Here is a 54,138-nt window from a genome sequence, read left to right on the forward strand (position 1 = left end):
TATCTTCGAGTTCGATCTCTGGGGCCGCAGCGCCTATCTCTTCGGCCTCGGCCTGCTCCTGATCGTCTTCGCCGTGCTGCGCTTCGTCACGCGCTCGCCGTTCGGCATGGTCTGCCGAGGCCTGAAGGAGGATCCGCTCAGGATCAGCGCGCTCGGCATCTACGCCTTCCCGGTCCTGCTCAAGATGTTCGTCATCTCCGGCACTGTGGCCGGCATGGGCGGCGCGCTCGCGGCCATCGCGACGCAGGTCGTGGGGCTCGACAGCGTGAGCTTCGAGGTTTCCGCCAATGCGCTGGTCATGCTGGTGCTCGGCGGCATCGGCCATCTCTATGGCGCGCTGATCGGCACGGTGATCTTCATGGCGCTCGAGCACATCGTCGCCGCGATCAACCCCTTCCACTGGATGACGCTGGTCGGCGCCGTGCTGATCGCCATCGTGCTCTTCGCCCCGCGCGGGCTCTCCGGCACGCTCGATGAATTCGCCCGCCTGCTGACGCGCGATCGCTGGAGGGCCGGGCGATGAGCGCGGTCTTCGAAGTCGCCCACCTTTCCAAGGCGTTCGGCGGTCTCAAGGTCAACAGCGACATCTCGCTGGCGATGAATGAGGGCGAGCGCCTCGCCCTGATCGGCCCGAACGGCGCCGGCAAGACCACCTTCGTCAATCTCGTCACCGGCCGCATCCCGCCAAGCGCAGGCAGCGTCCATCTCGCGGGCGAGGACATCACGAGCCTGGGCGCCGTCAAGCGCGTCAGGCGCGGCCTCGTCCGCACCTTCCAGGTCACGCGGCTCTTCCCCGACATGACGCCGGAAGAGCATGTCGTCATGACCATCCTGCAGCGCCTCGGCCGGGCGACGCGCATCCTCGCCCGCTTCCATGGCGATTCCGAAGCGGCAGACGAAGCCGCCGAAATCCTCGCCACGCTCGGCCTGACCGAGGTCGCCCGCCGCAAGGTCGCGACCATCGCCTATGGCCAGCAGCGCCTGCTGGAGATCGCGATCGCTCTGGCGCAGCGCCCCAAGGTGCTCCTGCTCGACGAACCCGCCGCCGGCGTACCATCCAGCGATACGCCGCGCATCGAGGAGGCGCTGGCGAGGCTCCCCGCCTCGCTCGCCGTGCTGATGATCGAGCACGACATGGACCTCGTTTTCCGCTTCGCCAAACGCGTGGTCGTGCTGGCGGCGGGCGAACTCATCTTCCAGGGCCTGCCGGCCGAGGTCGCCAGGGACCCCAAGGTCCGCGAAGCCTATCTCGGGAGCTATGCCCATGCCGGCAGCTGAGCTCGACATCCGCAATCTGAGCGCCGGCTACGGCCAGACCCATGTGCTGGAGGATGTCTCGTTTTCCGTGCCGGCCGGCGGGCGCCTCTCCATCCTCGGCCGCAACGGCATGGGGAAGACCACGCTGATGGCGAGCCTGATGGGCCTGACCCGCCGCTATGCCGGCAGCATCAGCCTTGGCGGACAGGATGTCACCGCGCTCGGCACGGCGGCCCGCGCCCATGGCGGCATCGGCCTCGTCCCGCAGACCCGCGAGATCTTCAAGGGCCTGACGGTGGAAGAGAATCTCTTCGCCGGATTGAAGGGCCGCCCACGTACGGCGATCGAAGAGGCCTACACACTCTTCCCGCGTCTCGGCGAACGTCGCCGCAATCTCGGCTCGCAGCTCTCCGGTGGCGAGCAGCAGATGCTGGCGACCGCGCGCACCATCCTCGGCCAGCCCTCCGTGCTGCTGCTCGACGAGCCGTTGGAAGGTCTGGCGCCGGTCATCTGCGACATGCTGATGGAAGCGTTCGGGCGGCTCGCTGCGAGCGGCGCGATGACCATCCTCTTCGTCGAGCAGCGGCTGGAGAGCGCGCTCGCCTTCGCCGATGACGTCATCATCCTCGAACGCGGCCGCATCGTCTGGTCGGGCAAACCTGATGCCCTGCGCGCCGATGCCGACGTGCTCGAACGCTATATCGGCGTCGGCGGGCTGCACTGAACGGGAATGCGCGGGTCATCCCGGCCGAAGCGAAGCGTAGAGCCGGGATCCATTCCTGAACTTCAACCGGAAGCGCTCCGGAATGGATCCCGAGTCAAGCCCGGGATGACGGCGTGTTTCCCAGCGTTATCATCACGCCCTGAGCCTCACACCACCAGGTCGAGCGGCGGCACCGGCTCGCCGCGCGAGACATGCTGCATGTTGGCGAACATGCGCTTCACCACCGGCGCGAAATTGTCGGAGGCCATGGCGGCGAGATGCGGCGTGGTCACGAGGTTATCGAGGGTCAGAAGCTGGCTGTCGGCCGGCAGCGGCTCGATCTCGTAGACATCCATCGCCGCGCCCGCGATCTCCTTCGCCCGCAGCGCCGTGACGAGATCGGTCTCGTTGACGACGCCGCCGCGCGCAACATTGATCAGCACCGCCGTCTTCTTCATCTTCTTGAGCGCCGCGAGGTCGATCAGGTCCTTGGTCTCGGGCGTCAGCGGGCAATGCAGCGAGACGACGTCCGCCTGCGCCAGGATTTCCTCCATCGAGGCATGCTTGACGCCGAGCGCCGCCTCCTCGGCGGCATCGAGTGGGGTGCGCTTGCTGTAGAGGATCGTGCAGCCAAAACCCTTCAAGAGCTTGGCGAAATTCTTGCCGATCGCGCCGAAACCGACGACACCGACTGTCTTGCCGGAAAGCGTATAGGTGTCGGACGGCAACTGGCCCGTGCGCCAGTTGCCCTTCTTCAATTCGGCATTGCCATAGGCGATCAGACGGAGCGTCGAGATCGTCAGGCCGATGGCGAATTCCGAGACGGCGACCGCGTTGGAGCCGGTCGTGCGCGCGACCTTAATGCCGAGCTCCCTGGCGGTCTCGATATCGATATTGTCGTAGCCGACGCCCCATTTATGCAGGAGCTTCAGCTTCTTGGCGGCGCGCAGCACGTCGCCGGAGACGCCGACCTGGCCGGAGATCGCATAGTCGGCCTGGGCGATGATCTCCTTCATATGCTCGTCGCCGCGGGCGGTGCCATGGGTCAGCACGAAGCCGTCAGGCAGGAATTCGCGCAGGCGGTCGGCCCGCTCGGGCGAGGTCATGTCGAGGAGGCAGATGGTCTCGGGCATGGGATGGTCCAGTCGCAGGATCGGTGAAGATATCGGGTCAGATGGTGAAGCGGGCACCGGCGCGGGCGAGCCCGCCGGAGATGGCGACGGGCGTGCCGTCGGCGCGCCAGCAGGCGGCGCCGGTCAAGGTGCCGTCGGGATTGAAGGCGATGGCGTTCATGCCGCCGGCAACGCGCGGCGAGCGCACCACCTTGTGGCCGCGTGCGATCAGCGCCTGCGCTACGGCCTCGGGGATCGCCTCCTCGAGTTCGAGCACGCCGCCCTCGGTCCAGACGCGCGGCGCCTCGACGGCTTCCTGCAGGCTCATGCGATGATCGATCAGGTTGACGATGGCCTGCAGGGCCGAAGGGAAGATGCGCAAGGCGCCGGGCAGGCCGAGCGCGAAGGCGAGCCGGCCGTCCTTCACCGCCATCATCGGCGCCATCGAGGTGAAGACCCGCTTGCCCGGCGCGATCGAGAGCGCCCGGCCTGGATGCGGATCGAAGTTGTACATGTAATTATTGGCGATCATGCCGGTGCCGGGGATCTGCACGCAGGCGCCGAACAGCCCGTTGATCGTCTGCGTCGCGCTGACGACATTGCCCATGGCATCCGCGACGGTGACATGGGTCGTATCGGCGGATTCGCCGCCGGAGAGCCCGGCCGTCCAGCTCTTCGCCTGCTCCATCGCGATCAGGGCGCGGCGCTCGTCGGCATAGGCCTTGTCGATCAGCCTCGCGACGGGAACCTTGACAAAGGCCGGATCGGCCGTCGCCACGGCGCGGTCGGCGAAGGCGATCTTCAGCGCCTCGGCGAGCAGATGCACCGCATCGGTCGAGCCGAAGCCGAGCGCGCCGATATCGTAGCCTTCGAGGATGTTGAGCATCTGCGTGATGTGCACGCCCGATGACGAGGGCGGCGGCGGGCCGATGATCTCGTAGCCGCGATAGGAGCCCCGGATCGGTTCGCGCAATTCGATGCGGTAATTCGCAAGGTCGGCCTGATCGATCAGGCCGCCATTCGCCGCCATGTAATCGGTCAGCGCCCATCCGAGTTTCCCGCCATAGAGCGCCTCAGGCCCTTCCGCCGCGATCAGCTTCAAGCTCGCGGCATAGTCGGACTGGACCAGCCGCATGCCCGGCTGGAGCGGCTGCCCCCCCGGCAGCAGCATCGCCGCGAGGCTAGGATCACGGGCGAGATCGGCGGCGTTGTCGGTGATGCAGTTCGAGAGATAGGGCGTGACGACGAAGCCGCGCTCCGCCAGCCCGATCGCCGGTTGCAGCACCTCGGCCAGCGGCAGCGTCCCGAAGCGGGCGAGCGCCTCACACCAGCCCTTGAGTGCGCCGGGAACGGCGACCGCCTTGGCGCCGACCACGTTCTCGCGGTCGCGCGTGTCACGCTGCTTGCCGATCTCGTCGGACAGGCACTCATACATCTCGGCCGTCGCTTGGCCCGGCGCGGTCGAGAGGTTGTCGATCACGACATGGCGCCCGTCGGCGAGCCGGATATGGCTTAAGCCCCCGCCGAGGATGCCAACCATCATCGGCTCGGCCACCGTCAGCGCGAAGAGCGAGGCGACAACCGCATCGATGGCGTTGCCGCCGGCGAGCAGGATCTGCGCGCCGGCCGCCGAGGCGAGCGGATGGTTGGTGACGACCATGCCGCGCGAGCCGCTCGCCGGCTTCTTCTCGCAGGTGAAGTCGGCGACGCGCGGGACCGGGACGGGAGCGTTCATGATCGGCCTCTTCAGCCCTTCGCCGCCGCGATGGCGTCGAGCACCATCTTGGTCGCGCCGGAGATGTCGCCAAGCTTTTCGCCCGCCTTCACCCGGCCTTGCGTCTTCTCGCCCCGCTCCTGCCGGGCGATGGCGGCATCCGCGATCGCCTCGGCCTCGGCGCGGGGCAGCACCAACACGCCGGATTCGTCGGCCAGGATGACGTCGCCCGCCTTGACCGGGACATTGCCGCAGGAGATCGGCAGGTTGAGCGTGCCGCCGAGATTGTAGAGCCGCGTGGTGATCGGCGACATGCCGCGGCACCACATCGGGAAATCGGAATCCTCGATCTCTGTGAGATCGGTGCAGGGCCCGTCGACGATGCCGCCGACCGCGCCGGCCGCCTTCGCCGCAACCGTGACGCCGCCGCCCCAGCAGGCATGCTTGTCGTCGCCGAGCCGGTCGACGACGAGGATATCGCCGGGGCGCAGCAGGCCGAGCGTGTGGTGCAGCAGGGTCGAATCCTGCCCGGGGATCGCCAGCGTCACCGCCGCGGCGGCAATGCGCTTGCCGCGCAGCAACGGCTGGATGCCGCGGTCCATGAAGCCCCAGTGCTGGGAATGGCCGATGGTCGCGGTCTCGACCTTCTGCAGCTTCTCGACCAGCGCCGCCGGCAGCTGCTCGGGCATGGCTTCGATACGATAATCGGGCATGGGCGTCTCCTATTTCCCTACGGCACGGGCGACGCCGACCAGGCGTTCGACCACGAGAACGACGGCGAGCGTCGCGACGATGAGCACCACGGACAGGGCCGCGATGAGCGGATCGGTGCGCCCCTCGACATAGCGCACCATCTCGACCGGCAGGGTCGAGGCGCGCGGGCCGGCGATGAACAGCGAGATCACCGTCTCGTCGAAGGACAACAGGAAGGACAGGCAGGCGCAGGCGATCAGGCCGGGCGTCGCCAAAGGCAGCGTCACCCGCCGCACCACCCGCCAGGGCGTGGCGCCGAGCGTGGCGGCGGCAGCCTCGATATCATCCGGCAGGTTGGCGAGCGCCGTCGCCATCATCCGGATCACGAAGGGCACGGTCACCGTCATATGGCCGAGCACGAGGCCGGGCAGCGTCGCGGTCAGCCTGAGCGGCGAGAAGAACAGCAGCAGCGCAAGGCCGGTGATCAATGTCGGCAGCAGGAGCGGCGCCAGGAAGAAGCTGGTCAGCGCATCCTTGCCGGGAAAACGCCCCTTCGCCAGCGCGAGCGCCGCGGGCACGCCGACCACGAGCGACAGCACGGTCACGACTGCCGCGATCTGGACGCTGAGCCAGAGCGCCGCCAGCAGCGGCCCATTGCCGGCAAGCTGCCTGAACCAGCGCAGCGAATAGCCGGATGGCGGGAACAGGATGAAGTTGTCGGCCGAGAAGGCCAGCATGACCACGACGACGATCGGCGCCAGGATCAGCACATAGACCAGCGCCGCGAAACTGGAGAGAACGCGCCCCGCCCCGGTCATCGCTGCAGCCTCCGCGCCACCACGTTCGAGACCACGAGCAGCGCAAGCAGCAGGACAAGCGTGTAGATCGCGAGCACCGCAGCGACCGGCCAGTTGGTATTGGTCGTCGCCTGCTCGAAGATTTCGGTCGCCAGCACGAAGACGCGCCCGCCGCCGAGCAACTTCGGCGTGATATAGGCCGACATCGACAGGACGAAGCCCAAACCCGCTGCCAATGCGATCGCCGGCAGACTGAGTGGCAGCGTGACGCGCCGGAAGGTTCGGAACGGCGAGGCACCGAGCGAGCGAGCCGCCTCCTCCAGCGTGCGGTCGAGCCGGCCGAAGCCGGCGAGCAGCGCCAGGATCATATAGGGCATGATGCTTTCGGCGAGGCCGATGGTGACGCCGGTCCAGTTGAAGACGAGCTTCAGCGGCGTCGAGATCAGGCCGAGCGATTGCAGAGTCGTGTTGACCAGCCCGCGATCACCGAGAATGGCAAGCCAGCCGAAGACGCGCACCACGCCGGAGACCAGCATCGGCATGATCGCGACGACGGCGAGCAGCCCACGGAAGCGGGAATCGGTGCGGAACAGGAAAAGCGAGACGGGATAGGCCATGCAGAGTGCGATCAGCGTCGACACCGCCGAGAGCCAGAGCGAGTTCAGCGTCAATTCGAAGGTGAAGCTGTCATGGAAGGTCGCCCGTGCGGTCTCCAGCGACCAGGCCTCGACCATCGCGCCGGTCGGCCCGACCTCGTTGAAGGCATTGCGAAAGAGCCCGAGCGACGGCCAGACATAGACGACGATGAGGAACAGCGTCGCCGGGATCAGCAATAGCGGCAGGCGGCGCGAGGCGGTCATGCTGCCTCACGCGCGAAAACGCGGCTCTCGGCCCGCGGCCAGACCACCGCGACCTCGGTTCCCTCGGCCGGCGCGGCCGAGCCCGAAGGCATCTCGACCGTAAGCTGGCCCCCAGTGCCTTCCACCAGTACCTCGACATGGTCGCCGACGAAGACGCTGCGCAGCACGCGACCCGTCAGCCGCGCCGTATCGCCGCCCGCCGGTTCGGAGACCGGCACGATCCGCATGCGCTGCGGGCGGACGAAGAGATCGGCATCATCAGCCGCCTCGACCGGCACGAGCTGTCCCCAGACGGTCGCGCGCCCCTGCCCGTCGCGCGTCAGCGGCAGGACATTGGCCCGTCCGACGAACTCGGCCACGAAGCGCGTCGCCGGCCGGTCGTAGATATCCTCGGCATTGCCGATCTGGGCGATGCGGCCGCGATGCATCACCGCGATCCGGTCGCACATCGTCAGCGCCTCGACCTGATCATGCGTGACGAAGAGCGTGGTGATGCCGAGCGTGCGCTGGATGGAACGGATCTCGTGGCGCATCGCGTCGCGCAGCTTGGCGTCGAGGTTGGACAGGGATTCGTCGAGCAGCAGCACGGAGGGCTGGATCACGAGCGCACGGGCCAGCGCGACGCGCTGCTGCTGGCCGCCCGACAGTTCCTTCGGGCGGCGTTGCTCCAGGCCGCTGAGCCGGACCAGCGCCAACCCCTCCTGAACGCGCTTGTCGATCTCGGCGCGGGAGACGCCGCGCTCCTCCAGGCCGAAGGCGATGTTCCGGCCGACCGAGAGATGCGGGAACAGCGCATAGGACTGGAAGACATAGCCCATGTTGCGCTTGTGGGCCGGCAGCCTGGTGATCTCGCTGCCGTCGAGCGTCATCGTGCCCTTGTTCGGCTCGATCAGCCCGGCGAGCATGCGCAGTGTCGTGGTCTTGCCGCAGCCGGAAGGGCCGAGCAGCGCGACGGATTCGCCCTGCTCCACCGAGAGCGAGACGTCGTCGACCGCGACGGAGTTGCCGTAGCGCTTCTGCAGCCCGGCGAGTTCGAGATAATTCATCGCCTGCCGCTCAACGTGCCGCCGAGATGACCTCGCGGCGCCAGCGGTTGTTCCACTGGTCGCGCACCTTCAGGACCTCGTTCCAGTCGACCGGGATCATCCGCTCTCGGTTTTCCGGCGAGGCGGCGGTGCGGGCCAACGCCTTGGCGTCGATCTGCGCCTTGGCATTGGTCGGCGCGTAGAACATCCGCTCGGTGAAGGCCTTCTGCGCGCCCTGCGACAGCGCATGCGCGACGAAGGCGGCGGCTGCGGCACGGTTCTTCGAGCCGGCCGTCAGGTTGATGGTGTTGACCTGGAAGACCGAGCCCTCCGGCGGCAACAGCGCCTTGATCTTGCCACCGGTCTGATCGGAATAGAGCTGGGCGCGGGCGTTCCAGCCGGTCGCGACCTTCGCGACGCCGTTCAGGATCAGCGAGTAGCCGTCCGGATTGGGATCGAAGGTGTTCACGCCGGGCGCGAGCTCCTTCAGCCGCTTCATCGCGGCATCGATCGACTTGCGATAGTCGCCGCCTTCCATCTTCTCGGTCATGGCGGTCAGCGCGAGACCCTGAATGTTCGGCGGCGCCGAGAGCGCGATCTGGCCCTTGAGGTCCGGCCGCCAGAGATCGGCGAGCTTGGCGAGCTGGGGGGTGAGCGCCGCGTCCTGCACGATGACGAGGTGATCGAAGGTCACGGCCGGGCCGAATTCGCCGCCGGCCGCGCGCGCTTCAGGCAGGAGCTCGTTCAGCACCGGGAACTCGGAGGGGCTGAGCTTCTCGAACAGCCCCTCGAGATTGCCGATGCTGGAGGTGGTGACGTCCATGATCGCGACATCGGTCTGCGGATCGGCCTTCTGGGCCCGGACGCTGCCGACCATCTGGGCCGAGGTGCCGCCGGGCACATAGTTCACCTTGACGCCGGGATGCGCCTGCTGGAACGGCTCGATCACCGCCTTGGTGTAGTTGTCCTGGAAGATGCCCGCATAGGACATCAGGGTGATCTGCCCCGAGAGCGTCTGGGCCCGGAGGACGGCCGGCATCGCGATGGTCGCGAGGCCGGACTGGATGGCGAGGCGGCGGGTGAGCATGACAATCTCCTGCTGTGGCGCCGCCTCGGGCGGCTGGTTGGCGCGCTGCCGGCTCAGGCCGGGACCTTGGCCGCGAAATGGGCGATGAAGCGGGCGCAGACATCGGTCAGCTTCTCCGCCAGCTGCACGCCGGTCTCGGCCGAGCAGAGCGTCGGGTCGCCCTTGCCGACGCCGTCATGATAGACCTCGTCATATTCGTTGGGCATGCCCACTTCGGCTCCGTCGAAGCTCGCGGTGCCCAAGCCCGTGAAGGGCAGGTCGAGGACGGGGTCGCGCTTCATCGGCTTGCCGGCCGGGATGAAGTCCTTGCGGATCAGCTCGGGGAAGAGGTGCAGGCCGAGGCTGGTCAGTGGATCGGCACCATGGCCGGAGACCTTGGCCGACTTCTCCGCGCCGACGATGCCCGGCAGCATGCCGTAGGCGATGCGCCAGAGATAAAGGCTCGGCAGCACGATGCGTTCGCGCTGGTAGAGTTCGCGCGCGACCTCGGAGATCGGCCCGACATTGCCGCCATGGCCGTTGATCACGATGATCCGGGTTAGGTCGTTGCGATGCAGTGAGTCGACCATCTCCGCGATGACCGCGGTCAGCGTGCCTTGCGAGATGGCGATGCCGCCGACCATCGGACCGAACCAGTCGGCACCGCCATAGGGCAGAACCGGTGCGACCAGCGTGCGCGTGCCGGCCTTGCTCGCCTGCAAGGCGGCAAGCTCTGCGATCTTCTCGGCCAGCAGATAGTCACCCATCGGCGCATGCGGGCCCTGGTCCTCATGGCTGCCCATCGGCAACAAGATGACGGGGTTGGACTTCAGCAGCTCGCGCGCCTCCCCGCCCGTGATGGTGCCCATATGGACGAGAGGATCGGTCTTGGTAGCCATGGCGTGGTCCTTCCTTGGAGTAGGCTTAGGTCTCGTCAGCGCTCGCTGGTGCGCGGATCGAGAATGTCGCGCAGAGCGTCGCAGAGCAGGTTCATGGCGAGGATGGTCAGGGTCAGCACGGCGCAGGGCCAGAGCAGCAGCAACGGGGCCTGCTCCATGGTCGAGCGCGCGCCGCGGATCATCAGCCCCCAGGACGGAGCCGGCGGCACGACGCCGAGACCCAGGAAGGACAGGCCGCTCTCGATCACCACGGCGGCGGCAACGGCGAGGGAGAACTGCACCAGCAGCGGCCCGGCGATATTCGGCAGCACGGTGCGGAACAGCAGATGCGACTGGCTGGCGCCGAGCGCCCGCGTCGCCTCGACATAGTCGCGCCCCTTCACCGCCAGCACCTCGGCATAGGTCACCCGCGCGAAGCCGGGCAGGTAGAGCACTGAGAGCACCAGGATCAGCGTTCCGGCGCCGGGACCGAGCAGCGTCACCACCAGCAGCGCCAATAGCACCGGCGGGAAGCACATGATGATCTCGACGCTGCGCACGGTGAGAAAAGCGCCCCAGCTGCGCGCCCAGCCGCCGATCAGCCCGAGCGTGATGCCGACAAGCCCGGCGAACAGCGCCGAGACGAAGGCGACGGAGAGGCTGGTGCGTGCGCCCCAGACCAGTCGCGAGAGCACATCGCGGCCGAACTCGTCGCGCCCGAGCCAGGAACCGGCCATCGGCCCGGCCAGGCGCCGCGCCACGTCCTGACGGATCGGGTCAGGCAAGGGCAGCAAGGGCGCCGCGATCGCGATGAGCAGGATCGCCGCGACGATGCCGCCGGGCAGGATAAGCCGTTTGATGCCGCGCCGCTTCATCCGTGCTGCACCCTTGGATCGATCGCCGCATGCAGCAATTCGACGAGGAGGTTGATGAGCAGGAACAGCACCGAGATCGTCAGGATGATGCCGACCACCATCGGATAGTCGCGCCCTTCGACGGCGCGCAGCAGCGGCGTCGACAGGCCCGGCCAGTTGAAGACGTATTCGACCAGCACAGTGCCGCCGAGCAGCGTGCCCATCTGCAGGCCGAGCACGGTGACGACCGGGTTCAGCGCGTTGCGCAGCACATGGACGACCAGCGTCCGTCGCGGCGACAGTCCCTTGGCCCGGGCCGTGCGGACATAGTCATGGGCGAGCGCGTCGAGCGTCGCGGCCCGCGTCATCCGGAACAGCACGGCGGCCAATCCCTTGGCGATGGCGATCGCCGGCAACGTCAGGAGCTTGAAATGCTGGCCCGGGTCCTGCGTGAGGGGAACGAAACCACCGGCCGGCATCACCCGCAGCGTCTGCGCCAGCAGCAAGACGAGGAGCGTACCGACGACGAAGACCGGCACGGCGAGCAGCAGCGCGGTGATCCAGGAGGCGACGCGGTCGAAGGCACCGCCACGATGAACCGCGGCATAGACGCCGGCCGGCACGCCGACCGCCACCGCGATCAGTGTCCCCGCCAGGATCAATTCCAGCGTGCGCGGCAGCCGGAGCCCGATCTCCTGGATCACGGGATAGTCGTCGATCAGCGAGGTACCGAGATCGCCGCGCGCCAACCCAGCCAGAAAATGGCCGTACTGGACCAGCAGCGGCCGGTCGAGCCCGAGCTTTTCGCGCAGCTCCTGCACCGTGGCCGGATCGGGCATGGCGCCGGAGGTCGAGAGCAGCAGTTCGGCCGGGTCTCCGGGCACCATGTGCAGCGCCAGGAACACGATCGTCGCGACGATCCAGGCCATCGCCAGGGTCAGGAACAGCCGCCGTCCGAGCCAGGCCGCGCTCATCCGAAATACGTCTCCTCGAGCTGGTTGCCGGAGGAGGTCGAGAGCGCGCCGGGCAGGTTGGCGAAGCCCTGGATGCCCTTGTCCATGCCGTAACCCTGCTCACGCCAGGCCAAGCCGACCAGCGGCACCTCCTCGAGGGCTGCGCGCTGCATCTCCCTGTAGATCTCGACGCGCTTGGCCTGGTCGAACTCGGCCCGGCCCCTGGCGAGCGCGGCGATGGTGCGCGGCGCATCGACCTTGAAGGAGCGGCCATGCGTCGGCGAGAGCGAGGTGTCGAGCACCACGGTCAGCCCGTCCGGGTCGTTATTGTCCGAGGACACGCCGTGGATCGCCATGTCGTACTGGCCGCGTGTGCCGCGGCTGACCCGGGTCGACCAGTCCGGCAATTGCAATTCGGCCTGAATGCCGATGGCGGCCAGATATTGCTGGACGATCTCGGCCGTATCCTTGTGCATGCCGAACTGGGCGGTCGCGAGCAGCGTGGTCTGGAAGCCGTTGCCGTAGCCGGCTTCCGTCAGCAGCGCCTTGGACCGGGCCGGGTCGTAGTTCCAGCCATGCGCCAGCTCCTTGTCGTACCAGGGCGTGCCCTCGACGATCGGCACGCCTTCGAGCGGCTTGCCGCGCCCGAAGAAGGCGACCTTGACGATATCCTCGCGCTTCACGGCATGGGCAACCGCCCGGCGCACGCGCGGATCGTTGAAGGGCGGCTTGGTGCCGTTGAAGAGCACGTCCATGAACGGCCCTTCCTGCGTGTCGAGCTTGAGGCGCGGATCGGCCTGCACCGTCGCCATCGACTGCCACGGCACGTATTCGATCATGTCGACATCGCCGGAGATCAGCGCCGCGTTGCGCAGGTTCTCGTCGGCATAGACGATGAACTTGATGCCCTTCGCCTTGGGGATGCCCGGCTTGTAGAACTTGTCGAAGGCCGCAAGCTCCACCGAGGTGCCGCGCTCCTGCCCGACGAGGCGGAAGGGACCGGCACCGATCGGCTCGTTCGCGTTCGATTTCCGCCAGATGATGAAGGTGTTGTAGTTGGCGAACCAACTCGGCAGCGTGACCTGCGGCTCCTTGGTGACGAGGCGCACCGTCTGCGGATCTGGAATGTCGACGCGCTCGATCAATTGGAACTGCGTGCGCATATAGGCGGTCGATTTCTCGCCGGCGATCTGCTCGATCGACCATTTCACGTCATCGGCGGTGACCGGCTCGCCATTGTGGAAGACGCAGCCCTTGCGCAGCTTGAAGACCCAGGCGCCATCGGCATCGCGCGACCAGGACTCGGCCAGCTCGCCACGCAGCTCGCCCTTCGCGTCGTAGGAGACGAGGCTGCGGTTGATCAGCATCTTGACCGTGCCGGCCGAGGCACCTGTCGAAACCCAGGGCTGCAGGTTGGGCGGGAAGGCCGAGAGACCGTAGCGGATGATACCGGAGGCGCGTTGCGCGCTGGCAGGGCGGATCAGGAAGGGCGAGGCCAGCAGCGGACCGGCAAGACCGGCACCAAGGACGGAACGGCGAGAGATGGTCATCGGCTGATCCTCTGCTGCTGGGTCCGGCTGTCCGCGGGGCGTTATGCCCTGTCGCGTCCCGATGGCGGGAAGGGCGGAGCCGGGCGGATGCGAGCAATAACCGCGCCAGCAACCCGACAGGCGCGGTCACGTCCGGCCAAACGGCGCGGACTCCGGCTCTCTGTCACGATGGTGGCGTGTACGGTCATGCGGTTCCCCGGCGCGGCTTCACTGTAGACGAACAGATGAGCCACGCTCTTGATGCGTCATGTATACGTGGCGGATTTTTTGTTGTCTACTCTCGAAAGCCCTATGGAAGAGCGAAAGGGGCACGATGTCGATGGCGATGATCGAACAGGACGAGATGGCTGCCTTGCGCGGGAAGCCGACCCGGGAACGGGTCTATCTCTATGTGCGCGAGCAGATCCTGCGCGGCCGCTTCCTCGGCGGCTGCTTCATCGAGGAGGAGGAGATTTCCTCGGCGCTCGGCGTATCGCGAACACCGGTCCGCGAGGCCTTCCACCGCCTTGAGGCCGAGCGCTTCATCGATCTGCTGCCGCGCCGCGGCGCGCTCGTCCGGCAGGTGACGGCGAAGGAGCTGCTCGATCTCTACGAAGCCCGGCGCATGATCGAGGGCCATGCGATCCGCCGCATCTGCCGCGAGGAGCTGCCCCTCCCCGCCGACATGCACGCGATCCTCGCCGCGCTGGAGCGCCTGCCGCAGGGCGACTATTTCAACCGGGTCGAACTGAACCGCGAGTTCCATTTCGTCATGATCGCCGCGGTCGACAATGTCGTGCTGTCGGAGCTGTACCAGTCGCTCGGTGCCCGCCAGCAGCGCGTCGCGATGACGGCGATTCACACCGACCCGACGCGCATCAGCCGCATCAGCAAAGAACATCACGCCCTGGTCGCCGCCCTCACCGAATGGGACGAGGAAAAGGCGCTCGCGATCCTGGAACAGCATCTGCGCCCGATCGTCGGCGTGATCTCGCGCCTGCCGGAGCAGGCGGGCGAAATCTGACGCGTCAGGCCGGCTCCACCATCGCGCGGACGGTATCGCGGCGCTCTCCGAGATGCCGCAGCAGCGTGTCGAGATGCGGCACGCGGTCGCCCGCCGCCGCGAAGGGAACGGCCTCCCGCACCAGCGCATGAAGCCTGCCGGTTACGGTGCCAAGCGGGGTGGCCTTGCGGATATCGACAGCCTGCGCCGCAACCATCAATTCGACCGCCGCGATCGACCGGCAGAGCGAGGCGACCTCCCCGGTCTTGCGGGCAGCGAGCCCGGCCATGCCGGCCCGGTCGAGATTCCCGTTGGAATGGCTGGAACTGGCGAGCTCGTGCACGACAGGCATCGTCGCAAGGCGCGCCTCGGATGTGATCGCCTTGTGGAACTGCGCCAGCCCGTTGAAGCCGGGCAGGCCGACGCCGTCTTCCTCGATCAGCCCGACGGTGAGGCCGGACCAGAAGGAATCGACCTGCTTGGCGACGCGCTCCGCCGAACTCGTCATCACCGGCGCGAAGCCGAGGCGGGCGATATCAAGCGCCATCGACAGCGAGACCGTGTCGAAATTCGCGACGGAGATCAGCGCCTGCTCCTCGATCGAGACGATCGGGTTGTTCTGGCTGGCGCTGAATTCAGCCTCGACCTGGCCATAGGCGAAGGTGAGGCTGTCGGCCGCCGTGCCGTGGAGCAAGGGCAGCGAGCGGAAGCTCAGCGGGTCCTGCAGATGGCGCGGCCCGCCCTTGGCGAAGATGTAGCTGCCCGCGAGATAGGCCCGGATGCGCTCGCCATGCCGCTTCAGCCCGGCGAAGGGGCGCGACTGTAAGGCGGCGTTCGAGACGATCGAGGGATTGGCGGCGAAGCCTTCCATGCTGAGCGCGGCGATCAGGCTCCACTGGTCGAGAACATCGCGGAGATCGGCCATGGCCAGCGCCGCCGTGCCGAGCGCGAGCGCGCTGGAATTCAGCATCGCCAGCGCCTCGCCGGCCTGCAATTCGAGATCGCCATAGAGCGCCAGCGCCAGATCGGTGATCGGCGCCATGTCGCTCTGGCCCATCGAGCCCCAGATATGGACGTCGATCGCGCGGCCTTCGTTCAGGGCGGCGGCCAGCCGCTCGGCCAGCAGCGGCCGCACACCGAGGCGCCCGCTCGCCATCGCATTGAGCAGCACCGCCATCATTGCCCGCACCGCTTCATGCGGCGCAAGCGGTCCATGCGCGACGTTGTGAGTCAGCAGCAGGCGGCGGTTGAATTCGCCGATCCGGTCGGGCGCCAGCGGCACGCCGGTCTTGGCGCCGACGCTGGTGGTGACGCCGTAGACCTTCTCGCCGCGCGCCACGGCATCGTCGACGACGGCGCGGGCCGCCTTCATCCGCTCGACCGCCTCCGCCGTGAGCGAAACCGGCGCCTTCTCTCTGGAAATGCGAACGAGCCCATCGATCGTCAGATCGAAACCGGTGATAGCGACATGGCTCATGGCAATTCCGTCCCCAGCAAGACAGCCGGGCATCGGAGGTTTCCCCTCGCCCGGCCTGTTCTTCAGCGCGATACGCTGCGCAGCTCTGACCGATTCCGTGATGGCCGGGAAGCCTACGCATGCGGCCGGGAAACGCTTTCGTTTCATTGATTGAAATAGAGCACGGCCGCACGGCCGCCCGCCTCGGATCGGCTAGGTTCACGCCATCGAAACGGGCGCAAGCGCATGGCGATCACTTACGATCTGGTCAAGGAGGTCACGGCCAATCTCTACGATTGGTCGCTGCGCCGGATCCCTGAATCCTCCAAGGCCGAGTTCCGCAAGGCCCTGACGACCGAAACCGAGCCGCAGGCCCGCCAGACCCTCGCCTTCATGCTCGACAGCGCCGAGCGCGCCGAAAAGACCGGCAAGTTCCTCTGCTCCGATGCCGGCGTGCCCAGCTACACCCTCAAGATCGGCTCCGGCGCCCGCATGGAAGGCGATATCCGCCAGGCCATCGTCGATGGCTTCGCCGATCTCGTCCGCACGATCCAGCCGCCGCTCCTGCGCTTCGTCACCAATCCATTGACCAATGAGCGCAGCTTCCACGGCAAGGACATGCCGCTCGTCTCCTGCGAATTGATCGGCGAGGTCGACTATCTCGACATCACCTGTGCGCCCAAGGCGCTCGGCGGCGGGCGCTGGGCCGCGATCGAGATCCTGGTCAGCCCGAGCCTGGAGGAGATCGAGCGCTGCATCCTCGAGCTTGTCCTGCGCGCGGGGGGACAGCACTGCCCTCCGGTCGTGATCGGCGTCGGCATCGGCGGCACCTTCGACCATGCCGCCAAGCTCTCCAAGGACGCGACCTTGCGGCCCTTCGGCGAGCGCAATCCCGAGGCGATGGTCGCCGAGATGGAGGAGCGCCTGACCCGCGCGGTCAACCAGATGGGCTTCGGCCCGATGGGCGTCGGCGGCTCGACCACGACCTTCGGCGTCCATATCGAATACGCCTCGGGCCATGGCTTCACGCCCGTCGCGGTCTCCTTCAATTGCTGGATCAACCGGCGCACCCGCGCCCGCATCCATAATTCCGGAGTGGTGGAGCGGATCGAATGACGATTTCTCCGCCCCGTCGCCTCACCCTGCCCCTGTCCCGCGAGGATGCTCGGTCGCTGAAGCTCGGCGAGGTCGTGCTGCTCGATGGCGATGCGGTCGCGACCGTCGGCATGCCCACGCAGAAGCGCATGGTCGCGGAGCTGGCGGCCGGTCGCGACCTGCCCCTGCCGCTGCGCGGCGGCGCCTTCTTCCATATGGGCGTGAGCTATGAGGAAGCCGCGAACGGCCCCGGCCCGCTGCATTACGTCAACCCGACCACGTCGAGCCGCTTCGACCACCTGATGCCGACCTTGATCCGGACTCTGGGCCTCAGTGCGACCGGCGGCAAGGGCGGGCTCGGGCGCGAGAGCGTCGAGGCGATGCGCGAGACCGGCTGCGTCTATTTCTCCTTCGTCGGCGGAGCCTCGGCGCTGCTGAGCCAGGGCGTGCAGGCCGTGACGGACTGCGCCTGGACGGACCTGATCATGCAATTCCGCCTGAACCGCATCCGGCTCGACGGCTTCGGCCCGGTCATCGTCGCCATCGATGCCCACGGCAATTCGATCTATGAGCGCCTCATGGCTTCGGCGCGCGAGCGGATGCCCAACATCCTGCAATCGCTTCACCCCTCTGCGGGCAACAACGAGACATCGCGATGAAAGTGATCGAAATCACCCGGCCGGGCGGCCCGGAGGTCCTCGCCTTCGGCGAGCGACCGCGCCCCGAACTCGGCCCGGCCGACGTGTTGATCCGCGTCCGCGCCGCAGGTGTCAACCGTCCGGACATCCAGCAGCGGCGCGGCCTCTATCCGCCCCCGCCCGGCGCGACCGATCTGCCTGGCCTCGATGTCTCCGGCGTGGTCGAGGCGGTCGGCGCCGATGTCGCCTGGCCCAAGCTCGGCGACAGCGTCTGCGCGCTCGCCAATGGCGGCGGCTATGCCGAGTTCTGCGCCGTGCCGGCCTCGCAATGCCTGCCCTTGCCCGGTGGATTCTCCTTCGCCCAGGCCGCCGCATTGCCCGAGGTCTTCTTCACCGCCTGGAACAACGTGATCTGGCTCGGCCGGCTGGCTGAGGGCGAGACCCTACTGGTCCAGGGCGGCACCAGCGGCGTCGGCATGGCCGCGATCCAGATCGCCAAGCAGCTCCGGGGCGCCCGCGTCATCGCGACCGCAGGCTCGGCCGAGAAGCGCGCCGTCAGCCAAGAGATCGGCGCCGACCATGCCGTCGATTACCGCACCGACTGGGTCGCCGAGATCGAGGCCGCGATCGGCAAGGAGAAGGTCGATGTCGTGCTCGACGCGCAGGCCGGCCCCTATACCGAAAAGCAGCTCGGCCTGCTCGCGCCGGACGGCCGCGTCGTGTTGATCGCCAGCCATCTCGGCCAGACGGCGGAGGTCAATGTCCGCAACATCGTCCGCCGCCGGCTGACCCTGACGGGCTCGACGCTGCGCCCGCGCGACGCCGCCTACAAGGGCCGGATCGCGATGGAGCTGGCCGATCAGGTCTGGCCACTGCTCGCGAATGGCAGGATACGCAGCCATATCTGCGCGGCCTTCGACTGGGCCGATGTCCGCGACGCCCATGCGCTGATGGATGCCGGCGAGCAGATCGGCAAGGTCGTCCTGACCATGCCGGGTTGAGTGCCGCGGTCGCCGCCTGAAAAACTGCGAGCAAGCATTGCGGGTTCTGCACTAGTGTCGGCGTTCGTTGTCGTCACGCCGGACCTGCAGAGTGTTCTCCTTCGCGCCCGTTCAATCCGTCCTCAAGGCGCTACGCCTGCTGACCGAGGTCAATCGCTCCAGCCCGGCGACGGTCGGCGAATTGCATCGCCGCACCGGCCTGCCGAAGCCGACCATCGTGCGCCTGCTCGAGACCTTGATCGAGGCGGGCTACGTCACGCGCGACGAGCGCATGCGCGGCTATCTCGTCACCTCCCAGGTCACGCAACTGAGCTCGGGTTTCCACGGCGCGCCGATGGTGATCGAGGCCGCGCGCCCCTGGGCGACAGCGCTGACCCGCCAGATCAAATGGCCCTGCACCGTCTGCCTGCTGGACTACGATGCCGTCATCGTCCGCTTCAGCACGATACCGGACAGCCCGATTTCGCCATTCCATGCCACGCTCGGCTATCGCCTGAGCCTCGGCGGGCGGGCGCTCGGGCGCGCCTATCTCGCCTTCTGCCCGGATGAGGAGCGCACCGTGCTGCTCGCGGCGATGCGCGCCTCTGCCGATGCCGAGAACAGCAGCCTGACCGACGAGGATATCGAGCGCTTGATCGCGCAGGCCCGCTGGCGCGGCTATACCGAGCGGGACACCGCCGTCGAGCCGCGCAATTCCGCGACGATCGCCGTACCGATCAAGCTCGGTGAACGGGTGCTCGCGACCTTCGGCGTCACCTTCTTCCGCGCGGCCGTCGCCAATCCCGACGACAAGGCGCGGATCATCCATCCCCTCAAGAAGGCGGCCGCCAGCATCGAGGCGCAACTGGAGGCGCTGTCGCAATCCATGGGCGTCGCGTTTCAAGGTGAGAAATGACGCCCCATTTCCGCAGCCACGCGACGGCGCGCCCCTAGTCTCCGCCCAACGCGTCCGCAGTGGCGCCGTGGGGAGGAACATTCGATGGAGCGACTGCTCTCACGCCGTGGATTCATGGCCGGGATCGCCGGGACAAGCGTCCTGGCAAGCAACGGACAGGCCTTCGCCGACACCTGGCCGAGCCGTGCGACCAATATCGTCGTGCCCTTCCCGGCCGGCGCCTCGACCGACGTGGTCGCAAGGCTTCTGGCGGATCGACTGCGCGGCGAGCTCGGCCAGGGCTTCATCGTCGAGAACAAGACCGGTGCCGGCGGCAATATCGCGGCGACCAGCGTTGTTCGCGCCGCACCGGACGGCTACACGCTGATGTTCTCGTCTTCGGGCCCGCTCGCGACCAACAAGCTGCTCTACAAGACGCTGTCCTTCGACCCCCTCGCCGATTTCACGCCGATCGCCTTGCTCGGCGACGTCCAGGGCATCGTCGCGGTGCATCCCTCCGTGCCGGCCAAGTCCTTCGCGGAGCTCGTCGCCTACGGCAAGGCCAATCCCGGCAAGCTCACCTTCGGCAGCCCCGGCTTCGGCCTGATGGGCCACATGATCGGCGAGCTGATCCAGCGCAAGGCCGGCTTCCAGATGACGCATGTGCCCTATCGCGGCTCGGCGCCGCTGGCGACGGACCTACTCGCCGGGGTCGTCAATGTCGCGATCGACTTCATCCCGGCCTATATCCCGCATGTCAAAAGCGGCGCGATCCGCGGGCTCGCGGTCACCAGCGACCAGCGCGCGCCGCAATTGCCGGAGGTGCCGACGCTGTCGGAAGCCGGTCTGCCCGACGTCAACACGGCCGGCTGGTTCGGCCTGGTCGGCCCCAAGGGACTGCCGGAACCCGTGGTTGCGCGCCTCGCCGCGATCACCCGCGCCTATGTCGAAAGCGCGGAAGGCCGCGACAAGCTCGCCGTGATCGGCGTGCGCGCCCGCAGCGGCGATGCGGCGGCGATGCGCACGGCCCAAGCGATGGAAATCGCCAGATGGGCCGATGTGATCAAGGCCGCCGGCATTACGCTCGACTGAGTGCGAGGCGGCTTGGCGTTAAAGCAAGATGGCCCGGGAAACCCCGGGCCATTTTCGTTTAACCAAAGCCCATCATCCCGGGCGCAGCGAAACGGCAGCGTGCTTGGCTTCCTCGGGAAACACGCCGTCATCCCGGGCCTGCCCCGGGATCCATCGTACGGCTCCGGAGCCCTACGATGGACCCCGGATCGGCGCTGCTGCGCAGCTTGTCCGGGATGACGGCGAGGTTCGATCAAAATCGAGACAGCTCTACGCTGCCTGACCGAGCCCCAGCAACTCCGCCGCATGCCCGCCGGTCATCCGCTTGATCTCGGCTTCGGTGAACTGCAGGTCGAGCAGATGGCCGACGATCTCGCGATAGCCGTCGATCGGGCGCGGCGATCCGGTAAGCCCGAGATCCGAGCAGAGCACGGTGTTCTCGACGCCGGCGACATCGATCACCCGGCGCAGCTCCGGCGGATCGAATTTCTTCGACTTGCCCTCGACGAACATGCAGATCGAATGCTCCATCACCGCGCCGAGCCCGACGAGATGGCGGATTTCCGCGTCGCTGCAGTTGTTGACCATGTAGGTCGGGTGATTGACGAGCAGCTTCTTCACGCCACGGGCCCTGGCTTCCTCGAACACCGCGAAGAGTTCCGGCGTCGAGAGATGGCCGCCGGCCAGGATGATGTCGCCCTCCGCGATCAGGTCGAGGATCTGCTTGACCTCGTCGATCAGCTTGCCGTCCGGGCCGAAGGCCGTCAGCGGGATTGGATCGAGCATCTTCTGCGCGGTCTTCGGGAAGGTCTTCACGGCGCCGGAGGCCAGCACGTCGATATGGTTCTTGGCCGCGAGCGTCGGCAGCCAGACGATCTTGCCGCCGAGCTTGATCGCATGGTCGACCGCATGCGGGTTGAAGCCGCCCGAGGCATTGTTCAGCGCAATGCCGGAGAACAGCCTGACGCCGGTATCCGGCACGAGCTTCTCCAGCAGGATCGCGTGCGCCGTGCCCAGATAGAAATGGTCCTTGTAGACGACGGCGCGGAACTTGGCCTCGGCGGCGTCCAGCATCGCCTCGTGATGGTCGAGGATGCGCGGCATCGCGGCCGGGCCGCTATGGCAGTGCAGGTCGACGGCGCCGACGAGGAGATCGGCGATCTGGCGGCTGCGCGCATCGGCGCTGGTAGCAATGGCGTTCATGTCCGTGGCCCTCACGCGGTTTCGCCGGGCATCGGGTAATCCGCGGCGTTGATGACCCAGCCGGGCTTCAGCGAGAAATCCAGGCGCGGCGGGGAGAAGATGTCGATCATCTGGTTCAGGCCCGGCAGGACCGAGCGCGAGGTATGGATCGACGGCGGCGGGATCACGGTGAGCGAGGGCGCGGCCATCAGCTCGTGCTCGTCCTCGCGCCAGATGCGCATGTCCGGCGTCCAGGGCCAGCGGATATCGTGGATATAGCCGCCGTCGATGACGAGCGAGCCCTGCTCGAAATCGTCGTGGTGATGCGGCGAAAGCGTGGTGATGTCGCGCAGGCCGAAGCGCGGATCGAGCATGTTCACCATCAATGTCGTGCAGCGGAAGATGCTGCCGAAACGCCCCGTGCCGCCGGCATCGACATCCAGGCCGTAGGCGCGGACCTTCCAGCCGCCGGATGGCTCCGGCCAGGGCTTGAGCAGCGCGACATTGGCGTGGGGCTCGGCATAGGACGCCGCGTTCAAGCAGGCGGCGGCCAGATCGGGCGCAGCGCTGGAGAAGATGCGGATCAGGCGCCCCTTCCCTGCCACCGTCACCTTCGACGCGCCGGGCGGAATGAAGGCGATCGAACGGCCGGGCACCTCGACCGTCTCGCCGCGGGCCGTGACCGTTGCGCCCAGCGTCTCCTCGGGCAGGATCAGGCAATATTCGTCGGGTTGCGCCGGGCGCTCCAGGGCGGCACCGGCTCCGACATCCGAATACGCGACGATGAAGTTCTGCCCCCGCGCCAGCCAGGTCTTGAAGCCCTCACCGGCCTGCTGTGGCGCCTCCGCATAGAAGCGAGCGTAATCGGCGCCGGCATAGGCCTTGACCGCTGGTGCCTTGGCGGCGGACTGCGCCGCCAGTTGCGAACGGGGATCGCTGGAAGGATAGCTGGACACGGGTTCGGTTCTCCTATCGCGCGCCGGCGGCTTCGACTCGGCTCCGGGCGGCCTGCATCTGTGAGAGGGTGTCGCTCGCGGCCTTGCGCAGGAAACCCTGGTCCGAGGAGAGGATGAAGGCGCTGGCGCCGCGCTCGGCGAAGGCGGCGGATTCCTCGCCATTATCCGTCATCACGCAGACAGGCTTGCCGGCAGCCTTGGCGGCTCGGAGGATCGCATCGACCGCATCGCGGACGACCGGCGCATCGCGATTGGGCGCACCGAAAGCCACCGTGAGATCGCCGCGGCCGATGAAGACGGCGTCGAGTCCTTCGACCGCGAGGATATCGTCGATCCGCTCCAGCGCGGAGGGGTCCTCGATCATGGCGATGGTGGCGACAGCCGCATCGGACGCGTCGACGAGATCCCACATCTTCGATCCGCCATAGCGGCCGGCCCGGGTAACACCGGAGAAGCCGCGCTTGCCGCCCCGGTAGCGACAGGCCGCGACCAGCGCCTCGGCATCGGTGACCGTGGCGATATGGGGCGCGAGCACGCCCTCGGCGCCGCAATCGAGCACCGAGAGGATCGCGTCCGCCGAAAGCGTGGGCACCCGGACGACGCCTGCGATGCGGGCCGCACGTGCCGCCAGCAAGGCGATATCCGTCGCATTGCGGTCGAAGGGCGCGTGCTCCTGGTCGACGACGATGAAATCGTAGCCGCAGAATCCGAGGATCTCGGTTGCATGGGCGGTCGGGGTCTTGATGAAGCTCCCCGCCAGGAAGGCGCCGCTAAGCAGGCGCTGGCGGAAGCTGTTCGGTGCGGGAGCCTGCATGATGCGACCTGCCGGTTTCGATGGTCGCGATGATGGGCATCGCCGCAGCCGCACGCGGCCGGAATTGGCCTCGTTTCACGTGACGAAATGCACCAATGCGCAACTGCCCCTGAGTCAGAAAGCCGGCAGGATCGCGCCGGGATCAACGAAACGGCGGATCGCACCGTCTGAAAGGCCATCCAAAATGAAGAAGCGCCTCCTGCTGCTCGCCGGCTTGCTTGCCGCCTCTGCCCTGCCCGCCACCGCCGGCACGCTCGAGAACGTCCGGGCGCGCGGCGAACTGGTCTGCGGCGTCAGCCCGGGCGTGGCCGGCTTCTCCGTGCCGGACGAAAAGGGGCTCTGGGGTGGCTTCGACGTCGATATCTGCCGCGCGGTCGCAGCCGCCGTGCTCGGCGACGCCAAGAAGGTGCGCTTCACCCCGCTCAGCCCCAAGGACCGTTTCGTCGCGTTGCAGACCAGCGAGATCGACGTCCTCTCCCGGCAGGCGACCTGGACGCTGGGGCGCGATACCCAGATGGGCCTGCGCTATGTCGGCGTCGCCTATTACGACGGGCAAGGCTTCATGGTCCGCAAATCCGCGAACATCGCCTCGGCCAAGGACCTGAACGGCGCCTCGGTCTGCGTGCCCACGGGAACCACGACCGAGCTCAACATCGCCGATTACTTCCGCGCGAACGGCATGAAGTACGAGGGCGTCGCCTTCGAGGCCGGCGATCAGGTCGCAAAAGCCTTCGAATCCGGCCGCTGCGACGTGTTCAGCAACGACGTCTCGGCGCTCTCCGCCTATCGCCTGAAGCTGGTGAACCCGGCCGAATACGTCATCCTGCCCGACCTGATCTCGAAAGAGCCGCTTGGCCCGGTCGTGCGCCAGGGCGACGAGACCTGGACCAGCATCGTGCGCTGGGCGCTCTACAGCATGATCGTGGCCGAGGAGCTCGGCGTCACCTCCGCCAATGCCGACGGGCTCAAGACCAGCGGCTCGCCCGAAGTCCAGCGCCTGCTCGGCGGCAACGGCAATTTCGGGGAATCGATGGGGCTGAAGCCCGACTGGGCCCAGCAGATCGTCAAGCAGGTCGGCAATTACGGCGAGGTCTACGAGCGCAATGTCGGCACCGGCTCGAAGCTCGGCATCGGGCGCGGCCTCAACAAGCTCTGGACCCAGGGCGGCCTGCAATACGCTCCCCCGGTGCGCTGAGCGCCGCGACCGACGCGTGTGACGACCACGCCCGGCCACAGCGCCGGGCGTCTTGCATCGAGGACAGGCTGATGGCGACTTCGAATCTCTATCCGGCGGAGAGCCTGAAAAGCTTTGCCGTCGCGCTGCTCGAAGCGGCCGGCGCACCGGCCGACAATGCGGCCATCGTCGCGGAGGCCCTCATCGAAGCCGATAGCGAGGGCCTGCCCTCGCACGGCCTGCTGCATCTGCCGATGTATCTCGCCCGGATCGCAGGCGGCTCCGTCGATCCCCGTGCCACCGGCGCGATCGTCGTCGACCAGGGTGCGCGCCTGAGCATCGACGCCAGCAACGGGCTGGGGCAGGTCACGGCCGAAACCGCCTGCGAGATCGCCATCGCCCGCGCCGAAACCCATGGAATCGCGCTGGTCGCCGTCCGCAACGCCTTCCATTTCGGCGCCGCCGGGCGCTTCGCCCGCAGGATCGCGCTCGCCGGCCAGATCGGCATCGTCATGGCGAATACGCGCCCGATGCTGCCCGCTCCCGGCGGAACCGAAGCCGTCGTTGGCAACAACCCGCTGGCGATCGCCGTCCCGACCGAGGGCGAGCCCGTCGTGCTCGATTTCGCGATGAGCGCCGGCGCCCTAGGCAAGATCAGGCTCGCAGCGAACAAGGGCGAGCCGATCCCGGAAGGCTGGGCGCAGACGGCGGAGGGCCTGCCGACGCGCGACGCGGTGGAGGCGCTGAAGGGCACGCTCCTGCCCGCAGCCGGCGCCAAGGGCTTCGGCCTCGCGCTGATGATCGATCTCATCGCCGGTGGCCTCTCCGGCGGCGGTATGGGCGAGGCGGTGCGACCGCTCTATGGCGACATGGCCCGCCCCTATGACAGCGCGAACCTCTTCCTCGCGATCCGGATCGAGGGCCTGCGCCCGCCTGCCGAATTCGCGGCAGCCGCATCGGGGCTAACCGATCGCGTTCGCGAGTCGCGGGTCGCGGCCGGAGCGGCTCCTGTCCGCGTTCCCGGCGACCGCGCGACTCAGGCACGCAGCCGCTTCACCGGCCATTGCCCTCTCGCAAAGGAGACGCTCGAAGCGCTGCGCAGCCATGCCGGCCGCCTCGACGTCCCCATTCCCGAGGCTCTCGCAGCAACCAGCGCGACTTAAACCTCAAGCCGCGAGGGTCGGCCAGGGCCGCGACGGCGCGCGCATCTCCTCATAGGCACGCGCGAGGCGCAGCACGCCGAGATCGTCGAAGGCCTGCCCGATGATCTGGAGGCCGATCGGCAGGCCGGTGCCGGAATAGCCGCAATTGATCGAGACCGCCGGCTGGCCGCCCATATTGGCCGCGACCGTGAAGGCGATATGCTCGAAGGGCCTCTGCGGATCGTTGAAGGGCGAGGCCCATTCGGCCGGATAGGACGGTTCCGGCGCCGTCGGCGAGATGATGAAATCGACATCCTTGAGCGCGGCGTGGAGCGCATTGCGCATCGCCTCGATCTGGGCGAAGCCGGAATAGACGTCGCCGCCCGTGAAGTCCTTGGCGCTCACGATCCAGTTGAAGATATAGGGCAGGATCTTGGCCTGCTGCTCCGGCGGCAGGCGGGAAACATCCTCATAGCCCCGTGCCCGCCAGAAGCGGTCGAGCCCGTCGATCATGGTGCGCGTCAGGAAGGGCTTGATCGGCACGATGGCCGCGCCGGCATCAGCCAGCGCAGCCGCCGCGCCCTGCACCGCCGTGAGCGTCTCGGCGCCGACCTCCTGTCCGAAGCCCGCCTCCAGCCACAGGCCAATCTTCAGGCCCTTCACCGGCCTCGCGAGATCGAGCCAGTCGATATCCTGATAGGGCAGCGCCATCGTGTCGCGCCGGTCGGGCTTGGTCAGAACCGACATGTAGAGCGCGGCGTCGGCTACCGTGCGCGTCATCGGCCCGGCGACGCGCCCGATGAAGGGCGGATCGATCGGCAGGCGCCCGGCCGAAGGCTTCAGGCCGACAAGCCCGCACCAGCCGGCCGGCAGGCGGATCGAGCCGCCGATATCGGTGCCGACGTGGAGCGGGCCGTAGCCGGCCGCCGCCGCAGCTCCCGCGCCGGCGCTGGACCCGCCCGGATTGGTCGAGAGATCCCAGGGGTTGCGCGCCAGCTTGTGGAAGCTCGACAGGCCGGAGGAGAGCATGCCGTAATCGGGCATGGTCGTCTTGGCGAGGATCACGCCGCCTGCCTCGCGGGTGCGCGCCGCCGGAGGCGCATCGGCCGCGGCCGGCACCAATGTCATCGCGGCCGTGCCGAGCGGGACCGGCGTCCCCTTGGTCGCGATGTTCTCCTTGATCGTGAGGGGCACACCGTCGATCGCGCCGAGCGGTTCGCCCTTGGCCCAACGCGCCTCGGATTGCCGCGCACTCTCGTGCGCCGCCTCCGGATCATAGGCCCAGAGCGCATTGAGCTGCGGCTCCCAGGCGTCGATGCGCCGGGTGACCGCATCGACGACCTCGACGGGCGAAAGCCTGCGGGCGCGATAGGCTTCGACCAGCGCAACCGCGCTCAGATCGGCAAGATCGGTCATGGAGCAGCTCTCGTCCTATCCGGCATCCACGGCCCGAAGGGCCGCGGAAACGCCCTCACCCGTGGAAGATCGAAATGGTCTTCATGCTGGCGAAACCGTAGAGGGCCTCGAAACCCTTCTCGCGGCCATGGCCCGATTTCTTGACGCCGCCGAAGGGCAATTCGACGCCGCCGCCGGCCCCGTAATTGTTGATGAAGACCTGACCGGCATGCGCGGCCCGCGCCATCCGCAACTGCCGGCCGCCGTCGCTCGTCCAGATGCCGCAGACCAGCCCGTAGGGCGTGCCGTTGGCAAGCGCGAGCGCCTCTGCCTCGGTATCGAAGGGCATGATCACCTGCACGGGCCCAAAGATTTCCTCCTGCGCCAGCTTGTGATCGGGCGGAACGTCGCGCAGCAGGGTCGGCGCGACATAGGCGCCCTCCGACGGCGCATCCGCGACGATCGTGCCCTGCGCCGCGACCTTCAGGCCGTCCTTGCGGGCCACGCCGAGGAAGTCCTCGACGATCGCTTTCTGGCGCTGCGAGACCACAGGGCCGACGGAGAGATCGGCCTCGGCCGGCCCGACCTTGAGCGCGCGGTATTTTTCGCTCATCCGCGCGATCACGTCCTCATAGACGGAGCGCTCGACGAGGATACGCGAGGAGGCCGAGCAGGTCTGGCCGGCGTTCTGGATGCCGGCATTGACGAGGAAGGGCACGGCACGGTCGAGATCGGCATCGGCGAAGACGACCTGGGCGGATTTGCCGCCGAGCTCCAACGTCACCGGCACGGCGTTGCGGGCCGCAGCAGCCTGCACCATCTCGCCGGTCCGGGCCGAGCCGGTGAAGGAGATGTGGTTGATGTCGGTATGCGCGGAGAGCGCCGCGCCGGCTTCCGTGCCGAAGCCTGTGACGATGTTCATCGCACCCGCCGGCAGCCCGGCCTCTTGCGCGATCCGCGCGAACTCCAGAATCGTGAGGCAGGCCTCCTCCGCCGGCTTGACGACGGCGGCATTGCCCATGGCGAGCGCCGCGCCGAGGCTGCGGCCGAGGATCTGCATGGGGTAGTTCCACGGGATGATATGCCCGGTGACGCCATGCGGCTCGTAGATCGTCAGGACGGTGAAACCGTTCTGGTAGGGAATGCTGTCGCCATGCACCTTATCGGCGGAGGCGCCGTAAAACTCGAGATAGCGCGCCAGCGCCACGACATCCGCCCGCGCCTGCGTCAGCGGCTTGCCGACATCGCGTGCCTCGATCTCGGTGAGAAGGTCGATATTCGCCAGCACGCCGGTCGCGATCCGGCTCAGGATGCGCCCGCGCTCCGTCGCGGTCAGGCGGCCCCATTCGCCGGTGAGCGCCTGCCGCGCGGCGGCGACCGCCAGATCGACATCCTCCTGCCTGCCACGCGCAAGCTTCGCAAACACTTGCCCGGTCGAGGGATTGCGGACCTCGATATGCTCGCCATCCACGGCGTCGCGCCATTCATTCGCGATGAAATTGCTGTAGGTCTTCACGTCAGGCCTCGATCGGGTTTTGCTTTTCGGAGAGCTGCGCCTTGAGGCGGACAGCCGTCGCATGGATATGGGCCCGCGCGACGCGCTCGGCGTCATCGGGCTGGCGCTTCTGGATTGCGGCGAGGATATCGCCGTGCTCGGCGACCGCGGCCGCGGCCCGCTCGCAGGACAGCGCGAAGGCCGGCGCGAAAACCTGGGAGGTCAGGTGTAGGAGCGGCACGAGCGGCGGCAAAGAGGCATTCCCGGCCGCATCGATGATCGCCAGATGGAAATCGATATTCGACTGCGAGTAGTCGCTCGCGTTCCAGTCCGCGATCAGCTTGCGCTGACGCTCGACCAGCTTCGCCAGCTCCCTGATCTGGGCCGGTAACGCCCGCTCGGCTGCATGGCGCGCCGCGACGCCGTCCATCGCCTCGCGCACGGCATAGGCATCGAGCAGCTTCGGCAGGTCGGCCGTCGCGACCCTGACCCCGCTGCCCGGCTTGTTCACGACGAGCCCGTCACGCTCCAGCACGCGGAAGGCCTCGCGCAGCGGCGTCCGGCTGATGCCGAACTCGGCCGCGATCCGCTCTTGCCGCAGCGTTGCGCCGGGTGCGTAGACCCCGGCATAGATGCGTTCACGCAGAGCCTGCGCCACTTCGTCGAGCAGGCGCGACTGGCTGCGCCATGCGAGCACCTGGCCCATCGACGTCTCCACAACCGTCGAAAATGGTATCCAGGATACAGGGGCTGTCAATCCAAGCGCGTGGCTGGGCGCCCCCTCGCGCAGGGCATGCCCTTCGGCCGGAGTGGAGAATTCAAAACCGGAGAAGCCGGAGCCTTGGGGGGCGCTAGCGCAGCAGGAAGCCGTGCCGCAGCGGGTCGTCGCGGTCGATAAACCAGGTCGCCTGGCCGCAGAGATGCGCGCTGCCCGAGACTTCCGGGATGATCGCGTCGATCGCCCCGAGCCTGGTCTCCTGCAGAACCCGCCCCGTCATGACCGAGCCGACGATGGATTCGTTGACCAGGAGCTCACCGGGCTTCAGCAGCCCCTTGGCATGGAGCAGCGCCGTACGCCCGGCCGTGCCGGAGCCGGTCGGCGAGCGGTCGAGCTGCCGGTCGGCGAAGATGCAGCAATTGGCCTGCGTCGCCTTGGGGTCGAGCGGATCGCCATCGATGATCGTGCCGTAGATATGGTTCAGCTCGGGGATTTCCGGATGCACGACCGGGAAAGCCTTGTTGGCGGCGATCTTAACCTCGGCGCCGAAGCGGATCAGCGCCTCGGCATTCTCCCGCCGGATGGCGAGGTCGAACGGACGGCCATCGGTATAGAAATAGAAGGCGCCGCCAAACGCGATGTCGCCGGTGACCTTGCCGAAGCTCGGCGTCTCCACGCTGACGTCGCGATGCACGAGATAGGAGGGCACGTTGACGAAGCGCACGCTGGCGGCGCGCTTCCCGTCCCAGGTGACGAAGGCCTCGATGAAACCGCAGGGCGCATCGATGCCGACACGCGTCTCAGGCTCCGTGCGCTGGACCCAGCCGAGCTCGACGGCAGCCGTTGCGAGCGCGATGACGCCATGGCCGCAATGGTCGCTATAGCCCTCGTTATGCACGAAGATCACGCCGAAATCGGCTTGGGCTGAGACCGGCTCGGTCAGGTAGCCCGCATACATGTCGGCATGGCCGCGCGGCTCGAAGATCAGCGCCTGCCGGATTTCGTCGATATTGTTCTTCACCCAGTCGCGCCGCTGCACGATGGTCTTGCCCGGCAGGCGCGGCAAGCCGCTCGTCACGATCCGGAAAGGCTCGCCGCCGGTATGAGCCTCGACGGTCTGGATGACGCGATCAGCCTGCATCGTTCCCCCTGATGCTGTGTTTCGGCACAGCCTTGAGCAGGTTCAGGCGCCGTCCGCAAGGGAGGCGCCTGAACCTGTGTTCTTCGTCTCAGCCGATGGTCATCAGGCTGGCATTGCCGCCGGCCGCCGTGGTGTTGATCGAGGTCGAGACCTCCTCCAGCAGCCAGTTCAGGCAATAGGCGTCGGGATCGCGCTTCAGCTCCTCCGTGCTCGCCGCCTGCACGAGAACGAGCGGGCCGGAGAGCCGGGCGATGCGGCGGTTCACCTCGCCGATCCGCGTGGTGTCGCCCTCGACCAGCGCGCCCGAGAACGGGCCGTCGGCCTCCCAATCCGAGGTCCAGCTGACGCGGGCTTCGACCGCAGCCGGCAGGCCCGACAGGGCGCCCTTCAGGCCGGAGGCCGCGTCGATGACGAGCTGGTTGCCCGTCGCCAGCGCCGCCGCGACCTGCTGGTAGAGGCCGGCCTCCGTCTGCGGCACGAGCAAGATGCGGCCGCGCGGATGCAGCGCGTAGAGATTGCGCTCGCCGACCGGCCCGGCCAGCTCGACATGGAGGCCGAGCGCCGAATGGCCGCCGATCTCGCGGGCGGTATTCGCCTCAGTGTTCAGCCCCTTGCCCGAGAGCCAGGCGGCATATTCGAGCAGCGCCGGATCGGTATGGATCGAGCTGTGCTGCGGCGGGATCGGCGCCTTGCGCACGAGCCGGCCGATATAGAGCGGCCCGCCGGCCTTCGGCCCGGTGCCCGACAACCCGCGCCCGCCGAAGGGCTGCACCCCGACCACCGCGCCGATGATGTTGCGGTTCACATAGAGATTGCCCGCCTTGATGCGGCTGGTGACATGGGCGATCGTTTCGTCGAGCCGCGTATGCAGACCGAAGGTCAGGCCGTAGCCGGAGCCGTTGACCTCGTCGATCAGCTTGTCGAGATCGTCGCGCTGATAGCGGATGACGTGGAGCACGGGGCCGAAGACCTCGCGCTTCAGGTCGGAGAGGCTCTTCAGTTCGACGATGGTCGGCGGCACGAAGGTGCCCTTGGCCGCGGCGTCCGGCAGCGGGAGCTGCTCGACCTTGCGGCCGAGGCCGCGCATGCGCGCGACATGCTCGTCGATCTCGCGCTGGGCACCCTCGCTGATTACCGGGCCGATATCGACGCTGAGCTTGTCGGTTCGGCCGATCGTGAGCTCCTTCAACGCGCCCTGCAGCATGTGCAGCGTGCGATCGGCGATGTCCTGCTGCAGGCAGAGCACGCGGAGCGCCGAGCAGCGCTGTCCGGCACTGTCGAAGGCCGAGGCGATGACGTCGGCGACGACCTGCTCGGCCAGCGCCGAGGAATCGACGATCATGCCGTTCTGGCCACCGGTCTCGGCGATCAGCGGGATCGGCTTGCCCTCGGCCGAAAGGCGTTCGGCGAGCTGGGCCTGGATGCCGCGCGCGACCTCGGTCGAGCCGGTGAACATCACGCCGGCCGTCTCCGGTGCCGCGATCATCGCCGCACCGAAACGTCCGCTGCCGGGCGTGAACTGCAGAGCCCCGCGCGGGACGCCGGCTTCGTGCAGGATCCTGACGCTCTCATGCGCGATGATCGGCGTGACGCCAGCGGGCTTCGCCATCACCGCATTGCCGGCGACGAGCGCCGCCGCGACCTGTCCGGTGAAGATCGCCAGCGGGAAGTTCCACGGGCTGATGCAGACGATCGGCCCGAGCGGCGCATGCGCCGGCCCCAACGTCTTGCGCGCCTGATCGGCATAGTAGCGCAGGAAGTCGATGGCCTCGCGCACTTCGCTGATCGCGTTGGCGGCGGATTTACCGGCTTCACGCATGGCGATGGCCATCAGCGTCTCGATGCGCGCCTGCATGATGTCGGCGGCGCGATCGAGGCAGGCAGCACGCTCAGTCGGCGACACGGCGGCCCAGGCCTTGCCGCCCTCGGCGGCGAGGCGCGCGATCTTGGCGGCGTCCTCGACCGCAAGCTCGGTGACCTGCCCGACGACATCGGAATGATCCGCCGGATTCAGGATCGGCCGCGTCGTACCGGCGGTCGAACTATCCGCCAGCAGCGGCACCGCATGCCAGCTCTGGCCGACCGTCGCCGCGAGATTGCCCGCGAGCTCGGCCAGCGCCGCCTCGTTCGAGAGGTCGATACCCTTCGAATTGGCGCGGTCGGCGCCGTAGAGGTCACCCGGCAACGCGATCTGGTCGTGCAGCATGCCGATGACCGGCATCGCCTCGACCACATCGACGGGGTCGGCGACGAGCGAATCGATCGTCACCTTCGGATCGGAGATGCGGTTGACGAAGGAGGAATTCGCACCGTTCTCGAGCAGGCGGCGCACGAGATAGGCCAGCAGCGTCTCATGCGTGCCGACCGGCGCATAGATGCGGCAGGGCCGGTCGAGATTGTCCTGGCCGACGACCTCGTCATAGAGCGGCTCGCCCATGCCGTGCAGGCACTGGAACTCGTACTTCCCAACAGCGAAGTCGTTGCCGGCGAGATGATAGATCGTCGCCAGCGTCTGCGCGTTATGCGTCGCGAATTGCGGGAAGATCGCGTCGGGCGCGCCCAAGAGCTTGCGGGCGCAGGCGACATAGGCGACGTCGGTATGGACCTTGCGGGTATAGACCGGAAAATCGGCGAGCCCGTCGACCTGGGCGCGCTTGATCTCGGCATCCCAATAGGCGCCCTTGACCAGGCGAACCATCATGCGCCGGCCGGAGCGGCGGGCGAGATCGATGATCCAGTCGAGCACGAAGGGGCAGCGCTTGCCATAGGCCTGCACCACGAAGCCGAGCCCGTTCCAGCCCTGCAGCGCATTGTCGAAGCTCAGCGCCTCCAGCAGGTCGAGCGAGAGCTCCAGCCGGTCGGCTTCCTCGGCATCGATATTGAGGCCGATATCGTAGCTCTTGGCGATCAGCGCGAGCTCGCGCACGAGCAACAGTAACTCTGACATCACGCGGCCGGCCTGCGCGCGGTTATAGCGCGGATGCAGCGCCGAGAGCTTGATCGAGATGCCCGGGCCTTCATAGACGCCGCGCCCGTTCGCGGCCCGGCCGATGGCGTGGATCGCGTTCTCGTAGTCGCGATAGTAGCGCGCGGCATCGGCGGCGGTCGTCGCGGCCTCGCCGAGCATGTCGTAGGAATAGCGGAAGCCGCGCGCCTCCAGCGGCCGGGCGCGCTTCAACGCCTCGTCGATCGTCTCGCCGGTGACGAACTGCTCGCCCATCATCCGCATCGCCATGTCGACGCCGCGGCGGATCACCGGCTCGCCGGCTCGCGCGATGAGGCGCGTCAGGGCAGCCGCGAGGCTGCGGTCATTGACGGTGGAGGTGAGCTTGCCGGTGACGACGAGCCCCCAGGTCGCGGCATTGACGAAGAGCGACTTGCCGCCGCCGACATGGGACTTCCAGTCGCCATCGGCGATCTTGTCGCGGATCAGCGCATCGCGCGTCGCCGTGTCCGGAATGCGCAGCAGCGCCTCGGCGAGGCACATCAGCGCGACGCCCTCCTGGCTGGAGAGCGAATATTCCTGGACGAGACCCTCGACGCCGGTGCCCTTGTGCTTGGCCCGCAGCGCCTCGATCAGCTTGCGCCCTGTGCGCGCGATCTCCTGCTTGCTCGCAGGGGCCAGCTTCGCCGCTGCCAGCAAAGGCGGCAGGCATTCGGTCTCGGGCCGGCGATAGGCGGCGGTGATCGCCTGGCGCAGCGCCGACTGCTCACGGATCGGCGGGGCGAAGCCCGTGAAGGGCGTCGGGCTGGTAGCGGTGGCGACGGCGGCAGCGGTGGCTTGGCTCATGGCTTTTCCCGGCGGGTTCGAACGCGACGGGCCGGGGGCGACACCCCTCTCCCGTTCTTGCGCGGGAGCTTATCACGAGCCCGATTCTCAAGCGGCCCAATTTTCGCTATCCTGTAGTCCATTCGGACTTCAGATTCGGAGATCACAAGTGAAGAAGCCCAAGGAAACGCCATTGGAAGGCGATCTGGACGCACTCGACCGCAAGATCCTGGACGTCCTCAGGGAGGACGGCCGGATTTCGATCGCCGAGCTCGGCGCGCGGATCGGCCTGTCCAAGACGCCGTGCCAAATCCGCTTCCGCCGGCTGGTGGAAGATGGCTACATCGAAGGCTTTAGGGCCACCCTGAATCCGGCAAAACTCAAGCTCGATCACATCGCCTTCGCCGAGGTGAAGCTGTCCGACACCACGGAAAAGGCGCTGGCGAAATTCAACGAGGAGGTCAAGAAGATCAAGGAGGTCGAGGAGTGCCACATGATCGCCGGCCGCTTCGACTATCTCCTGAAGATCAGGACGCCGGATATCCGGCGCTACCGGGCGGTGCTGGGCGAGAAGATCTCGAATCTGCCCCACGTCGCGAACACCTCGACCAATGTCGCCATGGAGACGGTCAAGGAAACCTGGTGAACGCTGGGCTTTGCAGAAGGGGAGCCTGAAGCCGCGTCGGTAGCACGCGTGTCAGGCTCCGTCTTCGCTCAGGGTTTAGGCGGCGTCAGGCCTTGCAGCTCGATCGTCCCGAAGGACGGCATGGTGCCGAGCTGCTTCTCCAGCGCGGTCGGGTCGAGCGTCACCGGCTTTTCCAGCCAGTACGTCACCATCTGGGGGAATGCGATCATCAGCGCGACCAGGATGAGCTGCAGCACGATCCAGGGGATCGAGCCGAGATAGATGTCGCGGCTCTTCACCGTCGGCGGGGCGATGCCGCGCAGGTAGAACAGCGCGAAGCCGAAGGGCGGGTGCATGAACGAGGTCTGGATATTGGCGCAGATCAGGAGCGCGAACCAGATCAGGTTGATGTCCAGCTTGGCCGCCGCCGGCGCCAGCATCGGGATGATGATGAAGGCGATCTCGAAGAAGTCGAGGAAGAAGGCGATGAAGAAGATGAAGATCATCGTGAAGGTCAGGAAGCCGACCTGACCGCCGGGCAGCCCGGTCAGCATGTGCTCGATCCACAGGCCGCCGCCGACGCCCTGGAAGACCAGGCTGAACACGCGCGAACCGATCAGGATCATCGTCACCATGGCGGTGATGCGCATGGTCGAGGACATCGCCTGATAGGTCAGCTTCCAGCTGAGCGTGCGATACATCGCGGCGAGCCCGATCGCGCCGACCGCGCCCATGGCGCCGGCTTCCGTCGGGGTGGCGAGACCCATGAAGATCGTGCCGAGCACGAGGAAGATCAGCGCGGCCGACGGCACGATGCCACGAATGCACTTCCTGACCAGCGCCCAGCCCCTCAAGGCGCGCGCCTCGGGCGGCAGCGCCGGAACGTCCCCCGGCTTGATGATCGAGAGGATCATCACCCAGATGCAGAACAGCGCGACCTGCACGATGCTGGGGCCGATCGCGCCGGCATACATGTCGCCGACCGAGCGGCCCATCACGTCGGCGAGCACGACCAGCACCAGCGACGGCGGGATCAGCTGCGTGATCGTGCCGGACGCGGCGATGACGCCGGTGGCATGGCGCATGTTGTAGCCGTAGCGCATCATCACGGGCAGCGAGATCACGCCCATGGCGATGACCGAGGCCGCGACCGTGCCGGTGATGGCGCCGAGGATCGCGCCGACGAAGATCACGGCATAGGACAGGCCGCCGCGCACGCTGCCGAAAAGCTGGCCGATCGAATCCAGCAGGTCCTCCGCCAGCCCGCAGCGCTCCAGGATCGCGCCCATGAAGGTGAAGAACGGGATCGACAGCAGCAGGTCGTTCGAGATGATCCCGTAGAGCTGGAAGGTCAGGTTGCCCATGTAGTTGGGCGTGATCACCCCCATTTCGATGGCGATGAAGCTGAAGAACAGCCCGACCGCCGCGAGCGAGAACGCGGCGGGATAGCCGATCAGCAGGAAGAGGATCAGCCCGCCGAACATCATCGGGCCGAGATTGGAGCGGATCGCGTCGATCATTGCAGCGGCTTCTCGTAGGCGTATTCGTGCTGGTGGAAGCCACGCAGCGCCGCGGCACGCTTGATCATCTCGGAGAGGCCCTGCGCCAGAATCAGGGTGAAACCGACCGGCAGGAGCAGGATGACGGGCCAGCGGCATCAGCTCGCGGCAGAAGAACCAGGCGATCGCAACGGTCGCAGCCATGCAGCCGACCGTCGCCAGCGCCAACCAAAGCTTGAACATGCGCTCCCCGCCCTGCGGTTGTCCGCGAACCCCTGGGAGTCGCAGCTACCAGCTAAACGCTTAGCTGTTCCATTGCGGAGAGGGGGCTATCGCATAGCCTCGGCATAACCGACGGCATCGAGCTGCTCCTGCGTGCGCAGGCGGTACCCGACGGCAAGCTCGGTGATGATGTAGATTGGCTGCGTCGGATCGGGCTCGATCCGATTGCGCAGCTTCTTCATCAGGATACGCAGGTACTGCACATCCTCCACAGGTTCCTGCGGCCAGAGCTCGCGCATCAACTGGCGATGCATCAGCACATGGCCATGATGGACCGCGAGGGTCCGCATCCGCGTCGCCGAGCTTCACGGCCAACGCCGCCGGGCCGGCCTGCCCGCTGGCGAGCCGGCAGAACAGCCACTGGTTTCCCGACAGGGCGATGGCGGCGGTGACGCTGCCGTCCGGGCGCGCCAGGAAAGCACGGGCCGCCTGTTCGAGCTCGGCGGTCAGGTCCTCGGGAAAGGCTGAGCGTGCCGGCCGCAGGCCGCGGCCTCGTTCCAGCGGGGCGAAAAGCGCGACCGGACGGGCAAGCGCGTCGGACATATGGTCGGTGACGATGCCATAAACCGCCTCCACGTCGCTGGCTGCGGCGATAGCGCTGCCGAGTTCGTAGACATGGCGGATCGCCCGTTCGTTCTGCTGCGCGCGCAGCATCTGGGCACGCAGCCGCCCTGCCAGCGGACCGACGGTCAGCGCCACGGCAAGAGACGTCATGAGGTCGATGAGCTGGGCCGGCTTGAAGACGAGAGGGCTGAACAGCGGCGGGGAGAACAGCGACGTCATGAAGGCGCCAAGCAGGGCGGCAAGTACCGCGCAGCCAGTGCCATAGCGGATCGCGGCGACCAGCACCGGCAGCATGTAGACCGCCGAGACGCTGTCGATCGGTGCAAGCCAGGCCGCGATGCCCGCCAGCGCGGTGGCAACGGCAACGAGCCCGACCGTCTTCAGATAGGGGACGAAGAAACGAAGCGCGGGAATGAACGTCGCTGCTCTGGTCATTGCGCCGCAGTATGGTCGAGCGCGGCGCAAAATCAGAAACTTAGCGAAAAGCCTTGGTGGAGCTGAGGTCCACCAAACCGGGGCATTTCCCAGCCTTTCCCAGCTAGGCGCCTCGCATATTTTCCAGTGACTTAGGCCGCGCCCCATCTGTTACAGCCTGTCTCAGCCTGTTACGATGCGCGTCAGAAGTTGGGGAAAATGTTGGTCAGGTTTGCCCATGCGCCGCCCTCTAAAGCGTCTCTCTGCCCGGTCTGTCGCAACCCTTTCTGAGCCCGGTCGCCACAATGATGGCGATGGGCTCTATCTCACGATCAGCCGTGGGGGCACGAAAAGCTGGCTGTTCATGTTTCGATGGGAAGGCAAGCTCAAGGAAATGGGCTTGGGCGGCGTGTCGCTCGTCTCCCTGGCTGAGGCCCGCGACAAGGCGGCCGAGGCGCGCAAGAAAGTTAAGGCCGGCATCAACCCCATTGAGGCCAAGCGCCAAGCCGAGACGGCGGAGGCCCGAAAGACATTTGGGGAGTTCGCTGACGATCTGGTGAAAGACATTCAGTCAGGCTTCCGCAATGAAAAGCATCGCTGGCAATGGTCGCACACGCTTAAGACCTATGCTGCTGCGCTGCGCCCTCTCCCGATCGATGCAGTAACAACGGAACACGTTCTGGACGTGATTAAGCCGCTCTGGCTGACAAAGCAGGAGACGGCATCGCGTCTTCGCGGAAGGATCGAACGCGTCCTAGACGCCGCGAAAGCAAAGGAGCTGCGATCAGGGGAAAACCCGGCACGCTGGCGCGGCCATCTCGATCATCTTTTGCCCAAGCGCCAGAAGCTCCAGCGCGGCCACCATGCGGCAATGCCGTATGCCGATGTCCCCGACTTCGTGGCGCAGCTGCGGAAGCGGGACGCGACCGCCGGGCTTGCGCTTGAGTTCACCATTCTCTGCGCAAGCCGATCGGGCGAGGTCATCAGCGCGACATGGGATGAGATAGATCGCAAGGCGAAGGTTTGGACCATTCCAGGCAAGAGAATGAAAGCCGGGCTGGAGCATCGCGTCCCGCTGACGGAACGCGCTCTTGCCGTCCTCGCTGCTGCCGAAAAACTGAAGGTCAGCGAGTATGTGTTCCCCGGCGCGGGCAAGGGGAAGCCGCTTTCCGATATGGCGATGTCCAATCTCCTCAAGAAGCGGATGAAGCATGAGGGCCTGACGGTCCACGGCTTCCGCAGCTCATTCCGCGACTGGGCCGGCGAAAGCACTGCATTCCCGCGCGAGGTCGCGGAGGCCGCGCTTGCCCACGTCGTCGGAGACGAGACGGAGCGAGCCTATCGCCGCGGTGATGCCTTGGAGAAGCGCCGGAAGCTTATGGACGCCTGGGCGCGCTTCGTAGGGACGCCGAAGGCAAAGGGGAACAACGTGACACCGATCCGCGCGAAAGCCGGATAGGCCCAAGCTGGGCGGGGATAGATCGGCCAATCGACAAGCCGGGGAGCATCACCCGGTTTCCCCGCCCTTTCTCATGATGCGCGCACGATGCAGCGATGGATTACGAGACGTTCAAGCAGTTACGGCAATGCGTTGGCGCCGAAGTCGACGACTGGCGCGCGGCCTATTCGATGGTGCGGATGCACACCATCAAGCCGGAGGATGCTGACGCGCTTTGCGCTTCGCAAGGCTGGCCACCATTCTCCATTGAACCGCCAGCACCAAACCCTGACGACCTTGTTTTCTGGCCGCTGCCCATGGTCGTTGAATGGATCGCCTATGGCCGGATAACAAAAGAGAATGTGCCCGGCTGGTGCGCAGGCAGGATCAAGTGGATCTATGACAAGCGAGCGGGCGGCTGGACGCTTATCAACCAACCTATGCCGACCCTTTGGCGCCTCAAGATGCAGGCCGACCGCGACGCTAGGAACGGAGCGCCGCCCCGCGTTTCGATAGAGGCCGCAGAGCAAACCATCTTGAACGCCTGCCGTCAGGGCAAGCTGGAGATTACTGCTCTCGCTCCGCGTGATGGAGAGCGGACGGCGCCGACGCGAATTCAGTGGCAGGATATCGACTTCATCGAGCGCGATGGAGTGGACGTACTGCGCGACCGCAACGGCATGGGCTGGAGGGAGCCGACCGCCGAGGCAGAAGCAGTCATGACGCTATGGCCTGCGGAGGAGGAGACGGAAGCCGCAGAGGATGAACCGGAAACGTTGCCCGTCATTGAGGCTTGGCCAGAGGTCGAAGACAAAGCCGATGGTACGGTGGCGCCATATGCCGAGGCGAAATCCGTCATCGACCACTGGCGCATGGAAGGTGCCGACGAAAGGCCGCCCAACAGCGTCGCCAGCGCCCACAGCGCGCTTTCGCTGCACGAGGCCGAGCTATTCTTATCCACCGATTCGCCGCCAGAACCGAGGGAGGCAGCGCGCCGCTTTACTGACGCCCGGAACGGGAAGCGATTGAGCGAAGCGCGCGATTTATGCGCTCAGATTTTAATTCGCCATTTTGAGGACCGCTTAGGGGGAGTGGGGCGCAAGCTCGCCCCGCGAGAGAACGCAGTTTCCGACTGGTTCAGCGCCCGCCGAAAGCGGAAAGAAGGCGCCCCGATTACCGAACCGGGCGACTTCAAATCCCTAGTGCGCCATACCGACGAGGCTTTCTTCAAGCTACTGAAATAGCTCGATATTTTTGGGCGCCCAAAATGCTTTTTGCGCCGCCCAAAACGCCCCTGCCCGATGACTTCCACGCTGTCCTAGCCATTCCCGGCAAGGAGCGTTTTGGAGGCCAGTATGGCAGCCCATCTCTACGATCCACCGCCCCTCGCCTATGACATCAAGGGGCTCATCAAGGCGTCCGGCTGGAGCCGGTTCAAGATTCAGGAAGACATCGCCGCCGGCAAGCTGAAGGCCCGCAAATCGGCCGGCAAGCTTTTCGTGCTGCATGATGACGCGATGGAATGGCTTCGTGCCTTCCCCGTCCGCGAGCCCTCCAAGCAGGAGGCCGCTTGACGCCATGCATCTTGAAAGCATGAACCCCACGGCGCCGGGCAGGGCGTCCATGGGGTTCGGAAGTCCGCTTAGCCCGACAGCAAGCACTTCTGAAAATAGCATTCCTGCCGTTCTCGTCAATCGCCTGCGCCAGCGCTTCGGCCTTTCCGAAATGCACGCCCGCACGGTTCTCCGCCTCGCCTCGATCGGGCCTGAGGAGGGCCGCAACTAAATGGCAAAGCGAGCTTTCCCCAAGGTTGTCGCCCGCGTCGCCGGCACGACCACCATCCGCTGCAATGGCCGCGAGGCTCTGACGCTCTTGACCCTTGTTGAGCGTGGCTCCGCTGGCGTCTCGGGCATCGATTTTCCCGGCGGGCCTGCTTACCGCCTGGGCGCCTATGTCTTCGATCTGCGCCAGATGGGCGTCGGCATCGAAACCGGCTCTGAGAGCCATGGCATTGGTACGCATGCCCGCTACAAGCTGACGACCCCGGTTGAGATTGTCGCCGTGGATCGCGGCGCTACGACGGGAGCAGCCGCATGAGCAAGGCCCTGCCCGAGCTGCGCGCCCGCATCCTCACCGGCATTCTCCAGCATGTCGCGGAGACGCGCGCGCCCGTCAGTTACAATGAAGTGTTCCGTCATGCTCTGGCTGCCACCGGGCTGGCCGAGGAGGAAGCTGGAGAGGACATCAGGGACGCCACTTCGTGCCTGATCTTTTCCGGCGCCCTGCTCTCCAGCGGCTTCGACCGCGCCAAGTCGGAGATCCACTATTCGGCGGAGATGGAAGTGGTTCCCGGCCCTTGGCTGGTCGGGTTCGTCTGGCGAGACCATTTGACCGCGAACAATGGGGGCGCCGAATGAGCGCGTCCCTCATCATCGTGGCGGAATGGCCCAAGAACGAGCGCGAGAATGTTCTCGTCGCGCTCGATGAGTTCAATGGCCACTCCGTCGTCAGCGCCCGCCTTTGGTTCAAGGGCGATGACGGCAACATGCGGCCCGGCAAGTCCGGGCTCGCTATCGGCGTGCGCCATCTCCCGGCTCTCGCGAAAGCGCTTAATCAGGCGCTGACCATTGCGACCGAGCAGGGCCTTGTGACAGAGGGCGCGCAGCATGAAGGGTGAAATCTACCTGACGGACGACGCGCGCGGATGGTTCGTCATCCACGAAAGCGGAACGGGCGATAGCTCCGGCATTGATGGCCCGTTCCCGTCCCGCATGAGCGCCGTCATCGCCGGTCGTGACCTGGCCACGCGTCTCAATGCGCGTTTCAAAGAGGGGGAGGCCGGGCAAGTCCTGGCCTTCACCACCGTCGCGGGGAGGGACAGCGAATGATGTCCCTAAATCATATCGCAAAGGTGCTGGGCGGCGTGGTGACCAGCGGGCAGGTCATGGCGCCCGGTCCTGGCCATCGCCCGCACGACCGCAGCATGGCCGTGAAGATTGGCGAGAGCGGCAACCTCATCGTCCATAGCCATGCCGGCGATGATGCCATGGCCTGCAAGGCATATGTCGAGCAGAAGCTTGGCATCGTCTGGGAGCCTGGGCGCAGCGAGGGTGACGGAGCTGCGCGAGCCATCGACCGCATGCAGGCTCGCGCCAGCAAGTCGAACGGTCACGCCAATGGCAACCGGCCGGAATCCCAGCCCGTCGACAACCGGCAGGCTTTCGCCCTGAAACTTTGGGCAGAGGCGATCGACCCTCGCGGGACCATTGTGGAAGCCTATCTGGCCTCGCGCGGGCTGGAGCTTCCCGATGGCGTCGCGATGTCCACGATCCGCTTTCACCCGTCTTGCTCATTCGGGCAAGGCACTCGCCTCCCCTGCATGGTGGCGGCGATGCGCTCGATTGAGACCGGCGCCGTTGTTGCCATCCATCGCACGGCGCTGACGGAGGATGGTCGCAAGATCGACCGGAAGATGCTCGGGCCGGCCGATGGCGCCGCTATCATGCTGGGCGAGCTTGACGCGGAGCGCGGAGCGCTTGCGGTTGGCGAGGGCATCGAAAGCGCCTTGTCGGGGCTTGCGATGGGTTACGCCCCTACCTGGGCGATGGGAACAGCGGGCGGCATCGCCAAGCTGCCGGTCCTGCATGGCATCGATAGCTTGACTATCCTGGGCGAGCACGACGGCGGCGCCAGCGCCAAAGCCATCCGGCAGGTTGGCAGCGCGTGGCGCGAGGCGGAGCGGGAAGTCTTCATCGCCCTGCCCAAGGCCGGCATGGGGAAGGATGCGAACGACGCCTGGCAGAAGCGCGAGAGCGACCATGCCGACGTGCTGGACGTTCGCGAGTTTGGAGAGGCCAATCCAGATTTGGTTTCGCCTCCGAATGCCCCTGCTGCGGGCATTAGGGCCACGCCCTTTGTCCTTATGGACCCCAGCACCATCCCGACGCGCAAATGGCTTTACGGCCGGCACTACGTCCGCCGCTTCGTCAGCACGACCGTTGCGCCGGGCGGCCTCGGCAAGTCCTCGCTGTCCATCGTCGAAGCTCTGGCGATGGTAGCGGCGCGGGACTTGCTGGGCGTCAAGGTTCGGGAGCCGCTGCGCGTCTGGCTCTGGAACGGAGAAGATCCACGCGATGAGATGGATCGGCGCATTGCCGCTGCCTGCCTTCACTATGGCCTGACCCGCGAGGATATCGCCGGCCTGTTCGTGGACAGCGGGCGCGACCTTCCTATCCGGCTGGTCGAGATGGCGGCAGGCGGCAAGGTGACTGTTGCCATCCCCACCGTGGAGGGCGTCGAGCAAGCCATTCGGGACAACCGGATAGACCTGCTCATCATTGACCCCTTCGTGGCCTCCCATGGCGTCCCAGAGAACGACAACGGGGCGATTGATCGGGTGGCCAAAACCTGGGCCGGCATTGCCGAGCGGTGCAACTGCGCGATTGAGCTGGTGCATCACGTCCGCAAGTCCTCTGCCGGCTCCGAGGGCTACACGATCGAAGACGCCCGCGGCGGCTCCTCGCTGATCGGCGCGGTTCGCAGCGCTCGCGTTCTCAACGGCATGTCGAAAGAGGAAGCCGACCGGGCTGGCGTCGAGCCCGATAAGCGCCGCCTTCACTTCCGCGTGGACGATGGCAAGGCGAACATGGCCCCGCCGATGGAAAGCGCGAGCTGGTATCGCATGGCCAGCGTGGGGCTCGGGAACGGGCGCGGGCTGGAGCCGGAAGACAACGTTGGCGTTGCCACTGCCTGGGAAATGCCGGGTGTTCTGGACAGCGTGACGGCTGCGGACTGCGAGCGCGTCATCGGCATGGTCAAGGCCAATCCGACCTATCGGGCTGACAGTCAGGCGGCCAACTGGATCGGCAAGGCCATTGCCGAGGTGTTGGGCCTCGATGCCGATAGCAAGAGCGGCAAGGAGCAGGCTAAGCGCGTGCTGAAAATCTGGCTCGACAACGGGGCTTTGGCCAAGGAACGGCGCCCCGATCGGAACCGCGAACTTCGCGAGTTCATCATCCCCGGACCCGAGGCGACATCATGATTGCAGCACCTTTGAAGGTGCGGCGCTGCAAGGTGCTGCAAGTGCTGCAAAAAGTGCAGCACCGCACCCCCCTTTATAGGGGGTGCGGGTGCTGCAAGTGCTGCGGGGTTTCAACGTGCTGCAAAAGAGGAGGCTGAGCTGATGAGCAAAGCGAACGAACCCGACTTCAACGATCCGAACCGCGAGCCGGTTATCTCGCTCATGGACTTGGCGCGGCTGGACGATGCCGAGCAAGCCGAAGGCTATCGCGATGGTGCTGACGGATTGCCCCGCGGCGACAATCGGTCCCGCTCGTACTGGCACGGCTGGAGGCAGGGTGCGCGCGACGCCGGCCATCGGGCGAAGGATGGTGACTTCTGGGATAGCATGCTGACGAGCAGCGTCGTCCCTGGCGGGGCTGGCATCGCCAGCTTGGGAGAACGGATCGAGGCGTGCCGGGCGGTGCTTCGCAAGGCGGGCGATCTGGCCTAGGCTTCACCATGACATTGCCGCCACCACCCAAAGCGCGATTGACCCTCACCAAGTCGCGGGCCGCCATCCGCCAGACTGAGGCGGCCATTGCCGCCTTTCTGGCCGGCGACTTTGACATCTGCATCACCTTGGCCGGCGCAGCTGAGGGGATCTATACCGACCGCAAGGGTAACGACCTTCACACCTTTGCCATGCGCGACGAACGGGCCATTGCTTTCGGCTTGAAGGAAGCAAACGCAGCCCTGAATGGCGAGAGGGATTGGCTCAAGCATCCGACGCCCCACCTCCCGCGGGAAATCACCATCACGCCCTTTGAGGCAGCGCACATGCTGGTGCGCGCAATGACGAAGCTGGATGAGACGGAATGGACCGAGCGCATGGACGAAGTGCGACCGCTCCTGAACGCTGTTCTCACGCAAGCCGCAGATGCAGAGACAGAATGAACCCATGCTGCAATATCGGATAGCAGCGCCGTGACTCAGGCGTGGCCGCTGGCCGGCTTCGTTGACCTGTCCGCCACCCACATAGCCAATCGCACGCTGCGCCCGCTGGCGGCTTTCTAATGAGGTCGACCGGCGGCGCCCATTTGGGCCGCATCTCCAGTAGATCCCACTATTTTGCTGGCGGACGGCGCCGGCTTGAAATCTTGATTGCATTTCAAGAGCGGCCCTGACCGTGTGGACAAGGTGGCCAGACGGCGAAAAGCCCAAGCGCGGCAAGAGCCTGCGGAGCTGACTGGTCATTGAAAGCGGCTGCTATTTGCAATGGGCCGGCGCTTTGAAAGCCGTTGATTGTTTTTCAGCGTGCACGGTGGCTGCCTCGCAAAACTCCCGTGCGATGACTGCCTTGGAAAATTCCTCCCGGCTTTGAATAAGCTTGATTGTTTTCAAAGCTGGCCCATCAGCCGCGCCTATTTTCGCCCTCTATTTTATTGCCCTCGACTCGCTCGCGCGCGCACCTGCGCGTACTGGTCCGCGAAAGGGCATCGGCCACCTATTCGCGCCTACTTTAGGAAGGTCATGCGGGCGAAACGCGTTGGAGGAGCTAGGCAATCGGGCTTTAACCCCCTTAGCCCCGCGACCTTTCCTGCCCTTTGTTTTAGGGCATGCAGAAAGTTCGATGGGCGGTTTCCCGCAGTTATTTAAACTGGGGTCATTGGACAGCACACCCGTGCCCGGCCATCACGATGAGCTTATCCACCTCTGCGCCCGTCAGGCGCTCATGATGGAGCAGCGCGAGCATGACTGATTCGATGGCGTTGAGAACGGCCGGAATGCTCGCGATGCGGATAGCCTCGGCCTCGGCCTGTCGAAAGAGCGCAATCGCAGCATCGGGATTGATGCCTCGATTAGCTGCCACGATGAGGCCCATCGCGATTTCATCGTCGCTTTCTACGGCAAGCTCTTTGCCCGTCTCGATGAAGTGCCGCCATCCGCGGATGCTTGCTTCGGCCACGGTCTGAAGCTGCTCGTCACTCCACGATGTCGGCACTAGATCTGGCAACAGCACAGCCTCACCGGCCCGCCCTGCAAGTGTCGCGACAAGGCGAGCTTGATTGGAGCCGTCGCGTAGCTGCGCGGTGCCGCTCCCTTGCTCGATGAAGACATGGAGATGCGGCGGAATGCGATGGCCGACATAGAACCCGACGACCGCGTGACCTGCTTCATGTGCCGCGAACTTGATACGGTCGATCCGCACCGAGACGCCATCCGGCCGCCGTTCAAGATAATCCCAGGCGATTGGCGCGGGCCGTTGACGTTCGGTTGTGTGTCCCGCATCTTCCGCCTGCATGAGCCCTTTCCTTCAATTCGTCGCCGTTACGGTGCTTGGCTTAGTCACTGCGTGGCTAGTCCATCTGTGGATCGGGCTTTTCGAGAACTCGAACACCGCGTTCTTTCTCGGCTTTGCCCTGCTCCTCGCTTACGGCTTCATTTACGACCGCTGGCAGGCGAAGAAGCGCCGAGATACGCAGGCTGGCCGATTGCTCGACTGATAGCCGCAGCGCCCTGGTTGGTTCGCTGGGCTCCCTCAATCAGGGCTTCCGCGATCCGCGCGTAATTCGGATTGGCCATGAGCTTCGCGACCTGATCTTTCGTCGTCTGCGACCCCGCGCCCATTAGCGCCTTTGCCACCGCCCTGAGCCCCGATGTCGCCAAGCCGGTAACCGTCATGTCAACGCGCGGGCCGTCGCCAGCCTCTAGCGACTTGGCCGCCGCTGATGTCGGAGCGGTGCGCGAGCCTTCCACGACCTTCTGCATGGTGTTGCGGAAGGTGCGGTTGGTTGAGAGCGCGTCCGTAACAGTGTCGACCGCCTCATCGCCCCATACGATGCGCGCCTTCTGGTTGTTCCAGTCCCGAGGCGTGGCCAGCGTGCGCTCAAGCGCATTCAGGTCGTTGATGTTGGTCCCGACAACTCGATCCAGTTCGGCTCGCGCGCCCTGGCGCACCATGACGGGCGAAGCCGAAGGACCGACCATCTGGCCTTCGGGCAGGCTTCCGCCCCTCAGCGCCTCGGCAAGCTCAGTCGGGCGAATGACGGTCCCGCGCCCTGTGTCGAAGATGGTCTGCCCCATCTCCAGCGCTTCCCGTTGCCGGGCAAGCTCCGCATACTGAGCATCAGCCGCCTTGATCCCAGGAACCTTCGCAGTCAGCTCGGCATCGATGCGGCGTCGGATATCGCCAAGCGCCTTCTGCACGTTGCCCGGCGCGTTCTCCAGCGCGTCATCGATAGACTGGCGGACGCTCAGCAAAGCGCGGGGGTTTACTTCCAGATGAGCCGCGTTGCCCGGAATGTTGAGATCCGATCGGACTTGCTCCAGAGCTGCGCGGACAGGGCCGCGGCTATCAGGAATCAGTGCCTCGATGTGCTCCGCGATGGGTCGCGTATCGACTGCGCGGGCCTCGCGGAAAGACTCGTTATAGACCGGGCTCAATGCCCTCTGGTTGCCCCGAATGCCTGCATCCACCTGAGAGGGGATTGGCGCGGGACCAAGAGAGCCATCCACAACCCGGCTAAGCCTGTCGCCCGTTCCAGCATCTCGGGCTCGCAGAGCATTCACGAGTTCGGACTTGCCGGCGCCGTTGCCCGTCGCTGCTCCCTGAGCGAGCCCGAGCATCGACGGGCCGGCATCGGGAAGCATCGCTTCCGGGCCGAGGTTCGGGAGATTGCGGAGGCCGGCTTCGTCAGCTTGCGCCGCGGCCCTGAGTGCCGCAGAGCCAGCACGATTGACGCCTTCGACATTGTTGCCCGTCAGCGCGCGGGCAACCTTGTAAGCGCCCGCAGATGCTGAGCCGACGACAGGGAGCGCCCCGCCGATGAGGGCGCCGGTCTTGGCGCCTGACCAAGCATTGTCGGCATAGTCCTGCGCATTGCCGCTGTAGGTATTGCCCGCTCCCGTCGCTCCCCCGTAGAGGCCACCTTCAAATCCGAACAGGCCAATACGAGGAAGCATTCCGGCGCTGGCCGCCCGGCCCGCGAGCGTGACGCCATTCTTGATAAGGCCGACGCCACCAGCGAGGCCGCCCGCCGCTTCCGCGATGCCAGCAAGGATTGGCGCCTCCTCTCGCACGGCTTGGGTGCGCGCGTGCTGTGCATCGACGCCTGCGCTGTAGCTGGGAGCCTGCCCGGTGAGAGCGTCCATGCCACCCGCGAACCGATCGGCCATGCCAAGCGTGAGGCCGTTGGCTGCCATTCGGACGCCTTTGTCCACAATGCTGCCAATCTTTCCCATCTGCTCGCCATAGCCCATCGTGACGGGCGCAGGGGCGGCAACCATGCCCCCGGTCGGATTGCCCATCGCATCGAACTCGGGAACCATGGCGACGGGCGCTTGGGCGACCGCCTGCGGCGGGGCCTCCATGGCTGGCCCGTCAGCAAGCGGCGCAGCGCTCCACCAGTCTCCACCGCCTGCCTGCTCAGGCGCGGGCGAAGCTAGAGGGGCGGCTTCCCACCATTTTTCGCTCATGGCTTGATCCTCGGCTGGCCGTTCGGGTCGATAAAGCGCGAGCCGGACGGCAGCGCGTCAAACTCGGCCTTGCTAGACGGTCGGGCCATCTGTCCCGCTTGAGTCGGGCTCGGCTGCGCCGCTGTCGCACCTGCGCCACCTGCACCACCTGCACCTTCCTTCTGCGCCTTCTGATAGTCCTTGAAGCGCTGGAATGGGCTGGGCAGCTCCTTGATGCCCTTGTCCGCTTCCGCCTGGCTGATCTCGCCGCGAAGAGCCTGCCGGGCTAGGTCGCCGGCCTGCGCCTGATAGTCGAGCATCCCGCGGTAGGTGTCTGTGACGATGGCATTGCCGCCGGGCTGCTTGAGCAAGCTCGGGAGGGCGTTGCGGAAGGTGCGCATCTCCATGTCGGAAGTCGCGCCGGAACCGGGGACACGCATGCGAGGAGTGAGCTTGTCCATGATGGACAGCGCCGCCTCCATCTCGTCCATCTTGCCGCCGGTCAGCTTGTCCGCGATTCCATCGAGCCCAACACCCTTGGCCATCTGGGCGAGGCCAAGCCGGGCCTCAGTGCCGCGGCCTGTCTGGATGCCATTCAAAAGCCCGGAAAGCGTCTCGATATCGCTGCGAAGCACCACCGCCTCATCGGCCGAGGTCGCCATGTCGAAGTAGCGCTTAGCCTGATACTCGTTCGCCTTTTCCGCGAATTTGCCGGCGCCCTTCATGTCGATATTCACTTCGGTCTTGCTGGCCGCCTTGTTGCCGCGAGACCAAGAGGTGAAGTCCCCAGGCTCACGACCGGATGCCCGCTCCTGCTGGCGGTATAGCTCGTACTCCCGCATATCGCCGGTCGGACCTTCGGGCTTGGACTGCGGCCCGAACACCTGCACCGGAGCACCCTGGCCGCTCTTCGGGACATGCCAGACCGAGCCATCGGGCCGCGTAACCGTCTCTAGTTCACGGCCTCGGAATGCCTGCTGGACGATCTGCTGGGCGATGAGCTTAGAGCCCCCCGTTGCATTCGGGTTGTTGAGCGTTCGCATCGCTGCCCCGAGCTGGGCTTGCCGCTGCGGCGTGCCGGGGGCCTCGGGCTGGGGCACCGGGACTGGACCATTGGCGAGTGGTGCAGCCTGCGCCTGCGGCGTAGGTGCGCCCTGCGGCTGGGAACTCCATGCGGCTTGCGGCGCGACTGGCTGCCCACCCGTCTGAGCGGGCGCTGATGGCGAAGCGGGCATGAGGGCCTCCGCGATGCGCCGGAAGGGTGAGCTGGCTGTCGCTGAGGAATCAGGCTGGTTAGCGCGGTTTTGCATCAGGGCCGTGGCTACGGCCTTCATCCCCTCGCTGGGCGACATGATGCCAGCACCGCTCGGCAGGCCCTTGCGAGCCTCCTCGCTGGCAACGAGGCCGGACAGTATGCCCGCGTTATCCTTGGTCGGGTCTGCGGTGTTGGCGAGAGGGTTGGCCGCCGGCCCCGGCTGCACCTGCCCCATTGCCTGGACCGCTCCCGGTGCCGGCATATCGGCCTGCGGCATCGCAAGATCGGTAGGACGCGCTGGAGGTTGTGCTTGCGAAATCGCCATGGCGCGGGCAATTGCCTCGCGAGGGGTCGCGGACGGCAAGGCTGAATTCATCCAAGGCTGGCTGACGCCCTCCGTCTGGAAGACCGGGGCAAGTGGCTGAGCCGCCTCTGCCCCTGTTGGAATATCAGAGGGGTTCTGCGCGGTAAGTTGCGCATCAACCTTTGGCTGCATCTGCGCCTCTAGTCGTTGCACCTCCGCTTCATTGGCGGCGAAAGGGACGCTAGAAGGTGGCGAGGTTTCCAGCGCCGCAGCTCGGTCCATGAGCCGCTTGGCTCCTGCCCAATCAGACATCTGAAGGTCGCGGGCCTGTGCCCGCAAGCTATTCGGGTCTTCGCCGCCCGGCGGGATGAAGAATCCCTCGCCGCCTGCATTCGCCTCGACAGGCATGGCGCCCGGCGCTGGCATATCCGCCTGGGCCGTCCGCATGTTGCCGCCATGCGTGGTGAAGTAGTTCATCAGCGACGTGCCATTGGCATCGCTCGGATTGTATCGGCCGCCCGTCTGAATGAACTTCTGGAGGCCGCGGTTGCCGCCCAGGTGCGCCACCGCGCGCATGCCGCCCATCGTGATAGGAACACCGTTGATCGACTGCCCAACCATCTTGTCAAAGCCGTTGGCGCGGATGTTCTGGTCGATGTCCGCGAAGTGCCAGTTTTCCGCGGCCTTCTGCATCTCGGGCGACTTCATGAACATCTGCGGCGTCGTCCCCTGTGGGATGGCGCCTGCGTTCGCGGCTTCCTGCAATCGAGCCTGTCCGAACTGAGCCCGGCCGAAATGGCCAACGGCTCCACCTGCACCTACCGCATCGTTCTGCGCCTGCCAGTTTCCGCCGCTTTCGGTGGAATTGAGGGAGGCCGGAAGAGCGCTGCCAGTCTCGCCATTCGTGGCGCTCGGCTGTGCACTGGCGGTTGCGCTAGGCGACGGATTGGCGGAGAGCCCAAGGCCAAAACCAGCGCCGCCCATCACCGCGTCATCCGCAGTTTGAGCAGCCTTGTTAGCCCGTTCCGCTTCATCAAGGCCGCGCATCTCCCAGGCACCCAAGAGTGCCTTGGCCACACGATCGACGCCTTGCGCCCAATGCTGAATGGGCGCGGTGCTGCTACCCTCTTTCATCATGGCGTATGCCATGCGGCGCTTATAATCGGCGGACGAGAGCTTTTCGCCCGCATTGCCCCAATTGAAATCAGCCATGGCCCTATCCTTTCAGCCAGGGGCAGGTGTTGGCGAACATCACCCACACGGTCGCGTCGATGTCGTCGGTGAAATAGCGCTTGGATCGGCCTTCGAGCGTGAAGCCGAGACGCCGGGCATAATCCTGAAGCTTGGGCTGGTTGGCCGGGATACGGCACACGAGCCGGCGGATGGGATTTTCCATGAAGATCCACAGGGCGAGATAGCGCAGCGTGCTGCGATGCCAGATGCCCGGCGTGGACGAAGCGATTAGTTCCGCCTCCATCGTGGGTGTCACGTTGTGGAGCGCGACCGCTCCAGTTCTCGATTGGTCCTGCGTGAAGATAATCAGGTTGCGCTCGATGACGCCGATAGGGCCTGCGCTGTCCTGGGCAAACATTCTGGCGAGGTCGGCATTGTCCGGCCACGCCTGGAGGAAGATGCGCCGATTGGCTTTGACCTGCGCGTCTTCGGCCGCGCCGTCAGCGAACAGTGCGGCGTCTCGCGCCAGGTCGAAACCGTGGAGCGCTTCCGTCATCGCGTCTTCTGCCCGATGCGGAGTTTAGGGAAAGGCGGGAGATCGACGCCGTTCGCCTCGATGGCCTTGCGCAGTGTCTGCCGCATGAACTCGCTTGCAGTGATGCGCTGCCGCTCGGCAGCCGCCGCGAGAGCGCTGGAGAAACCTTTCTCCGCCTTTAGAGCTACAAACTCGGGATACATGGGTTAGCCTCCTGTTATGCCGCCGGCCAGCCGTGCGGCTCCCAGCTTTCAAGCTGGTCGTTGGGGAGTTCTTCCATCTCGATATGCAGCCGCAGCGCGTGGCGATGCATCTCGTTGATCCGGCGAAACATGGCCTCGGCCGCATTTGCCTGGGCCTGCTCCTCGCCTGTGCGATAGGCGATGCCTGGAACCGCGTCGCCCCCTTCGCGAAGCGTGGGCTTGGCCGAAATCTCGGCTAAGTCCATTTGCGCGAGCTGACGACGTGCGGGCGACGCAATCGCGTTCATCTGGTCGCGGAGCTGAGCGGCAATGGCATCGCTTTTCGACGCCCGGAGATTTGCGACGCGGAGCGCTTCAGTCTGAGCCCGATCGTCTTCGATCCTGAGGCCACCTTCGCGAACGACCTGCTCCACGAGGGGATGAGCCCGAGGCGCGAACTCGCCTTCGGTCTGCGCATGCGCCTCCAGCTTCGCGGTGAAGTCCTCGACCGCCGCGGCGAGATCGAAGCCGATCAGGTCAAGCTGAGACTGCGGAATGACGAACATGCGCTAGGCTCCCGCGTAGATGGCGACGTTGCAGACGAGCGAGCGCGCAACATTGTTGTGCGCTCCACCGCCGCCGTTCGCCTGGGCCGTGCCAGAAATCGTGAAACTGTTCGGCGTGCTGGTGTAGGTCGTCATCACGTTGATGGGCATGTTCTGCCACCCCGGCACGTCCGAGAACGTGATGACCCCGCCGATCGGATAGAGGTCGTAGACTGTGCCCGAGCCGATGACGTTGTGTGTATGGCTAGCCATCTCAGCAAGCGTCAGCGTGTGCCGGTTTGCGCCTAGCACGCTTCCGGGCGTGAAGCGGTCGCCAGATACCACCGGGACGCTCGCGAGCTGGTTGGCGTCCGGCCCGCCGTTTTTGTCGCTGCCCATGACCGCGCATCCGCGCCAGTCGGGAACGCCGAAGGTCGTCGAGCCGTCGCCCGCTCCGTGCTTCGTCCCCCACTTGGCGAACAGCCGCGAATAGGTCGAGCGGCTGATGTTCTGGCCACCAGCCCAGATGCAGTTGGGCGGCAGGTCTTCGTCCATCAGGAAGACCGGCGCCCCGAGCGCGGTCGCGACGAAATCGCCTGACGTGAACTCCGCAACCTTCATCCCGCCGACAGCGATGGCGAGGCCATTGGGTGTCTTGAATAGGCCTAAGCCGGTCAGAGAGTTGAACCCGAGAGCCGGTCGGCTTTCCGACCCATCCACCAGTCGGAGTTGATCCGTCATCGCCGCCGCACCATTGCGCGGCAGCGAGTTTGTCAGTGCCTCGGCAATATCTTCAAGCGGCGCATTGTGCTGCGACGGCTCAATGGGCTCGCCCGTTACTGCCCGGTAGCCTTCCGGTAGCGAATAGATCCCGCCGCTGTCCCGCATCCGTCTCGATCTCCAGCGAAGCACTGTCTTCGCACGAGCAACAGGATAGCAAAACGGCACAAAAACGCAATTAAATCAAAGATTTAGGTTGCAGCCTGTTTCGGCCATTTCTAGGCGGTCGGGCACACTTACGACGCGGGCCGATCGATGCAGACGCAATCCTTCCCGTCCGAGGACACGAACGAAACCCCGCCCGAGGCGAAAGCCTCCCTCAGCTTTTCGAGATTCGCGCCCGAGCTGCGAAGCGGCCCGAACTGCGGATTCTCCATCCTCTGAATTGTCGGCAGCGAAAGCCCGGATCGGCTCGCCAATTCCGCCTGAGACCAGCCCGCCAGCTCGCGGCCCGCCTTCACCATTCCAGCCGTTTTCATGTCTAAAACATAATCCCTTACGTTTCACGCTTGACGCATTAACCATCATCCATTATGTCTAGCACATAACGAAGCAGGCGACACGCATCACTGCTTACGGAATGCAGACAATTTGAGGCGAAGGTTAATGAAACTCGCGACCCTCAGCAACAGCCGCCCGGTTTTCAACAAGGGCGCCATCATGCGCCGGGCCTACGAGATTGGCCGCTTCGCCCTCCAGCTCGGCCGGGCACGCCGCGAAC

Annotated in this window: 53 protein-coding genes (2 of these 53 running past the window's edge); 23 read left to right on the forward strand and 30 right to left on the reverse strand. The window is 66.2% G+C overall.

Annotation, left to right across the window (positions count from 1 at the left end; all coding sequences use genetic code 11):
- The 3 genes in view from AC3WMA_RS13205 to AC3WMA_RS13215 are tightly spaced (each overlapping or abutting the next) and all read left to right on the forward strand, a layout consistent with a single transcriptional unit that may run on beyond the window.
- A protein-coding gene (locus tag AC3WMA_RS13205) for a branched-chain amino acid ABC transporter permease (RefSeq protein WP_492285806.1) crosses the window boundary here: on the forward strand, nucleotides 1-523 show its 3' portion. It extends 485 nt beyond the left edge of the window; only the last 523 of its 1,008 coding nucleotides appear in the window; its start codon lies beyond the left edge, outside the window; it ends in the stop codon at nucleotides 521-523.
- Nucleotides 520-1,278: an ABC transporter ATP-binding protein gene (locus AC3WMA_RS13210; RefSeq protein WP_492285807.1), complete on the forward strand. Its 759-nt coding sequence runs from the start codon at nucleotides 520-522 to the stop codon at nucleotides 1,276-1,278. Before AC3WMA_RS13205 ends, AC3WMA_RS13210 begins: the two co-directional genes overlap by 4 nt.
- Nucleotides 1,265-1,981 (forward strand): ABC transporter ATP-binding protein, encoded by a 717-nt coding sequence (locus tag AC3WMA_RS13215; protein WP_492285808.1) that lies wholly within the window; start codon nucleotides 1,265-1,267, stop codon nucleotides 1,979-1,981. Before AC3WMA_RS13210 ends, AC3WMA_RS13215 begins: the two co-directional genes overlap by 14 nt.
- A gap of 146 nt (nucleotides 1,982-2,127) precedes the next feature.
- On the opposite strand, the gene AC3WMA_RS13220 is transcribed toward AC3WMA_RS13215, so the two are convergent.
- From AC3WMA_RS13220 to AC3WMA_RS13270, 11 genes are read right to left on the reverse strand one after another with little or no spacing between them, the layout of a single operon-like run.
- Complete coding sequence (locus AC3WMA_RS13220) at nucleotides 2,128-3,093, reverse strand: phosphoglycerate dehydrogenase (protein WP_492285809.1); 966 nt, start codon at nucleotides 3,091-3,093, stop codon at nucleotides 2,128-2,130.
- Between the two features lie 37 nt (nucleotides 3,094-3,130).
- A complete protein-coding gene (locus AC3WMA_RS13225; RefSeq protein ID WP_492285810.1) occupies nucleotides 3,131-4,807 on the reverse strand; it encodes a cephalosporin acylase I in 1,677 nt (558 codons plus the stop codon).
- An 11-nt stretch (nucleotides 4,808-4,818) separates the two neighbouring features.
- Entirely contained in the window at nucleotides 4,819-5,499 is a 681-nt protein-coding gene (locus AC3WMA_RS13230; protein ID WP_492285811.1) for an RraA family protein, read from the reverse strand.
- A gap of 9 nt (nucleotides 5,500-5,508) precedes the next feature.
- Complete coding sequence (locus tag AC3WMA_RS13235; protein ID WP_492285812.1) at nucleotides 5,509-6,297, reverse strand: ABC transporter permease; 789 nt, start codon at nucleotides 6,295-6,297, stop codon at nucleotides 5,509-5,511.
- A complete protein-coding gene (locus AC3WMA_RS13240; protein ID WP_492285813.1) occupies nucleotides 6,294-7,136 on the reverse strand; it encodes an ABC transporter permease in 843 nt (280 codons plus the stop codon). The genes AC3WMA_RS13235 and AC3WMA_RS13240 overlap by 4 nt, the downstream gene beginning before the upstream one ends.
- A complete protein-coding gene (locus AC3WMA_RS13245; RefSeq protein WP_492285814.1) occupies nucleotides 7,133-8,182 on the reverse strand; it encodes an ABC transporter ATP-binding protein in 1,050 nt (349 codons plus the stop codon). Before AC3WMA_RS13245 ends, AC3WMA_RS13240 begins: the two co-directional genes overlap by 4 nt.
- A gap of 10 nt (nucleotides 8,183-8,192) precedes the next feature.
- A complete protein-coding gene (locus AC3WMA_RS13250; protein ID WP_492285815.1) occupies nucleotides 8,193-9,248 on the reverse strand; it encodes an extracellular solute-binding protein in 1,056 nt (351 codons plus the stop codon).
- A gap of 53 nt (nucleotides 9,249-9,301) precedes the next feature.
- Nucleotides 9,302-10,126 (reverse strand): creatininase family protein, encoded by an 825-nt coding sequence (locus AC3WMA_RS13255; protein WP_492285816.1) that lies wholly within the window; start codon nucleotides 10,124-10,126, stop codon nucleotides 9,302-9,304.
- A gap of 35 nt (nucleotides 10,127-10,161) precedes the next feature.
- Entirely contained in the window at nucleotides 10,162-10,980 is an 819-nt protein-coding gene (locus tag AC3WMA_RS13260; protein ID WP_492285817.1) for an ABC transporter permease, read from the reverse strand.
- Nucleotides 10,977-11,933, reverse strand: a complete 957-nt coding sequence (locus AC3WMA_RS13265) for an ABC transporter permease (RefSeq protein WP_492285818.1) — start codon at nucleotides 11,931-11,933, stop codon at nucleotides 10,977-10,979. Before AC3WMA_RS13265 ends, AC3WMA_RS13260 begins: the two co-directional genes overlap by 4 nt.
- Nucleotides 11,930-13,462, reverse strand: coding sequence for an ABC transporter substrate-binding protein (locus AC3WMA_RS13270; RefSeq protein WP_492285819.1), 1,533 nt, complete (start codon nucleotides 13,460-13,462; stop codon nucleotides 11,930-11,932). Before AC3WMA_RS13270 ends, AC3WMA_RS13265 begins: the two co-directional genes overlap by 4 nt.
- A 319-nt stretch (nucleotides 13,463-13,781) precedes the next feature.
- On the opposite strand from AC3WMA_RS13270, the gene AC3WMA_RS13275 reads away from it, so the two are divergent.
- Nucleotides 13,782-14,465 carry a GntR family transcriptional regulator gene (locus AC3WMA_RS13275; RefSeq protein ID WP_492285820.1) on the forward strand — a complete coding sequence of 228 codons (684 nt, stop codon included), beginning with the start codon at nucleotides 13,782-13,784 and terminating at the stop codon, nucleotides 14,463-14,465.
- 4 nt (nucleotides 14,466-14,469) lie between these two features.
- Here AC3WMA_RS13275 and AC3WMA_RS13280 read toward each other — a convergent pair whose 3' ends face one another.
- On the reverse strand, nucleotides 14,470-15,921 hold the full coding sequence (locus AC3WMA_RS13280) for an aromatic amino acid lyase (protein WP_492285821.1): 1,452 nt from the start codon (nucleotides 15,919-15,921) through the stop codon (nucleotides 14,470-14,472).
- Nucleotides 15,922-16,146: 225 nt separating this feature from the next.
- On the opposite strand from AC3WMA_RS13280, the gene AC3WMA_RS13285 reads away from it, so the two are divergent.
- The 5 genes from AC3WMA_RS13285 to AC3WMA_RS13305 all read left to right on the forward strand — a co-directional run bounded on the left by AC3WMA_RS13285 (nucleotide 16,147) and on the right by AC3WMA_RS13305 (nucleotide 20,600).
- Nucleotides 16,147-17,016 carry a fumarate hydratase gene (locus AC3WMA_RS13285; protein ID WP_492285822.1) on the forward strand — a complete coding sequence of 290 codons (870 nt, stop codon included), beginning with the start codon at nucleotides 16,147-16,149 and terminating at the stop codon, nucleotides 17,014-17,016.
- Entirely contained in the window at nucleotides 17,013-17,654 is a 642-nt protein-coding gene (locus tag AC3WMA_RS13290; RefSeq protein ID WP_492285823.1) for a fumarate hydratase C-terminal domain-containing protein, read from the forward strand. Before AC3WMA_RS13285 ends, AC3WMA_RS13290 begins: the two co-directional genes overlap by 4 nt.
- Nucleotides 17,651-18,634 carry an NAD(P)H-quinone oxidoreductase gene (locus AC3WMA_RS13295; RefSeq protein ID WP_492285824.1) on the forward strand — a complete coding sequence of 328 codons (984 nt, stop codon included), beginning with the start codon at nucleotides 17,651-17,653 and terminating at the stop codon, nucleotides 18,632-18,634. The genes AC3WMA_RS13290 and AC3WMA_RS13295 overlap by 4 nt, the downstream gene beginning before the upstream one ends.
- Before the next feature lie 91 nt (nucleotides 18,635-18,725).
- Entirely contained in the window at nucleotides 18,726-19,529 is an 804-nt protein-coding gene (locus AC3WMA_RS13300; protein WP_492285825.1) for a DNA-binding transcriptional regulator, read from the forward strand.
- A gap of 84 nt (nucleotides 19,530-19,613) precedes the next feature.
- A complete protein-coding gene (locus tag AC3WMA_RS13305) occupies nucleotides 19,614-20,600 on the forward strand; it encodes a Bug family tripartite tricarboxylate transporter substrate binding protein (RefSeq protein ID WP_492285826.1) in 987 nt (328 codons plus the stop codon).
- Nucleotides 20,601-20,849: 249 nt separating this feature from the next.
- Here AC3WMA_RS13305 and AC3WMA_RS13310 read toward each other — a convergent pair whose 3' ends face one another.
- The 3 genes from AC3WMA_RS13310 to AC3WMA_RS13320 are packed head-to-tail and all read right to left on the reverse strand — an operon-like array spanning nucleotide 20,850 to nucleotide 23,531.
- Nucleotides 20,850-21,782: a DUF6282 family protein gene (locus AC3WMA_RS13310; RefSeq protein ID WP_492285827.1), complete on the reverse strand. Its 933-nt coding sequence runs from the start codon at nucleotides 21,780-21,782 to the stop codon at nucleotides 20,850-20,852.
- 11 nt (nucleotides 21,783-21,793) lie between these two features.
- Entirely contained in the window at nucleotides 21,794-22,717 is a 924-nt protein-coding gene (locus tag AC3WMA_RS13315; protein ID WP_492285828.1) for a cupin domain-containing protein, read from the reverse strand.
- Between the two features lie 13 nt (nucleotides 22,718-22,730).
- Nucleotides 22,731-23,531 (reverse strand): HpcH/HpaI aldolase family protein, encoded by an 801-nt coding sequence (locus tag AC3WMA_RS13320; RefSeq protein WP_492285829.1) that lies wholly within the window; start codon nucleotides 23,529-23,531, stop codon nucleotides 22,731-22,733.
- Between the two features lie 184 nt (nucleotides 23,532-23,715).
- On the opposite strand from AC3WMA_RS13320, the gene AC3WMA_RS13325 reads away from it, so the two are divergent.
- Entirely contained in the window at nucleotides 23,716-24,726 is a 1,011-nt protein-coding gene (locus AC3WMA_RS13325; RefSeq protein ID WP_492285830.1) for an amino acid ABC transporter substrate-binding protein, read from the forward strand.
- Nucleotides 24,727-24,797: 71 nt separating this feature from the next.
- A complete protein-coding gene (locus AC3WMA_RS13330; protein WP_492285831.1) occupies nucleotides 24,798-25,868 on the forward strand; it encodes an Ldh family oxidoreductase in 1,071 nt (356 codons plus the stop codon).
- A 3-nt stretch (nucleotides 25,869-25,871) separates the two neighbouring features.
- Here the strand turns inward: AC3WMA_RS13330 and AC3WMA_RS13335 are convergent, their stop codons facing one another.
- From AC3WMA_RS13335 to putA, 5 genes are all read right to left on the reverse strand, one after another.
- Nucleotides 25,872-27,263, reverse strand: a complete 1,392-nt coding sequence (locus AC3WMA_RS13335; RefSeq protein ID WP_492285832.1) for an amidase — start codon at nucleotides 27,261-27,263, stop codon at nucleotides 25,872-25,874.
- A gap of 55 nt (nucleotides 27,264-27,318) precedes the next feature.
- Nucleotides 27,319-28,758, reverse strand: coding sequence for an aldehyde dehydrogenase family protein (locus AC3WMA_RS13340; protein WP_492285833.1), 1,440 nt, complete (start codon nucleotides 28,756-28,758; stop codon nucleotides 27,319-27,321).
- Between the two features lies 1 nt (nucleotide 28,759).
- Entirely contained in the window at nucleotides 28,760-29,443 is a 684-nt protein-coding gene (locus AC3WMA_RS13345) for a GntR family transcriptional regulator (protein ID WP_492285834.1), read from the reverse strand.
- Nucleotides 29,444-29,588: 145 nt separating this feature from the next.
- Nucleotides 29,589-30,596, reverse strand: coding sequence for a trans-3-hydroxy-L-proline dehydratase (gene lhpH, locus AC3WMA_RS13350; RefSeq protein ID WP_492285835.1), 1,008 nt, complete (start codon nucleotides 30,594-30,596; stop codon nucleotides 29,589-29,591).
- Between the two features lie 88 nt (nucleotides 30,597-30,684).
- A complete protein-coding gene (gene putA, locus AC3WMA_RS13355) occupies nucleotides 30,685-34,386 on the reverse strand; it encodes a trifunctional transcriptional regulator/proline dehydrogenase/L-glutamate gamma-semialdehyde dehydrogenase (protein ID WP_492285836.1) in 3,702 nt (1,233 codons plus the stop codon).
- 172 nt (nucleotides 34,387-34,558) lie between these two features.
- Between putA and AC3WMA_RS13360 the strand changes: the two genes are divergently transcribed.
- Nucleotides 34,559-35,011, forward strand: coding sequence for an Lrp/AsnC family transcriptional regulator (locus AC3WMA_RS13360; RefSeq protein WP_492286104.1), 453 nt, complete (start codon nucleotides 34,559-34,561; stop codon nucleotides 35,009-35,011).
- 68 nt (nucleotides 35,012-35,079) lie between these two features.
- On the opposite strand, the gene AC3WMA_RS13365 is transcribed toward AC3WMA_RS13360, so the two are convergent.
- Nucleotides 35,080-36,510 carry a TRAP transporter large permease gene (locus AC3WMA_RS13365; RefSeq protein WP_492285837.1) on the reverse strand — a complete coding sequence of 477 codons (1,431 nt, stop codon included), beginning with the start codon at nucleotides 36,508-36,510 and terminating at the stop codon, nucleotides 35,080-35,082.
- A gap of 282 nt (nucleotides 36,511-36,792) precedes the next feature.
- A complete protein-coding gene (locus AC3WMA_RS13370) occupies nucleotides 36,793-37,770 on the reverse strand; it encodes a DUF4118 domain-containing protein (RefSeq protein WP_492285838.1) in 978 nt (325 codons plus the stop codon).
- A 217-nt stretch (nucleotides 37,771-37,987) separates the two neighbouring features.
- Here AC3WMA_RS13370 and AC3WMA_RS13375 point away from each other — a divergent pair, with 217 nt between their 5' ends.
- The 10 genes from AC3WMA_RS13375 to AC3WMA_RS13420 all read left to right on the forward strand — a co-directional run bounded on the left by AC3WMA_RS13375 (nucleotide 37,988) and on the right by AC3WMA_RS13420 (nucleotide 45,142).
- Nucleotides 37,988-39,208: a tyrosine-type recombinase/integrase gene (locus AC3WMA_RS13375; RefSeq protein WP_492285839.1), complete on the forward strand. Its 1,221-nt coding sequence runs from the start codon at nucleotides 37,988-37,990 to the stop codon at nucleotides 39,206-39,208.
- A gap of 95 nt (nucleotides 39,209-39,303) precedes the next feature.
- Entirely contained in the window at nucleotides 39,304-40,431 is a 1,128-nt protein-coding gene (locus AC3WMA_RS13380) for a hypothetical protein (protein ID WP_492285840.1), read from the forward strand.
- Between the two features lie 111 nt (nucleotides 40,432-40,542).
- Complete coding sequence (locus AC3WMA_RS13385) at nucleotides 40,543-40,761, forward strand: hypothetical protein (RefSeq protein WP_492285841.1); 219 nt, start codon at nucleotides 40,543-40,545, stop codon at nucleotides 40,759-40,761.
- 211 nt (nucleotides 40,762-40,972) lie between these two features.
- Nucleotides 40,973-41,284: a winged helix domain-containing protein gene (locus AC3WMA_RS13390; protein ID WP_492285842.1), complete on the forward strand. Its 312-nt coding sequence runs from the start codon at nucleotides 40,973-40,975 to the stop codon at nucleotides 41,282-41,284.
- On the forward strand, nucleotides 41,281-41,604 hold the full coding sequence (locus AC3WMA_RS13395; protein WP_492285843.1) for a hypothetical protein: 324 nt from the start codon (nucleotides 41,281-41,283) through the stop codon (nucleotides 41,602-41,604). Before AC3WMA_RS13390 ends, AC3WMA_RS13395 begins: the two co-directional genes overlap by 4 nt.
- Entirely contained in the window at nucleotides 41,601-41,864 is a 264-nt protein-coding gene (locus AC3WMA_RS13400; RefSeq protein ID WP_492285844.1) for a PC4/YdbC family ssDNA-binding protein, read from the forward strand. Before AC3WMA_RS13395 ends, AC3WMA_RS13400 begins: the two co-directional genes overlap by 4 nt.
- Nucleotides 41,854-42,075 (forward strand): hypothetical protein, encoded by a 222-nt coding sequence (locus AC3WMA_RS13405; protein ID WP_492285845.1) that lies wholly within the window; start codon nucleotides 41,854-41,856, stop codon nucleotides 42,073-42,075. Before AC3WMA_RS13400 ends, AC3WMA_RS13405 begins: the two co-directional genes overlap by 11 nt.
- Complete coding sequence (locus tag AC3WMA_RS13410) at nucleotides 42,072-44,228, forward strand: AAA family ATPase (RefSeq protein WP_492285846.1); 2,157 nt, start codon at nucleotides 42,072-42,074, stop codon at nucleotides 44,226-44,228. The genes AC3WMA_RS13405 and AC3WMA_RS13410 overlap by 4 nt, the downstream gene beginning before the upstream one ends.
- A gap of 141 nt (nucleotides 44,229-44,369) precedes the next feature.
- Complete coding sequence (locus tag AC3WMA_RS13415) at nucleotides 44,370-44,699, forward strand: hypothetical protein (protein WP_492285847.1); 330 nt, start codon at nucleotides 44,370-44,372, stop codon at nucleotides 44,697-44,699.
- Nucleotides 44,700-44,737: 38 nt separating this feature from the next.
- Nucleotides 44,738-45,142, forward strand: a complete 405-nt coding sequence (locus AC3WMA_RS13420) for a hypothetical protein (protein ID WP_492285848.1) — start codon at nucleotides 44,738-44,740, stop codon at nucleotides 45,140-45,142.
- Nucleotides 45,143-45,851: 709 nt separating this feature from the next.
- Here the strand turns inward: AC3WMA_RS13420 and AC3WMA_RS13425 are convergent.
- From AC3WMA_RS13425 to AC3WMA_RS13460, 8 genes are all read right to left on the reverse strand, one after another.
- Nucleotides 45,852-46,490, reverse strand: coding sequence for a hypothetical protein (locus tag AC3WMA_RS13425; RefSeq protein WP_492285849.1), 639 nt, complete (start codon nucleotides 46,488-46,490; stop codon nucleotides 45,852-45,854).
- Between the two features lie 137 nt (nucleotides 46,491-46,627).
- Entirely contained in the window at nucleotides 46,628-48,664 is a 2,037-nt protein-coding gene (locus AC3WMA_RS13430) for a hypothetical protein (protein WP_492285850.1), read from the reverse strand.
- Nucleotides 48,661-51,414: a hypothetical protein gene (locus AC3WMA_RS13435; RefSeq protein WP_492285851.1), complete on the reverse strand. Its 2,754-nt coding sequence runs from the start codon at nucleotides 51,412-51,414 to the stop codon at nucleotides 48,661-48,663. Before AC3WMA_RS13435 ends, AC3WMA_RS13430 begins: the two co-directional genes overlap by 4 nt.
- A 4-nt stretch (nucleotides 51,415-51,418) precedes the next feature.
- Nucleotides 51,419-51,931, reverse strand: coding sequence for a hypothetical protein (locus tag AC3WMA_RS13440; protein WP_492285852.1), 513 nt, complete (start codon nucleotides 51,929-51,931; stop codon nucleotides 51,419-51,421).
- A complete protein-coding gene (locus AC3WMA_RS13445; protein WP_492285853.1) occupies nucleotides 51,928-52,113 on the reverse strand; it encodes a hypothetical protein in 186 nt (61 codons plus the stop codon). The genes AC3WMA_RS13440 and AC3WMA_RS13445 overlap by 4 nt, the downstream gene beginning before the upstream one ends.
- A 14-nt stretch (nucleotides 52,114-52,127) precedes the next feature.
- On the reverse strand, nucleotides 52,128-52,658 hold the full coding sequence (locus AC3WMA_RS13450; RefSeq protein ID WP_492285854.1) for a hypothetical protein: 531 nt from the start codon (nucleotides 52,656-52,658) through the stop codon (nucleotides 52,128-52,130).
- A 3-nt stretch (nucleotides 52,659-52,661) separates the two neighbouring features.
- Nucleotides 52,662-53,525, reverse strand: a complete 864-nt coding sequence (locus AC3WMA_RS13455) for a phage tail protein (RefSeq protein WP_492285855.1) — start codon at nucleotides 53,523-53,525, stop codon at nucleotides 52,662-52,664.
- Nucleotides 53,526-53,653: 128 nt separating this feature from the next.
- A complete protein-coding gene (locus AC3WMA_RS13460; protein WP_492285856.1) occupies nucleotides 53,654-53,896 on the reverse strand; it encodes a helix-turn-helix domain-containing protein in 243 nt (80 codons plus the stop codon).
- A 127-nt stretch (nucleotides 53,897-54,023) separates the two neighbouring features.
- Here AC3WMA_RS13460 and AC3WMA_RS13465 point away from each other — a divergent pair, with 127 nt between their 5' ends.
- A protein-coding gene (locus tag AC3WMA_RS13465) for a hypothetical protein (protein ID WP_492285857.1) crosses the window boundary here: on the forward strand, nucleotides 54,024-54,138 show its 5' portion. 278 nt of this gene lie beyond the right edge of the window; 115 of the gene's 393 nt are visible here — the first part of the coding sequence; its start codon is at nucleotides 54,024-54,026; its stop codon lies beyond the right edge, outside the window.

The organism is Allobosea sp. FW305-C-101 (assembly GCF_058783685.1).

Excerpts from the sequence above, each read along its gene's own strand:
- AC3WMA_RS13320 (WP_492285829.1), bottom strand. The coding sequence starts at position 23,531 with ATGCAGGCTCCCGCACCGAACAGCTTCCGCCAGCGCCTGCTTAGCGGC.
- putA (WP_492285836.1), bottom strand. The coding sequence starts at position 34,386 with ATGAGCCAAGCCACCGCTGCCGCCGTCGCCACCGCTACCAGCCCGACG.
- AC3WMA_RS13445 (WP_492285853.1), bottom strand. The coding sequence starts at position 52,113 with ATGTATCCCGAGTTTGTAGCTCTAAAGGCGGAGAAAGGTTTCTCCAGC.
- AC3WMA_RS13285 (WP_492285822.1), top strand. The coding sequence starts at position 16,147 with ATGGCGATCACTTACGATCTGGTCAAGGAGGTCACGGCCAATCTCTAC.
- AC3WMA_RS13255 (WP_492285816.1), bottom strand. The coding sequence starts at position 10,126 with ATGGCTACCAAGACCGATCCTCTCGTCCATATGGGCACCATCACGGGC.
- AC3WMA_RS13245 (WP_492285814.1), bottom strand. The coding sequence starts at position 8,182 with ATGAATTATCTCGAACTCGCCGGGCTGCAGAAGCGCTACGGCAACTCC.
- AC3WMA_RS13415 (WP_492285847.1), top strand. The coding sequence starts at position 44,370 with ATGAGCAAAGCGAACGAACCCGACTTCAACGATCCGAACCGCGAGCCG.
- AC3WMA_RS13385 (WP_492285841.1), top strand. The coding sequence starts at position 40,543 with ATGGCAGCCCATCTCTACGATCCACCGCCCCTCGCCTATGACATCAAG.
- AC3WMA_RS13305 (WP_492285826.1), top strand. The coding sequence starts at position 19,614 with ATGGAGCGACTGCTCTCACGCCGTGGATTCATGGCCGGGATCGCCGGG.
- AC3WMA_RS13335 (WP_492285832.1), bottom strand. The coding sequence starts at position 27,263 with ATGACCGATCTTGCCGATCTGAGCGCGGTTGCGCTGGTCGAAGCCTAT.
- AC3WMA_RS13280 (WP_492285821.1), bottom strand. The coding sequence starts at position 15,921 with ATGAGCCATGTCGCTATCACCGGTTTCGATCTGACGATCGATGGGCTC.
- AC3WMA_RS13290 (WP_492285823.1), top strand. The coding sequence starts at position 17,013 with ATGACGATTTCTCCGCCCCGTCGCCTCACCCTGCCCCTGTCCCGCGAG.
- AC3WMA_RS13240 (WP_492285813.1), bottom strand. The coding sequence starts at position 7,136 with ATGACCGCCTCGCGCCGCCTGCCGCTATTGCTGATCCCGGCGACGCTG.
- AC3WMA_RS13450 (WP_492285854.1), bottom strand. The coding sequence starts at position 52,658 with ATGTTCGTCATTCCGCAGTCTCAGCTTGACCTGATCGGCTTCGATCTC.
- AC3WMA_RS13410 (WP_492285846.1), top strand. The coding sequence starts at position 42,072 with ATGATGTCCCTAAATCATATCGCAAAGGTGCTGGGCGGCGTGGTGACC.
- AC3WMA_RS13215 (WP_492285808.1), top strand. The coding sequence starts at position 1,265 with ATGCCGGCAGCTGAGCTCGACATCCGCAATCTGAGCGCCGGCTACGGC.
- AC3WMA_RS13265 (WP_492285818.1), bottom strand. The coding sequence starts at position 11,933 with ATGAGCGCGGCCTGGCTCGGACGGCGGCTGTTCCTGACCCTGGCGATG.
- AC3WMA_RS13250 (WP_492285815.1), bottom strand. The coding sequence starts at position 9,248 with ATGCTCACCCGCCGCCTCGCCATCCAGTCCGGCCTCGCGACCATCGCG.
- AC3WMA_RS13405 (WP_492285845.1), top strand. The coding sequence starts at position 41,854 with ATGAAGGGTGAAATCTACCTGACGGACGACGCGCGCGGATGGTTCGTC.
- AC3WMA_RS13220 (WP_492285809.1), bottom strand. The coding sequence starts at position 3,093 with ATGCCCGAGACCATCTGCCTCCTCGACATGACCTCGCCCGAGCGGGCC.
- AC3WMA_RS13225 (WP_492285810.1), bottom strand. The coding sequence starts at position 4,807 with ATGAACGCTCCCGTCCCGGTCCCGCGCGTCGCCGACTTCACCTGCGAG.
- AC3WMA_RS13455 (WP_492285855.1), bottom strand. The coding sequence starts at position 53,525 with ATGCGGGACAGCGGCGGGATCTATTCGCTACCGGAAGGCTACCGGGCA.
- AC3WMA_RS13400 (WP_492285844.1), top strand. The coding sequence starts at position 41,601 with ATGAGCGCGTCCCTCATCATCGTGGCGGAATGGCCCAAGAACGAGCGC.
- AC3WMA_RS13395 (WP_492285843.1), top strand. The coding sequence starts at position 41,281 with ATGAGCAAGGCCCTGCCCGAGCTGCGCGCCCGCATCCTCACCGGCATT.
- AC3WMA_RS13275 (WP_492285820.1), top strand. The coding sequence starts at position 13,782 with ATGGCGATGATCGAACAGGACGAGATGGCTGCCTTGCGCGGGAAGCCG.
- AC3WMA_RS13295 (WP_492285824.1), top strand. The coding sequence starts at position 17,651 with ATGAAAGTGATCGAAATCACCCGGCCGGGCGGCCCGGAGGTCCTCGCC.
- AC3WMA_RS13310 (WP_492285827.1), bottom strand. The coding sequence starts at position 21,782 with ATGAACGCCATTGCTACCAGCGCCGATGCGCGCAGCCGCCAGATCGCC.
- AC3WMA_RS13235 (WP_492285812.1), bottom strand. The coding sequence starts at position 6,297 with ATGACCGGGGCGGGGCGCGTTCTCTCCAGTTTCGCGGCGCTGGTCTAT.
- lhpH (WP_492285835.1), bottom strand. The coding sequence starts at position 30,596 with ATGCAGGCTGATCGCGTCATCCAGACCGTCGAGGCTCATACCGGCGGC.
- AC3WMA_RS13460 (WP_492285856.1), bottom strand. The coding sequence starts at position 53,896 with ATGAAAACGGCTGGAATGGTGAAGGCGGGCCGCGAGCTGGCGGGCTGG.
- AC3WMA_RS13270 (WP_492285819.1), bottom strand. The coding sequence starts at position 13,462 with ATGACCATCTCTCGCCGTTCCGTCCTTGGTGCCGGTCTTGCCGGTCCG.
- AC3WMA_RS13325 (WP_492285830.1), top strand. The coding sequence starts at position 23,716 with ATGAAGAAGCGCCTCCTGCTGCTCGCCGGCTTGCTTGCCGCCTCTGCC.
- AC3WMA_RS13380 (WP_492285840.1), top strand. The coding sequence starts at position 39,304 with ATGGATTACGAGACGTTCAAGCAGTTACGGCAATGCGTTGGCGCCGAA.
- AC3WMA_RS13330 (WP_492285831.1), top strand. The coding sequence starts at position 24,798 with ATGGCGACTTCGAATCTCTATCCGGCGGAGAGCCTGAAAAGCTTTGCC.
- AC3WMA_RS13390 (WP_492285842.1), top strand. The coding sequence starts at position 40,973 with ATGGCAAAGCGAGCTTTCCCCAAGGTTGTCGCCCGCGTCGCCGGCACG.
- AC3WMA_RS13260 (WP_492285817.1), bottom strand. The coding sequence starts at position 10,980 with ATGAAGCGGCGCGGCATCAAACGGCTTATCCTGCCCGGCGGCATCGTC.
- AC3WMA_RS13370 (WP_492285838.1), bottom strand. The coding sequence starts at position 37,770 with ATGACCAGAGCAGCGACGTTCATTCCCGCGCTTCGTTTCTTCGTCCCC.
- AC3WMA_RS13365 (WP_492285837.1), bottom strand. The coding sequence starts at position 36,510 with ATGATCGACGCGATCCGCTCCAATCTCGGCCCGATGATGTTCGGCGGG.
- AC3WMA_RS13425 (WP_492285849.1), bottom strand. The coding sequence starts at position 46,490 with ATGCAGGCGGAAGATGCGGGACACACAACCGAACGTCAACGGCCCGCG.
- AC3WMA_RS13230 (WP_492285811.1), bottom strand. The coding sequence starts at position 5,499 with ATGCCCGATTATCGTATCGAAGCCATGCCCGAGCAGCTGCCGGCGGCG.
- AC3WMA_RS13435 (WP_492285851.1), bottom strand. The coding sequence starts at position 51,414 with ATGGCTGATTTCAATTGGGGCAATGCGGGCGAAAAGCTCTCGTCCGCC.
- AC3WMA_RS13210 (WP_492285807.1), top strand. The coding sequence starts at position 520 with ATGAGCGCGGTCTTCGAAGTCGCCCACCTTTCCAAGGCGTTCGGCGGT.
- AC3WMA_RS13440 (WP_492285852.1), bottom strand. The coding sequence starts at position 51,931 with ATGACGGAAGCGCTCCACGGTTTCGACCTGGCGCGAGACGCCGCACTG.
- AC3WMA_RS13375 (WP_492285839.1), top strand. The coding sequence starts at position 37,988 with ATGCGCCGCCCTCTAAAGCGTCTCTCTGCCCGGTCTGTCGCAACCCTT.
- AC3WMA_RS13345 (WP_492285834.1), bottom strand. The coding sequence starts at position 29,443 with ATGGGCCAGGTGCTCGCATGGCGCAGCCAGTCGCGCCTGCTCGACGAA.
- AC3WMA_RS13430 (WP_492285850.1), bottom strand. The coding sequence starts at position 48,664 with ATGAGCGAAAAATGGTGGGAAGCCGCCCCTCTAGCTTCGCCCGCGCCT.